The organism is Lentilactobacillus parakefiri (assembly GCF_002157585.1).
In the GTDB taxonomy this organism is placed as follows: Bacteria; Bacillota; Bacilli; order Lactobacillales; family Lactobacillaceae; genus Lentilactobacillus; species Lentilactobacillus parakefiri.
The window spans coordinates 1-55,542 of the sequence record NZ_BDGB01000065.1 but is presented as its reverse complement, the minus strand read 5'-3'; the positions used below and the strand labels follow the sequence as shown (position 1 = coordinate 55,542).

The 55,542-nt window shown below is 44.2% G+C and carries 48 protein-coding genes, 1 rRNA gene and 2 pseudogenes; 30 read left to right on the top strand and 21 right to left on the bottom strand.

From position 1 onward, the window contains the following. Positions 1-198: 198 nt before the first annotated feature. The 7 genes from LPKJCM_RS07215 to LPKJCM_RS07185 all read left to right on the top strand — a co-directional run bounded on the left by LPKJCM_RS07215 (position 199) and on the right by LPKJCM_RS07185 (position 5,305). Positions 199-651: a hypothetical protein gene (locus LPKJCM_RS07215; protein ID WP_057961423.1), complete on the top strand. Its 453-nt coding sequence runs from the start codon at positions 199-201 to the stop codon at positions 649-651. Continuing rightward, positions 648-1,211, top strand: coding sequence for a Fic/DOC family protein (locus LPKJCM_RS07210; protein WP_057961424.1), 564 nt, complete (start codon positions 648-650; stop codon positions 1,209-1,211). Before LPKJCM_RS07215 ends, LPKJCM_RS07210 begins: the two co-directional genes overlap by 4 nt. A gap of 124 nt (positions 1,212-1,335) precedes the next feature. Further along, a complete protein-coding gene (locus tag LPKJCM_RS07205) occupies positions 1,336-1,806 on the top strand; it encodes a hypothetical protein (RefSeq protein WP_057961425.1) in 471 nt (156 codons plus the stop codon). A 207-nt stretch (positions 1,807-2,013) separates the two neighbouring features. Then, positions 2,014-2,277, top strand: a complete 264-nt coding sequence (locus LPKJCM_RS07200) for a hypothetical protein (protein WP_013728984.1) — start codon at positions 2,014-2,016, stop codon at positions 2,275-2,277. Between the two features lie 448 nt (positions 2,278-2,725). Further along, positions 2,726-4,333 carry a putative polysaccharide biosynthesis protein gene (locus LPKJCM_RS07195; RefSeq protein WP_057961426.1) on the top strand — a complete coding sequence of 536 codons (1,608 nt, stop codon included), beginning with the start codon at positions 2,726-2,728 and terminating at the stop codon, positions 4,331-4,333. 95 nt (positions 4,334-4,428) lie between these two features. After that, positions 4,429-4,857: a GNAT family N-acetyltransferase gene (locus LPKJCM_RS07190; RefSeq protein ID WP_087069586.1), complete on the top strand. Its 429-nt coding sequence runs from the start codon at positions 4,429-4,431 to the stop codon at positions 4,855-4,857. A 1-nt stretch (position 4,858) separates the two neighbouring features. Continuing rightward, entirely contained in the window at positions 4,859-5,305 is a 447-nt protein-coding gene (locus LPKJCM_RS07185; RefSeq protein ID WP_057961428.1) for a helix-turn-helix domain-containing protein, read from the top strand. Positions 5,306-5,347: 42 nt separating this feature from the next. On the opposite strand, the gene LPKJCM_RS07180 is transcribed toward LPKJCM_RS07185, so the two are convergent. The 7 genes and pseudogenes from LPKJCM_RS07180 to trpD all read right to left on the bottom strand — a co-directional run bounded on the left by LPKJCM_RS07180 (position 5,348) and on the right by trpD (position 11,357). Beyond that, positions 5,348-6,196 carry a hypothetical protein gene (locus LPKJCM_RS07180; protein WP_057961429.1) on the bottom strand — a complete coding sequence of 283 codons (849 nt, stop codon included), beginning with the start codon at positions 6,194-6,196 and terminating at the stop codon, positions 5,348-5,350. Between the two features lie 13 nt (positions 6,197-6,209). Next, positions 6,210-6,794, bottom strand: a pseudogene (locus LPKJCM_RS07175) (NADPH-dependent FMN reductase). A 149-nt stretch (positions 6,795-6,943) separates the two neighbouring features. Beyond that, positions 6,944-7,735, bottom strand: coding sequence for a tryptophan synthase subunit alpha (gene trpA / locus LPKJCM_RS07170; protein WP_057961430.1), 792 nt, complete (start codon positions 7,733-7,735; stop codon positions 6,944-6,946). Further along, positions 7,728-8,945: a tryptophan synthase subunit beta gene (trpB, locus tag LPKJCM_RS07165; RefSeq protein ID WP_057961431.1), complete on the bottom strand. Its 1,218-nt coding sequence runs from the start codon at positions 8,943-8,945 to the stop codon at positions 7,728-7,730. The genes trpA and trpB overlap by 8 nt, the downstream gene beginning before the upstream one ends. Further along, on the bottom strand, positions 8,942-9,529 hold the full coding sequence (locus tag LPKJCM_RS07160) for a phosphoribosylanthranilate isomerase (RefSeq protein WP_057961432.1): 588 nt from the start codon (positions 9,527-9,529) through the stop codon (positions 8,942-8,944). Before LPKJCM_RS07160 ends, trpB begins: the two co-directional genes overlap by 4 nt. A 17-nt stretch (positions 9,530-9,546) precedes the next feature. Then, positions 9,547-10,335: an indole-3-glycerol phosphate synthase TrpC gene (gene trpC / locus LPKJCM_RS07155; protein WP_057961433.1), complete on the bottom strand. Its 789-nt coding sequence runs from the start codon at positions 10,333-10,335 to the stop codon at positions 9,547-9,549. Next, on the bottom strand, positions 10,332-11,357 hold the full coding sequence (gene trpD, locus LPKJCM_RS07150; RefSeq protein ID WP_057961434.1) for an anthranilate phosphoribosyltransferase: 1,026 nt from the start codon (positions 11,355-11,357) through the stop codon (positions 10,332-10,334). Before trpD ends, trpC begins: the two co-directional genes overlap by 4 nt. A gap of 636 nt (positions 11,358-11,993) precedes the next feature. Here trpD and LPKJCM_RS07145 point away from each other — a divergent pair. From LPKJCM_RS07145 to LPKJCM_RS07130, 4 genes are all read left to right on the top strand, one after another. After that, entirely contained in the window at positions 11,994-12,332 is a 339-nt protein-coding gene (locus LPKJCM_RS07145) for an iron chaperone (protein WP_057961435.1), read from the top strand. 54 nt (positions 12,333-12,386) lie between these two features. Then, positions 12,387-12,698 carry a SemiSWEET family transporter gene (locus LPKJCM_RS07140; RefSeq protein ID WP_057961436.1) on the top strand — a complete coding sequence of 104 codons (312 nt, stop codon included), beginning with the start codon at positions 12,387-12,389 and terminating at the stop codon, positions 12,696-12,698. A gap of 79 nt (positions 12,699-12,777) precedes the next feature. Then, the gene (locus LPKJCM_RS07135) at positions 12,778-13,563 is read left to right on the top strand and encodes a carbon-nitrogen family hydrolase (protein WP_057961437.1); all 786 of its coding nucleotides are present in this window, start codon (positions 12,778-12,780) and stop codon (positions 13,561-13,563) included. Positions 13,564-13,655: 92 nt separating this feature from the next. After that, complete coding sequence (locus LPKJCM_RS07130; protein ID WP_057961438.1) at positions 13,656-14,195, top strand: hypothetical protein; 540 nt, start codon at positions 13,656-13,658, stop codon at positions 14,193-14,195. 186 nt (positions 14,196-14,381) lie between these two features. On the opposite strand, the gene LPKJCM_RS07125 is transcribed toward LPKJCM_RS07130, so the two are convergent. Then, a complete protein-coding gene (locus tag LPKJCM_RS07125; RefSeq protein WP_057961439.1) occupies positions 14,382-15,272 on the bottom strand; it encodes an AraC family transcriptional regulator in 891 nt (296 codons plus the stop codon). A 182-nt stretch (positions 15,273-15,454) separates the two neighbouring features. Between LPKJCM_RS07125 and LPKJCM_RS07120 the strand changes: the two genes are divergently transcribed. Further along, the gene (locus LPKJCM_RS07120) at positions 15,455-17,524 is read left to right on the top strand and encodes a beta-galactosidase (RefSeq protein WP_057961440.1); all 2,070 of its coding nucleotides are present in this window, start codon (positions 15,455-15,457) and stop codon (positions 17,522-17,524) included. 24 nt (positions 17,525-17,548) lie between these two features. Beyond that, positions 17,549-18,886 (top strand): MFS transporter, encoded by a 1,338-nt coding sequence (locus tag LPKJCM_RS07115; RefSeq protein ID WP_057961441.1) that lies wholly within the window; start codon positions 17,549-17,551, stop codon positions 18,884-18,886. 218 nt (positions 18,887-19,104) lie between these two features. Here LPKJCM_RS07115 and LPKJCM_RS07110 read toward each other — a convergent pair whose 3' ends face one another. Next, positions 19,105-19,653, bottom strand: coding sequence for a TetR/AcrR family transcriptional regulator (locus tag LPKJCM_RS07110; RefSeq protein ID WP_057961442.1), 549 nt, complete (start codon positions 19,651-19,653; stop codon positions 19,105-19,107). 174 nt (positions 19,654-19,827) lie between these two features. Here LPKJCM_RS07110 and LPKJCM_RS07105 point away from each other — a divergent pair, with 174 nt between their 5' ends. The 4 genes from LPKJCM_RS07105 to LPKJCM_RS07090 are packed head-to-tail and all read left to right on the top strand — an operon-like array spanning position 19,828 to position 23,493. Next, positions 19,828-20,829: an NADP-dependent oxidoreductase gene (locus LPKJCM_RS07105; RefSeq protein ID WP_204772880.1), complete on the top strand. Its 1,002-nt coding sequence runs from the start codon at positions 19,828-19,830 to the stop codon at positions 20,827-20,829. A gap of 27 nt (positions 20,830-20,856) precedes the next feature. Continuing rightward, entirely contained in the window at positions 20,857-21,705 is an 849-nt protein-coding gene (locus LPKJCM_RS07100) for an alpha/beta fold hydrolase (RefSeq protein WP_057961444.1), read from the top strand. A gap of 29 nt (positions 21,706-21,734) precedes the next feature. Beyond that, complete coding sequence (locus LPKJCM_RS07095) at positions 21,735-22,484, top strand: SDR family oxidoreductase (protein WP_057961445.1); 750 nt, start codon at positions 21,735-21,737, stop codon at positions 22,482-22,484. A 28-nt stretch (positions 22,485-22,512) separates the two neighbouring features. Continuing rightward, complete coding sequence (locus LPKJCM_RS07090; RefSeq protein WP_057961446.1) at positions 22,513-23,493, top strand: alpha/beta hydrolase; 981 nt, start codon at positions 22,513-22,515, stop codon at positions 23,491-23,493. Positions 23,494-23,584: 91 nt separating this feature from the next. Here the strand turns inward: LPKJCM_RS07090 and LPKJCM_RS07085 are convergent, their stop codons facing one another. Beyond that, on the bottom strand, positions 23,585-24,166 hold the full coding sequence (locus LPKJCM_RS07085) for a TetR/AcrR family transcriptional regulator (protein WP_057961447.1): 582 nt from the start codon (positions 24,164-24,166) through the stop codon (positions 23,585-23,587). 165 nt (positions 24,167-24,331) lie between these two features. Between LPKJCM_RS07085 and LPKJCM_RS07080 the strand changes: the two genes are divergently transcribed. Next, positions 24,332-25,834 (top strand): DHA2 family efflux MFS transporter permease subunit, encoded by a 1,503-nt coding sequence (locus LPKJCM_RS07080; RefSeq protein WP_057961448.1) that lies wholly within the window; start codon positions 24,332-24,334, stop codon positions 25,832-25,834. Then, the gene (locus tag LPKJCM_RS07075) at positions 25,831-26,592 is read left to right on the top strand and encodes a DUF4811 domain-containing protein (protein WP_057961449.1); all 762 of its coding nucleotides are present in this window, start codon (positions 25,831-25,833) and stop codon (positions 26,590-26,592) included. The genes LPKJCM_RS07080 and LPKJCM_RS07075 overlap by 4 nt, the downstream gene beginning before the upstream one ends. Before the next feature lie 270 nt (positions 26,593-26,862). On the opposite strand, the gene LPKJCM_RS07070 is transcribed toward LPKJCM_RS07075, so the two are convergent. After that, complete coding sequence (locus tag LPKJCM_RS07070; RefSeq protein WP_057961469.1) at positions 26,863-28,437, bottom strand: MFS transporter; 1,575 nt, start codon at positions 28,435-28,437, stop codon at positions 26,863-26,865. Positions 28,438-28,714: 277 nt separating this feature from the next. Here LPKJCM_RS07070 and cls point away from each other — a divergent pair, with 277 nt between their 5' ends. The 3 genes from cls to LPKJCM_RS07055 all read left to right on the top strand — a co-directional run bounded on the left by cls (position 28,715) and on the right by LPKJCM_RS07055 (position 32,380). Then, a complete protein-coding gene (cls, locus tag LPKJCM_RS07065) occupies positions 28,715-30,175 on the top strand; it encodes a cardiolipin synthase (protein WP_057961450.1) in 1,461 nt (486 codons plus the stop codon). 28 nt (positions 30,176-30,203) lie between these two features. After that, complete coding sequence (locus LPKJCM_RS07060; protein WP_057961451.1) at positions 30,204-30,890, top strand: GTP pyrophosphokinase; 687 nt, start codon at positions 30,204-30,206, stop codon at positions 30,888-30,890. A gap of 566 nt (positions 30,891-31,456) precedes the next feature. Then, positions 31,457-32,380: an NADP-dependent oxidoreductase gene (locus LPKJCM_RS07055; protein WP_057961452.1), complete on the top strand. Its 924-nt coding sequence runs from the start codon at positions 31,457-31,459 to the stop codon at positions 32,378-32,380. A gap of 119 nt (positions 32,381-32,499) precedes the next feature. Here LPKJCM_RS07055 and LPKJCM_RS07050 read toward each other — a convergent pair whose 3' ends face one another. The 5 genes from LPKJCM_RS07050 to LPKJCM_RS13570 form a co-directional block, all read right to left on the bottom strand. Next, on the bottom strand, positions 32,500-33,600 hold the full coding sequence (locus LPKJCM_RS07050; RefSeq protein ID WP_057961453.1) for a glycerol dehydrogenase: 1,101 nt from the start codon (positions 33,598-33,600) through the stop codon (positions 32,500-32,502). Between the two features lie 126 nt (positions 33,601-33,726). After that, the gene (locus LPKJCM_RS07045; protein WP_057961454.1) at positions 33,727-34,245 is read right to left on the bottom strand and encodes a QueT transporter family protein; all 519 of its coding nucleotides are present in this window, start codon (positions 34,243-34,245) and stop codon (positions 33,727-33,729) included. Between the two features lie 142 nt (positions 34,246-34,387). After that, positions 34,388-35,698 (bottom strand): NCS2 family permease, encoded by a 1,311-nt coding sequence (locus LPKJCM_RS07040; protein ID WP_057961455.1) that lies wholly within the window; start codon positions 35,696-35,698, stop codon positions 34,388-34,390. A 406-nt stretch (positions 35,699-36,104) separates the two neighbouring features. Then, complete coding sequence (locus tag LPKJCM_RS07030; protein WP_057961457.1) at positions 36,105-37,046, bottom strand: aldo/keto reductase; 942 nt, start codon at positions 37,044-37,046, stop codon at positions 36,105-36,107. 79 nt (positions 37,047-37,125) lie between these two features. Then, positions 37,126-37,281 carry a transposase gene (locus LPKJCM_RS13570; RefSeq protein ID WP_225364155.1) on the bottom strand — a complete coding sequence of 52 codons (156 nt, stop codon included), beginning with the start codon at positions 37,279-37,281 and terminating at the stop codon, positions 37,126-37,128. 337 nt (positions 37,282-37,618) lie between these two features. Between LPKJCM_RS13570 and LPKJCM_RS07020 the strand changes: the two genes are divergently transcribed. From LPKJCM_RS07020 to LPKJCM_RS07010, 3 genes are all read left to right on the top strand, one after another. Next, complete coding sequence (locus LPKJCM_RS07020) at positions 37,619-38,755, top strand: RNA-guided endonuclease TnpB family protein (protein WP_057961458.1); 1,137 nt, start codon at positions 37,619-37,621, stop codon at positions 38,753-38,755. A gap of 190 nt (positions 38,756-38,945) precedes the next feature. Continuing rightward, positions 38,946-39,521: an NAD(P)H-binding protein gene (locus LPKJCM_RS07015; protein WP_057961459.1), complete on the top strand. Its 576-nt coding sequence runs from the start codon at positions 38,946-38,948 to the stop codon at positions 39,519-39,521. 1 nt (position 39,522) lies between these two features. Beyond that, positions 39,523-39,876 carry a hypothetical protein gene (locus LPKJCM_RS07010; protein ID WP_057961460.1) on the top strand — a complete coding sequence of 118 codons (354 nt, stop codon included), beginning with the start codon at positions 39,523-39,525 and terminating at the stop codon, positions 39,874-39,876. Positions 39,877-40,193: 317 nt separating this feature from the next. On the opposite strand, the gene LPKJCM_RS07005 is transcribed toward LPKJCM_RS07010, so the two are convergent. Further along, entirely contained in the window at positions 40,194-40,955 is a 762-nt protein-coding gene (locus tag LPKJCM_RS07005) for an acetoin reductase (RefSeq protein WP_057961461.1), read from the bottom strand. Between the two features lie 1,091 nt (positions 40,956-42,046). Between LPKJCM_RS07005 and LPKJCM_RS07000 the strand changes: the two genes are divergently transcribed. The 3 genes and pseudogenes from LPKJCM_RS07000 to LPKJCM_RS06990 all read left to right on the top strand — a co-directional run bounded on the left by LPKJCM_RS07000 (position 42,047) and on the right by LPKJCM_RS06990 (position 50,534). After that, positions 42,047-45,607 carry a PD-(D/E)XK nuclease family protein gene (locus LPKJCM_RS07000; protein WP_057961462.1) on the top strand — a complete coding sequence of 1,187 codons (3,561 nt, stop codon included), beginning with the start codon at positions 42,047-42,049 and terminating at the stop codon, positions 45,605-45,607. Continuing rightward, complete coding sequence (gene addA / locus LPKJCM_RS06995) at positions 45,597-49,355, top strand: helicase-exonuclease AddAB subunit AddA (RefSeq protein WP_057961463.1); 3,759 nt, start codon at positions 45,597-45,599, stop codon at positions 49,353-49,355. The genes LPKJCM_RS07000 and addA overlap by 11 nt, the downstream gene beginning before the upstream one ends. 33 nt (positions 49,356-49,388) lie before the next feature. Beyond that, positions 49,389-50,534 (top strand): annotated as a pseudogene (locus tag LPKJCM_RS06990) (trans-sulfuration enzyme family protein). 95 nt (positions 50,535-50,629) lie between these two features. Here the strand turns inward: LPKJCM_RS06990 and LPKJCM_RS06985 are convergent. From LPKJCM_RS06985 to LPKJCM_RS06975, 3 genes are all read right to left on the bottom strand, one after another. Beyond that, positions 50,630-50,821, bottom strand: coding sequence for a hypothetical protein (locus LPKJCM_RS06985; protein ID WP_057961464.1), 192 nt, complete (start codon positions 50,819-50,821; stop codon positions 50,630-50,632). Positions 50,822-50,862: 41 nt separating this feature from the next. After that, on the bottom strand, positions 50,863-51,396 hold the full coding sequence (locus tag LPKJCM_RS06980; protein WP_057961465.1) for a GNAT family N-acetyltransferase: 534 nt from the start codon (positions 51,394-51,396) through the stop codon (positions 50,863-50,865). Between the two features lie 190 nt (positions 51,397-51,586). Further along, positions 51,587-51,781 carry a CsbD family protein gene (locus tag LPKJCM_RS06975; protein ID WP_057961466.1) on the bottom strand — a complete coding sequence of 65 codons (195 nt, stop codon included), beginning with the start codon at positions 51,779-51,781 and terminating at the stop codon, positions 51,587-51,589. Between the two features lie 172 nt (positions 51,782-51,953). Between LPKJCM_RS06975 and LPKJCM_RS06970 the strand changes: the two genes are divergently transcribed. Further along, positions 51,954-53,540, top strand: coding sequence for a hypothetical protein (locus LPKJCM_RS06970; protein ID WP_057961467.1), 1,587 nt, complete (start codon positions 51,954-51,956; stop codon positions 53,538-53,540). Positions 53,541-53,605: 65 nt separating this feature from the next. On the opposite strand, the gene LPKJCM_RS06965 is transcribed toward LPKJCM_RS06970, so the two are convergent. Then, positions 53,606-54,784, bottom strand: coding sequence for a thiolase family protein (locus tag LPKJCM_RS06965; RefSeq protein ID WP_057961468.1), 1,179 nt, complete (start codon positions 54,782-54,784; stop codon positions 53,606-53,608). 496 nt (positions 54,785-55,280) lie between these two features. Between LPKJCM_RS06965 and LPKJCM_RS06960 the strand changes: the two genes are divergently transcribed. Continuing rightward, positions 55,281-55,542 (top strand): 16S ribosomal RNA (locus LPKJCM_RS06960); the annotation flags it as partial.

Below are 55,542 nucleotides of genomic sequence, written 5' to 3'. Positions count from 1 at the left end.
CTAACACTACAGCTTGTGGTTTGAACTTAAACAATTCATCTGGGCGGCATTCTTAAAATGTAGATAAACTACAGGAGGCGAAAGCCTATACCAGTTGGATCCGAATCCAATGAACAATTAGAGAATATCACACAGCATCCAAACAGCGAAGCTGGTCAATACTTGAATACATTTTTAATAATACGAGGAAGTGATCAGATGAACGTCAAATTAAAGGAAGTTATTCAACAACATAGTAAAAAATCTCTGACTACTGCCCAACTCGCAAACCGGGCAAATCTTTCCAGAAGTACCGTCACCGATGCGCTTAAACGCCCAATCGATAAAACTTCATTTGGTGTTGTCACCCGATTATTACTTGCAAGTGATATTTCATTGGATAGCGTGGTAGCTCCACCCGCATTAACCCCTGCCAAAGAGGAAGCACGTTTTCTGGATCAGTGTTCTTTAACCAATTTAACTATCATGGGAATTAAATTTAGTACGCCAGACAATTTTTGGCAAACCAGAGACAGCATTATAACGAGCATTTACGAAGGTGATCATCCAACCAAAGCTGACGTCGATGATGCTTATCAGCAACTTGAGGAGGATGTTCCAACTGCCACGTTGATTGATCGATTAGTACATGAATATGGTGGTCACCGGTGAATCCCCGAGATGATGCATTACTGCCTAATGGAACTTTCAAAAATAAAATTCATATTACGGATCAAAAAGAATTACAAGAACTGGAATATCGCGTGACTAAGCTGAAATATCGAACCATTCCGAACTACACGATAACCGATATTGACGCGCTCAAAAAGATTCATGAGTGGTTATTTGGCGATTTGTATCCATGGGCGGGTCAGTATAGAACAATTAACTTAAGCAAAGGCGCTACCAGTTTCATGCCTTATGAGTTATTTCACGAGGCAATTCCATATTTAAACAAGCAAATTAAGAACCTGAACACTACCAACTATCCGAGTGCACGCTTATTTGCGACGGATTTGGGACAATTATTGACAGATATTAACCATTTCCACCCTTTTCGTGAAGGTAATGGGCGTACACAAAGGTTATTTATCACACTATTAGCTATTCAAAGTGGTTATGAAATGCATTTTGCCCAGAGTTCACCTGCGTATGACCTTTATATGAAGGCATCCATTGAGGACAGCGCCGAGTTAATGGCAAAAGCAGTCCTTGACTCTTTAAAAATCTGAGCGGATTTTGAAAAAATTGCGGTTTCTTCTAAATAGGTCGTATCCCAGTTTGGAATTTTGCATGAAATCGAATTATCTGTTAGACTACTCGCAATTGCTTTTTTGCAAATGAAAGGACAGTTTAATGAAATTTAGCAAAACGCTATCATTCCTCGCCGTCACGTTTGGGGTTGGCTTGATTGCCGTCGAAGCGCAGCCGGCTGCCGCCAAGACCACGACCCACGCCGTTCCGACGACGCTGCAGGGAACTTGGTTCGGTAAGTATCACGATGACCTATTTGGCAACGTTCCGGTTAAACACCGGCTGACCAAGTATTCATTCCGCCAAGGCTCATCGAAGGCGTCTGAACAGGCTGATACCAGAACCTATTACGTTAATATCAAAAAATACCGGCAGACTAAGAGCAAGTCATACTTGTTCAAGGTTGCCAATAAAGCAAACAGTCGCGGTTACTGGAAGTTGACCTTGCTGTCACAGAATCAACCCGTGTATTTGAAGCACGTCAAGCATAACGGCAAGACGGCTTTGAAGATGTACTACAAATCGACTGATACCCACAAGGCTCAGACAAGTTACTTCTATCATCATAATTAACACCCAGGTGTTCAATGTAAGCGATCAACTTATGTTGGGCGCCTTTTTTCTCGCCAAGACATCGAGTCATTTAAAAATTAAATTTGACTTTCTTTACGATTTTTGGTGAAATAGAGGTCAATAAATTGGTATGATGTATATAGCGTATCGCGTTTCTTTGGCGGTATGATGACACTAAATATAACTGATGATTGTGAGGAATTGCTAATGAGTAAAATTTCGATACAAGGCAGTTTAGAAACCAAGCAGATTGTGGGCAGTTATTCCGATGTTGAGAAGAAAATTGTCGCAGATCTGGATTCAGCACAGGTAAAAGACGGCAAAAAGCCATTTTCAAAGATTGCTGACGAGGTGGTTATTGAACCATATAAGGATGGCGCTTATTCATATCACGCAATGTTAACGGAAGCCGCAAAAATGTACGATCTGTCACCAGATATTCAGAAGAATGCGCAGGTGTCGGAAGACTAGAGAGCGCGGACCAGCCTGGTCTGCCCCGGTGTATAAGAGGAAAGCACGCATTGACTAGCGGTTTGTGCTGGTGATGCGTGCTTTCCTCTTATACACCGGGGCTGGGCTGGGTAGCGTATTTTAAAGGTAGAAGGAAGCACATAAGAACCTAACAAACGTGCTCTACTGCCCACTAATCCAATACCCACCGAATACATTTAAACATACCAAGAATGACCAATCATAAAAGGAAGTGGGGTCGGAACAAACCAAATGTTTGCTCCGGCCTCATTCTGTTTAAATATTTCTAATTAGAGCAGTGCTGAAAGCGGGCGGGGTATCTACCCACAATTTTTTTTGGAAGTTCCCCGCAAAAAACGCAAACCAAGTTTCTGATTTGATAGCAAACTTCCGCGAAAGATATTATAATGTTGACTATGATTGAAATATAGAAAGTGTGCATCTTCCCATGAACAAAAAAATTATGTCAGGATCTTTCTGGCTTTCATTTGGCAGTATCTTTTCCCGAGTTCTTGGGATTTTATACTTGATTCCCTGGCTGTATATGATTGGTTCACCCGAACATAAGAATGTTGCCATGGCTTTATTTAATGCCTCTTACAACCCATATGGCCTCTTTATCGCCCTGGGAACGGCCGGTTTTCCGTCTGCAATTGCGCGGCGGGTCGCCATTTATAATGGTCAAAATAAGTTCTTAAATTCCCGTCAACTCGCTAAAGTTGGTTCTTTTGTCATGCTGCTCTCCGGAATTATCTGCGGGGCAGTTCTTTGGGTCATTGCGCCCTTAATTGCCAAGAATAGTCCGGTTGTTTCTACGCAAAGTGCCGTGACGTCAATTCGGGTCTTGGTGCCAGCAATTGTCATTTTGCCATCGATGAGCAGTATCCGCGGCTGGTTCCAGGGTAATCAAGACCTTAAACCGTATGGCGTTTCTCAGCTGTGGGAACAATTCATCCGGATCGTTTTTATTTTGGTATCAACGTATCTGGTCATTAACGTCTTTCACCGCAGCTATATTGAGGCGGTGTATTTAAGCGTCATGGCAGCCTTTGTTGGTGCGGTTGCCAGTTACCTTTATTTGGGACTGTATTATCGCAAACAATCGGCTCACTACGCTGAACTGGCCAAGAAAAGTGCCCCGTTTGATCTAACCAGTATCCGGAAAATTTTCACGATGATTGCCTACGAATCGATTCCGTTTGTAATCGTCGGTTCTGGAATCACCCTCAGTCAGTTGATTGATCAGCTGTTCTTCAAGCAGGTCATGCAGGGCGTTCAACACTTTACTGCTGAATACACCCAGTACATTTACACGTTGTTTTCTGCCAATCCAACCAAGATTACCACGGTGGTGGTCTCATTGGCATTGGCAGTGGCCGAGACGACTTTGCCGTTATTGGCTAACAGCCAGGCTTCCAAGAAAGCGGATGTTGGCGATCTGATCTTCCAGAATGTGAACATGCTGATGTTTGTGTTGCTGCCGATTGTGACCATCCTTTGTGGTCTGTCTTATGAAGCCAATGGGATTTTCTTCTCATTTAGTCTAATTGGCGGCAAATATTTGGCTGCCAACATTCTCCAGAGTTTGATACTGGGGCTGGCAATTAACGGCCTCACCCTGCTTCAAGCCCTTCATTATAGTAAGAAGGCCATGTATTACCTGGTGGTGGGACTGGTAGCCAAATTATTGTTCCAAATTCCACTGGTCATCTTGCTTCAAGGATTTGGGGCAATTATTTCCACGGCAATTGGGTTTGGGTTCATCTGCCTGTTGAGTTACGGCGAAATTATGTATGAGTTCCACGTGCCGTTTGGCAAGCTGAAGACCAGCGTTTGGGTCAATCTGTTATTCTTCGTGATTGTCATGGGATTAACCTGGGGTATTCATCAGGTGATCCTGCCAAGCCGATTGATTCCGGCATTCCTGTACTGTGTTGTCTTTGGTTTGGCAGCTCTTGGCATTTATATCTTTATGGCCAATCGATTCGGCCTGTCCGAGACGATGTTTGACCATAAACTTGGATATAAATATTTTCGGTATAAGCACTTTCAATAGCGACAGGTTAGTTTTTCTTCGTATCTAAAGGATGAGGAGAAGGCAGAATAGCGCTGAATAATATTCAAATATGGAATATTCTGTTATAATTGAGAATGAGAGATGTTACTTTTGATGTTGTGACTGAAAAAATTCAGTCACTAAATATAAATGGATTTATTTTTGATTGGCATCAGTTAGTACCTAATGAAATTTTAATTGGCGCATTTCTCAATTCAAGTTTAGTGGGGCTAATTGGATTTATTCGTAACTATCAGAGCTTATTTAATCGAGTTATTTTGATTGAAATTCAAAGTGAAAATCGTGGTTTGGGTTTGGGAGCTACGCTATTGTCACTCGTAATGCAGGACGCTTTCTTGCAAGATGGATTTGAAGGCCATGTGGAATTAATTAGTAAATCCGACGGGACAGAGATCTTTTATGAACATTTAGGTGGCAAGTTCTGGTCTCCACAAAACGTGATATTTGATACCCAAGCCAGCAAATTGGTGGTCGAGAAACACTATCCGTGGAGAGGTGTCTGACATGACTAAGACAGAACTGATCAATACTTTGGATTATTTGAACACGGTCATTGAAAATTACCGGGCTGACTCGCCTGACTCTCAGCAGGCGGCTTCGAGGCTTTCTGAACTGGTCAATGGCACGATTGGTATCCGAGAACTATCATTTATCGGCCAGGCAATTGGCCGAAGCTTTACGAATTCAGAACTTGCCGATTTAATTCTGGCATCAAAAGCCAATCAGCCATTAAACGAGGCGATTCAATTACCCGCCGAAGCCGATGCTGCTTACACCATTAAGTATCAACGCCGCCAGGCAGGGATGACCCAAGTGCAACTAGCTAAAAAGATTGGTATCGAGCAGAGTCAGCTTGCCAAGATTGAAAATGGCAGTCTGAAAGTAAGCCTGAATCTGCTTCAAAAGGCAATGACCGTGTTTGGCCGTTCATACATTGTTAAAGCACTATAGAAAAGCGCTCAATGACGTCATGAAGACGTTGATTGAGCGCTTTTAGGCTAATCGCATGTAAGCTTCGTACTTATTAACATCCTTAAACGGCAGGCTTTGAAAAATCTTCATCTCCAGCCGGTTAGCCATCTCAAATTCACCGGCCAATATCTGGTCGTGATCTTGAAGCCACTTCAGCTGCTGGTTCAACAACCTGTTAAGCGCGCTGGCATTTACGCCATTCATCTGGCCGAGTTCAACTGAGCGGTCGTCAAAATCATATAGGAAACTGAAGGCGGCCAGGTGACCGTCTTGGATTAAGGCGAATGGAGCGGTCGACATTTGACGGTGTGAAATGAGTGCGGACCAGTCTGGCAAAGAGATCGTTATTGCCGGATTAAAAGCTGGCTTTCCAGCGTATTGGCTCATACTTTGCCCCAAAATGTGTTGGTAGAGTTGATCTTGTCGCGATATTTCAGCAAACGTCTTGAGAGTCCCCGGACCAACTGGATTGCCTAACGATAGGCCGATCAGATCCACCGTTGCGATCAACTTAGTTTGTACCAAATGAAATCCCCTAGTGCTCAACCACTGATTGAATGGATGCTGAGGGGCGTAGTCGCGGGTGATCATGCGGTCGTCGTCAAACTTCCAAGCCAATTTTTGAATATCGGTGTAGACACGCTGGAACAAGATAGCCCGTTCAGTGGCTTTGGGATCAACATACACGGCAAAGTTAAGGGCATTTGGGTGTAACTTGTTGTGCCAGAAAACTGAAGTGGCATCAATCGTTCCGTGTGGGTGATACACCTTGACGTTGTCAGGATAGGTCCGCATGCCGCTAAAAATTTCGTGCTCATTTTCAGGTGCGTGGGGAACAAATTCAGTTTTATTGGGTAAAATGGGTCGCATTGATTTCCTCAAATTAGTTAAATGGATGGTTGTGGAACAGTTGGGTATAAAAGATAATCTCGTGGAAGGCTTCTTCCAATCGGGCTTCAAAATGATCACTGTTTTGAGCGCCTTTGCGGAGTTCACCGGCTTCGGTAAAGTTGTCATTGACGTTCCAGAGCAGCACCGGCGTTGGCAGGACCATCATCTTGAGCATCTGCAAAATTTCCACGAAGGATTCCGCAGCCAACATTCCACCGTCACTATAGTAGGAATACGAGATAATTTAGACGGGCTTGTGATCGACTTCCGGGCCGACATAGTCCAAGGCATTTTTCAAGACGCCGGGGATGGCGTGATCATATTCAGGCGTCATAATGACAAATCCGTCATCGGCCTTCAGCTGATCCAGCCATTTGTGTTCACTTGCTTTTAGCCCGGTAATCGGATTTGACAGCGGGGTTTCATCATGCTGATACGGCTCCAACGGGAAATTTTCCAAGCGAATCCAATCGAACTGAACGGTTTGAGTATCGCGGAATTTTGATTCTAGATACTTGATGATTGATTCACCTAACTGGCTGCGAATCGATCCTAAGACAACACCAATTTTTATCAAAGTAAGCTGACCTCCATTACATAGTTAAAATCAGTATAGCACGTTGCCAAAGCATAGAAAAAGCGCCCCAGTTCTTGACCGTTTTGGGTCGAAAACTGGGGCATTATTTTTCGTTAATTTTATCAATAAGTATCTTGTAAGCTTCACATTTACACCCGCGCTTCTTGTGCCTCATCAACTGCAGAACGAATTGACTTGGTAAATGCCTCAACTGCCTCTGGCGCAGCTTGTTTCTTTTGAGCAACGATGTCAACAATCGCACTGCCAATAATCACGCCGTCGGCAATTTCTGCCATGTCCTTCGCCTGTTCCGGTGTATGCACGCCAAAGCCGATTGCGGTTGGCACGTCGGTGTATGATTTAATTTCGGCAACCAGATCCTTTAAGCCATTGAAGAATTCATTTCGTTCCCCAGTGATGCCCAGTGAGGAGACCACGTAGATGAAGCCGGACGCTGCCTTGGCAATCTTTTCAACTCGGTGGCCGGATGTTGGCGCAATCAGTGGGATGATATCAATGCCATATTTATCAGCAGTTGGAACAATGTCATCACGGCTTTCATATGGCATGTCGGGGATGACCAAGCCAGAAACACCTAATGCCTGACACTTTTGACAGAAAGCATCATAGCCGTATTTGAAGACGATATTTAGATAAGTGAGAAACACAATCGGCACATCGGTTTGTTTACGGGCAGCGGCAACGATTTCAAAGACTGTTTGGGTACGGACACCGGCGTCAAACGCACGCAGATCAGCGGCTTGAATCACGCCGCCGTCAGCGATCGGGTCGGAGAAGGGAATCCCGACTTCAACGATGTCAGCGCCGCCTTCGGCCAAAGCGACGATATTGGCAACTGTGGTATCAAAGTCCGGGTCGTCAGCCACGACAAACGGAATAAATGCTTTATGATTTTTGAAAATTGCGGATAAATTACTCATCAATATCGACTCCTTTGTATTTGGCGATGCTGGCAACGTCTTTGTCGCCGCGTCCTGATAGGGTGCAGACGATGATCTGGTCTTTACTCATCGTTGGGGCAATTTTTTCAACGTAAGCAACCGCGTGACAGCTCTCGATTGCAGCGACAATGCCTTCTTCTCGGGCAATATATTCAAATGCCTGGACCGCTTCATCATCCGTGATGCCGACGTATTGAGCTCGGCCTTCCTTAGCCAAAGTAGCGTGTTCCGGGCCGACTCCTGGATAATCCAAACCAGCGGAGATTGAGTAAACTGGGTTGATTTGGCCGTCTTCGTTCTGCAGAAATAAGGACTTCATGCCGTGGAAAATTCCCACGCTGCCCCGTTCGATCGTTGCAGCCGTCTGGTCGCTGTCGACGCCCTTGCCGGCAGCTTCAACGCCCACTAATTTGACGTTTTGGTCATCGATGTAATCCGCAAAGCTGCCGATGGCGTTGCTGCCGCCGCCGACACAGGCGACAACCATATCCGGGAGGGTGTTTTCCTTTGCTTTAAGCTGCTGCTTGGATTCTTTACTGATGACGCTTTGAAAATATTTGACCATTTCTGGAAATGGATAGGGGCCAACAGCCGATCCCATGACGTAAAATGTGCCCTCAGAACGACTTGCCCATTCCTGCAGAGTGGCGTTGATGGCATCTTTGAGTACCATCGAACCGGTCGTTACCGGGTGAACCTTGGCACCAAGTAATTCCATTCGGTAAAAGTTTAGTTTCTGGCGGTCAGTATCTTCTTTGCCCATGAAGATTTCACACTCCATCCCGAACAAGGCAGCGATGGTCGCAGTGGCAACGCCGTGTTGGCCGGCACCAGTTTTAGCAATCAGGCGTTTTTTGCCTAAATGTTTGGCGAGTAATGCTTGGCCGATAACGTTGTTAATCTTGTGGGCGCCGGTGTGGTTAAGATCCTCACGTTTGAGGTAGATTTTAGCACCGCCAAGGTCTTCGGTCATGTTCTTGGCATAATAGAGCAGTGATGGCCGGTTGGCGTAGTTGATTAACAAATCGTGGAGTTCAGCTTGGAAATCCGGATCGTCTTTCAACGTGTGAAAAGCGTGATCGACTTTTTCCAATTCAGTCATTAAAGTTTCAGGGATGTATTGGCCGCCATATGTATTGGCGAAAATTCCTAGTCGCTTGGTTGTTTTAGCTTCAGTTAAATTTTTCATAGGACATATTCCTCTTTCGTATTTTTTATAAAATCTTGGATTTTGGCTGGATCTTTTTGGCCGTTGGCTTCGACCCCCGATGAGACATCGACAATGTCTGGGTGAACCACCTGAATTGCTTGGCTAACGTTGTTGGGGGTCAAACCACCTGCCAGAATGATTGGTCGATTGATGTGGGAGATCGCCTGCCAATTCAATGTTTGGCCGGAGCCCTTGCCACTGTCGACCATGAGATAATCCGCGGTAGACTTTGGATCGATGGATTGATGCTCAAAGACTTGAATGACTTTGAGCCCGGCATGCTGCAGTTTGGCGACTTCTTCAGGGGTGCTTCGACCATGTAGTTGGGCAATGTCAATCGCGCCGGCACGGTAAACGGCCAGAATCTCAGCGACGGATTCGTCCACAAAAACGCCAACTTTTTGAATACTTGGATTTAAATGGGTCTGCAGTGCCAGCGCGGTTGCTAACGAAATGACGTGGCGGCTTTTTGCAAAGACGAAGCCGGCAAAATCAGTGTGCGCTTCGTTGACAGCCGTAATGTCTTCCGGCTTCATCAACCCACAAATTTTGACTTTAACCATGGATGTACCTCCTGAAATTATTTGACGGTGGCTGCTTTGAATTCTTTAATCAGTTGTTGCTTGTGATTAGTCCGCATGAGAGTTTCACCGATTAGGATGCCGTTGAAGCCGGCGTTGGCCAGCCTTTCAACATCCGTCTGGGTCTTGATGCCGCTTTCGGCGATCACGGGGATGTTTTCCGGAACCATTGCCCGTAATTTTAAGCTGTTTTGAAAATCGATTTTGAAATCTTTGAGGTTTCGGTTGTTGATACCGATGATTTTAGCGCCAGATTTTAATGCGCGGGTGACTTCATCAGCGGTATAGGCTTCAACGATGGCCTGCATGCCAAGGCGTTCTGCCAATTCACGGTATTCCCGGAGCTGTCGATCATTAACGATGGCGACAATCAGTAGAATGATTGAGGCACCGTTGGCCTTGGCCTCATAGATCATGTAAGGGTCAATCGTGAAGTCCTTTCGTAGCGTTGGTGCCGAAACCGCCCGGCTGATCTCTTTGAGGTAATCGAGCCGCCCGTTGAAGTAGTCTGGTTCAGTCAAAACGGAAATCGCGTCGGCCTCGGCTTGGTCATAACGCTTGGCAATTTCCAAGTAGGGAAAGTCATTAACGATTGTTCCTTTGGAGGGTGATGCTTTTTTAACTTCGGCAATGACATGGAGTCCCGGCTGTTTCAAGATCCGAAGAAAATCAGACTTTGGCTTGGCCGGCAGCTGGGCAACGGCGCGTTGCAATTCCGTCAGTGATTGAATAGCCTCATGCTTTCGTAAGCGTCGATGGGTCGCGGCAACTAAATCGTCTAGAATCATGCAACCACGTCCTTGCGTTTGTCAGAGAAGGCGATCAGGCGGTCAAGTTCAGCTTGGGCTTTGCCGTCGTCGATCGTCTTGGCTGCGAGATTGATGCCGTCTTGAATGGTTAGTTCTGGGTGGGCGAGGTGAAGGGCGGAGCCGGCATTGAGTAAGACAATGTCTCGTTTGGCCCCTTTTTTACCGGCTAAGATGTCACGGGTAATTTGGCCGTTTTCTTCGGGAGTGCCGCCCACCAAATCTTGTCGAGCAGCTCGTTTGAAGCTAAATTGTTCCGGTGTCAAAACGTACTGGGTTAATTTACCGGCCCGCAGTTCAACGACTGCCGTTTCATCTGCGACGGTCATTTCATCGAGACCGTCACGGCCGTGGATGACCATGGCATTTTTAACGCCTAACTTTTTCAACACGTTTGCCAACGGTTCAAGCAGGGCTTCATCGTAAACACCTAATAACTGGCTGGTTGGGTGAGCTGGGTTGACCAGTGGGCCGAGGATGTTGAAGATGGTGCGAATGCCCAATTGTTTGCGAACCGGAGCAACATATTTCATTGATTTGTGGTATTCCTGAGCAAATAAGAAGCAGAGGTTGTTGTCCTGTAGGCTTTGGAAACTGGTGGCCGGATCTTCATTAATGTCTAAACCGAGTGCTTCAAAGACATCGGCGGCGCCACTCTTGGAAGAAGCGGCTCGGTTACCGTGCTTGGCAACTTTGGTTCCGGTAGCGGCAACGACAATTGCACTGGTGGTGGAGATGTTGAAGGTGTTGGCTTTGTCGCCGCCAGTGCCAACAATTTCTAAAACGTTCCCGGATTCAGGGAAGACTAGGGCGTGATTTCTCATAGATGAGGCGGCACCAGCAATTTCGTCGATGGTTGGATTCTTAGCGGTAAGGGCGGTTAAAAGCGCGGCAGTTTCAATTTCGGATGTTTCGCCGTTCATAATTTCATCAAGAACGGATTGGCTTTCGTTAAAGGTTAAATCTTCGTGGTTAACAACTTTTTCAATGGCTTGTTTTATCATGGTAAATTCCTCCTGATATAAGTGAGCGGATCCAAGCGGTCAGAAATCGGAGTGTAAGTCTCCTCAGAGATAAATTCCTGGTTTTGGAATTTATCTCTGAGGTGCTTACACGGAGATTTCTGCTTGGAGGAGCTGTCCTAGTAAGTGTCGAGTTATCATTTAGTTGAAATTCAGTCTATGATTTGCCATCGTTTAATTTCCATGTTCATAAGTATGACCTCCATTGATTGCAAAAAAATAATCCGTCCACAACAAACCAAATGTTTGTTAAGGACGGATTATTCCGCGGTGCCACCTTAGTTCGATTAATTAGGGTAGATAAAAAGTATCCGTTAAGTTCCCCAATTAATCACGCTTAGCAAGGGACTAACATCCCTCCGGCAACTGACGTATGCCAACACGTTTCTCCGTACTTGCGAACTTTCGGAAGAACCCTCAGTGGTCCATTTAATCATCTGCGTTCGACTGCACTCTCAGCTGCGGTAGCTCTCTTTGCGTGCACAATGATCTTGATCTCCACTTCATCAGTTTTATGGACGAATTAATTGTTGCTTTGTATATTAGAGCCTTATAATATAAATGTCAACAGATTTTAATTAAAAAAGTTAAAATTATTATTTTATGGGGGTTGAGTCAATGGAAAAATTAGTCCGAGAATACATCGAGAACCAGCCAGCATCAAGGCAAGAGAAGCTACTGCAACTGTACAAGATTATTAAAAAAGAAATGCCGGCAGGATATGATGAAAAAATTTCCTATGGGATGCCAACATTTCACTATCATAAAAACATCATTCACTTCGCAAATTTTAAGAATCATATTGGCATTTACCCTGGCTCAAAGGCGATCAGTGCATTTAAGGATCAGCTAACCGGCTACAAGACAAGCATCGGCGCCATTCAGCTGCCGGTCGACCAACCGTTGCCTGAAGACTTGATTATTCGAATTGTTCAATTTAATCTCGACAACGCCTAGTATTCTCTTGGTGAGTATGGTATCACTGAACCAAGAGAAATTGGAGGGATTAGTGTGCAAAACCAGTTGAGTCACCCTGGTGGTCATCAACTACACGAGAGTAACCATGTATTCAGTGAGGAAAAGATCATTGGCGATATCGCAACAATTGCCAATATGATTATGTATATTTCATACATAGGGGAGATCTTACAAAATCTGAATGGTCAGCCAACGTCATTTATTCAGCCTTTCTGTGCTTCGATTAACGCGGCACTCTGGGTTGCCTATGGCTGGGTCAAGCCAAAGCGGGATTGGATTTTAATTGTGGCCGATGTGCCCGGCGTTATATTTGGGTTGATCGCCGCAATGACCGCAATTATGTAAGGTCGTCAAAGCACATTGCCAGCATTGGTGAATGTGCTTTTTTATTGTATAATTTTCAAAAATGCAGGGGGACGGTCACATGAAGATAAAAATTGCGTTGGCACAGCTTGATATTAAATTCGGCAATCCGGATAAAAACTTTGCTCAAATCGAACCAAATGTTCAAAAAGCCGCCGAACAACGCGCAGATATCGTTGTCTTTCCAGAAATGTGGAATACCGGCTACGATTTGACCCGTTTAGACAAGGTGGCCGATAAGAACGGTCAGCAGACACAGACTTTATTGGGAGAATTGGCCAAGAAGTATCAAATGACCATTCATGGCGGTTCAGTCTCAACTGAAAAGAATGGTGCGTTCTACAATACGACTTACATCTTCGGGTCTGACGGCAAACTGTTGACGACTTATGACAAGGTTCATCTATTTGGGTTGATGCATGAGGATCAGTATTTAGCAGCCGGGGTTGAAGAAGATCACTTTCAGATTAAGGGTGTCAACGCCGCCAGCGTGATTTGCTACGACATTCGTTTTCCTGAATGGCTGCGGACCCTGAGCCTGGACGATAGTCGGATCCTATTTGTTCCAGCTGAGTGGCCAACTTCGCGAATCCCTCAGTGGCGACGACTACTGGCCGCTCGGGCAATTGAAAACCAAAGCTTTGTCGTGGCCGTGAACCGAGTCGGCAGTGATCCTGACAATCCATTTGGCGGTCATTCCGGGATTTACAATCCAATGGGCGAGGAGATTGTGACACTGAACGATGAGCCCCAATTAAAAGTATTTACGATTGACACTAAGGAAACCGACGATGCCCGTGGCTTTATGCCGGTATTTGCCGATCGACGGCCGGAACTTTATCGATAGAGTAGGTGAAAGATGAGACTGCTGTGTTTTTTGGTAACTTCACCGTTAGATTTTGTTACCTAAAACGTTGTCTCAGTTAGGAGAATCATGACGTGACCCACAAAAAGGTGATCATGATAAGCAGTCTGCTTGTCATCCTCGTTGCCACGCTGGTTGGCACCTGGGCTTTCCAACCCCAACAGAAACACCGCCGAGCCAGTGAAACACCGGTAGTTAGGCGGTCATACTTGCCCCTGTCTACCAAGATGTTTTACCAGCATCCTAAAATGCGAGATAGTGCGATTATTTACTTCGCAATCAAGCACCTTCATATTCAGCGCTGGCAGGAAGTGGCTGATTTTAAGGCCGGCTGGCAAGTCGAAAGATATCAAAAAGCCGGCAAGTGGCAGTACCTGGTTTGGCCTGATCAGAACATTGGCGATCAAGAAAAGCAGCTTACGCCAAATTGGTTTGAAATTAGCAAGGATCATCGCGTGACTTACCATAGTTTTGAGGTGCATACGGCTGCATCAGATGAGGATCAACACGCTACCGTCGCGATCAACAGGATTGTGACCCAAATTAATGCCGATCGGGCAGCAGGGACCGTGCGGAGAATGACCCGACATTTAACAATTAAAGTTCATAACTGAAATCCGGGTAAGAGGACGGTTTGCAAGCCATTGTCTTACCTCACAATTTTAGTGAATAAATATTAATAGGCATGTATAGAAAAGTACCAATTTGGTTACAAGTAATTAGTCCTGTAACTAGATTGGTGTTTTTTTATCTATAGTTAGCATGCAAAAGGTGCTCTAAAGTTATCATTATATGATATTTCAGTGGGTTCGAATTGATATCTTTGATTGTTTGCGAAATTCGTGTGGAGATAGATTCGTCCATCGTTTGAACTGACGGCTAAAGTTCGCAAGGCTGCTATACCCGAGGGAGGATCCAATGTCACTGATTGAGTAACGTGGCTTCATTAGCAACTTCTTCGCTTCATTTACTTTGAGCTTAGATAAGTACTCACGTGGTGAAATCCCGAATGTCTGCTTAAAAATTCTAAAGCCATAGCCACTGCTCAGGCCGGCGTTGGAAATTGCATCTTCAACGATCACCGCTTTTTCATCCGGCAGATAGCCATTCTTGATGTAGCCCAACACCTGGTTGGTTAACTTACTTTTCATATAATCAGCGATGATTCTAGAGTATTCAGCCTGTGTGGAAGAACTTTCAGTGGTGTCGTTGGTTGCGGTATAGTAGAACAATTGGAGAATTTTGGATAATTCGATTTGAATCACCATTTTTGTGTTGAAATCATATGACGTGTCTGCCACTAAAGAGTCGAGCTTGAAAAGATGGGGCGTTATCTTTTTACATAGGGAAGAAGCTTTGGGGTAATAGTACTTGAGGCCTTGGATGAGTTGAACCTTCAGACTCGGATCATCAATATCAAAGTGAAAGCAGAAGTACTTTAATCCCTTACCAGCAGATACTTGGTGAAGAAACTCCGGGGGAATGACGAAGAAATCTCCGGCACTAAGTGTATAGTCTTCAGAGTGGATATTGGCAAATTCCTCACCCTCAAGGACGAAGATACATTCAAAGGCGTAGTGCTTTTCCACTGGAACAATCCAATCAGTATCAACCTTCTGTTCATGGGCGCCAAAAAAGGTGAGATTCCAGTCGATTACCGGCAATCGTTTGGCATTTTTTAAAAAATCCATCAGTTTTCCTCCATCCGAAAAGCAACCAGATATTAAATGTTGTGTTTATTATAGGTCATATTTGGATAAACTTAAAGTTGATGGTGGAATATACATCGGCTAAGTAATATTGCATAATAAGAACCGATGAAGAAAGCGCTTTCCACATCAAGGACCAAATTTAACTTAGGAGGATCATTCACATGAACTTTAAAAACTTTTTGTATGGCGCAGCATACTACTACGAATATCTGCCATATGAACGACTCGATAAGGATATTCAAATGATGAAGGATGCCAACATTAACGTCGTCCGAATTGGTGAAAGTACTTGGAGCACCTATGAACCCCAAGAAGGCATTTTCGATTTCACCAAGCTGGACAAGGTTATCGACGCGATGCAAGAAGCTGGAATTAAAGTAATTGTTGGAACCCCAACTTATGCCATTCCAACTTGGATGGCTAAAGAATATCCTGAAGTGATGTTGACTGATAAGACCGGGAAACACGAATACGGTCCACGACAGGTCTTTGATATTTCTAATCCAACGTTTAGAGCGCTTTGCGAAAGAATTATTCGTAAGATGATTGAAAGAACAGCTGACAAACCAAATGTAATCGGTTTCCAAGTTGATAATGAAACCAAGCATTTTGATACCAGCAGCCAGAATGTCTACATTGCCTTCCAGAAATGGCTGAAAAAGAAGTTCAATGGTGATTTAGACAAATTAAACCACGCTTATGGCTTGGATTACTGGAGTAATCGCATTAATGCTTGGGAGGACTTCCCACCAATCAACTCTACAATCAATGGCAGTCTGGGATCTGCCTTTGAAGAATTTAAACGAACTCTTGTAACCGATTTCTTAGGTTGGCAAGTTAATCTTGTTAATCAGTATAAGCGGGCAGACCAGTTTGTTACCAATAACTTCGATATGGAGTGGCGGAAGGGATCGTTTGGGATTAACCCGGACGCCAACCACTTTGAAATATCTAAAGCCTTTGACGTAACGGCTGTGGATATTTACCACCCAACTCAGGACAACTTAACCGGAATTGAAATCGCTTTTGTCGGTGACCTTGCTCGTTCAACAAAGGACCAAAACTACATTGTCATGGAAACTGAAGCCCAGGCGTTCAGACATTGGGTTCCATATCCCGGCCAGTTAAAATTGCAGGCCTTTTCACACGTTGCATCAGGTGCCAACATGGTGAGCTACTGGCACTGGGCATCAACCTCCAATGGTTTTGAAACGTATTGGAAGGGATTGTTGGGTCACAATTACCAGCCAAACCCTGTCTATAACGAAGCTAAAACAATTGGGAAGGAACTCAGTGAGATTGGCGATAACTTCTTGGAGACTCATAAGAATAACCGAGTAGCGTTTGTCGTCAGCAACCAAGCATTAAGTGCGGTTGATTGGTTCCCATATAAGAATACGATCTTCGACAAGACCGGCGAGCACCAGTACAACGACGTTTTACGTGCATACTACGATCCACTGTACAAGTTGAATGTGGAAGCCGATATTCGTCAAATCGGCGACCCAAGAATTAGCAATGATAATTATGATTTATTAATTGTGCCAATGCTTTACTCAGCAACTGACGAGCAGCTTGAACAGTTGAATGATTTTGTTAAGAACGGCGGTAACATTGTTTACTCATTCCGTTCAGGATTTACCAATCAAGATGTTAAAGTCCGTACTGAAGTTCAACCAGCACTTATCTCTAAAGCTGTGGGAACAGAATACGAATTATTTGTTGAACCAGATCGCAACTATGGAACCGGTAAGCCTGCAAAAGATATGACGATTACTGGAACTGAGGAACTTAAAGGCATCCAGGCACAACCGGTTAAGTATTGGGCGGAACTTTTGACCCCAACCACTGGTAAAGCACTTGCAACATACGACCACCCATATTGGGGTAAGTATGCTGCGATTACCGAAAACCAATACGGTAAGGGTAAAGCCTTCTATGCTGGTTCATATTTGAACGAAAAATCGATCACAGAATTGTACAAGTACGTCTTGAAGGACGTTGATTTATGGACCTCTAGGCAGGAACAGACTTTCCCAATCATTAATAAACGTCTGGAGACTAAAGATGGCGCAACATTAAATTTCTACTTCAACTATTCTCAAGAAAAGCAGCAAGTAACATTTAAATCAGAATCTGGAAAAGAACTTGAAGATGGGACGACCCTGTCATCAGGAGATCACTTCGACCTTGATCCTTGGTCAGTAAAAATTTTCAAATCTACAAAATAATTTCGAAAAGAGAGGTACGGAACATTGAAAGAAAATAAACCAAATGCAGACGGTACCTGGTCTGCAAGTACAACGAATGCGCAACAGCCTAAAACGCCAGTGTACATTGGAATCGCTGTTGGTCTTGGTGCGTTACTCTGGTTAGCACCATTTATGGGATTAAACTCTGTTTTAAACCCACAGAAGCTGGCTAACATTTTTGGTGGCCCTGGGAGTCAAGTTAACAACTTCCTCGCTTTACTTGGGACGTTAGGTGCCGTTACGTTAACCATTACGACGATTATCATTGGTGCCTTATCTGATTTGACCCGTTCACGTTGGGGTCGTCGGACACCTTGGATTGTCGTAGGATCAGTATTAACGGCCGCCGTGATGGTTGGTCTTGGGATGGTCAACAACAAGTCACAATTACCAATTTTTATCGTATTATGGTGCTTGATTCAAACATTCATTAACATGATTGTTGCACCATTAATCGCCGTTATTGCCGACCGTGTTGCACCCGCTCACCGTGGGACGATCTCATCAATTTATGCTATTGGTTATGTGATTGGTCAGTATGGTGGACCAGTTATTGGTGGCCGTTTCTTGAGCACTGCTAATCCTGGTTTGGTTAACACCGGTTACTATGTATTAGCTATCATGATGTTAATTTCTGGACCTGTTGCTGCGATGATTATGCATGAAAAGTCCAGCTTGGGGATGCCAAAGCAACGCCTTGACTGGAATGGTTTTGTTCAAGCATTTATCTTCCCAATTCACCATGTTCGTAACTTCTATCTTGCCCTCTTCGATAAGATGATGATCAACATTGCCGTTACCGCATTTGGTACTTATCAAGTGTTCGTGTTGACAAGTGGGATGGGTCTGGCAAGTAGTGAAGCCGGCCAGTACATTTCATACATGGGGACTGCCACGATGATTACTGCCATCATCTTCTCATCAACTGCCGGTGGTGTTTCGGATAAAATTAGAACTCGTAAGTGGCCAGTTGCCTTCTCAGCCGTATTAACCGCTATCGGAACTATTTTGCCATTCGTATTCCGGGTTCCCGGTTCAATGATCTGGTACGGAATTGTTGCCGGTACTGGTGCCGGAATCTTCTTCTCAGTTGACCAAGCTTTGAACCTTGAAGTTTTGCCTAACCCAGAGAACTCCGCTAAGGACCTTGGTATCTTGAACTTTGCCAACACTGGTGCTCAGATTCTTGCTCCTGTATTAGGTGCTATTCTGTTCGACATGGTTGGTAAGCAATACATGCCAATCCTGCTAATCCTCTCAATCATCGCCCTTGTTGGTGCATTGCTGGTTCTCTGCATCAAAGAAGATCGTGCAAAGATTGGTGGCCGGGATGCTGAATAAGCATTTCATATTTACAAATTTGGTTGCAAAAACTTGTGCCTAAATTGAACCTGCACCCCAGCAGTTTAGATTGAGCACATGTATAAAACAAAAGTGGGGCCGGAAAAAATCCGGTTCCATTTTTTGGTTTTAGTTAATTAGTGAGTTGGATCGTGTGTTGGATTGAACGTCATCTCTCTTCGAACAGCTTAAGTAGAAACAATGCGGTAAGTCTGTATTTAGATCCCCTTTCGGATCAACCCCCAAATTCTTTCGAAACGATCCTGGTAGTCGGGCCGATTCCAAGATTCTTTGAAGTTGGGCAGGGAAAACACCGCAAATGCCGATAAAATTGCCTCGGCGCGTTCAAGATTTTTATCATGATAGGCCATTATGTTGTCGATAATCTGATAGGAATTTGTGAGAACGGATCTTAACGCAAAGGGACTGTTGTCAACATATTCGGTATTTAAAACAAACATTTGTGGATTTTCATTGTAGGCCCGCTTCTTAGCATTAACAAATGCCCAAAGCCAATCATGAAGTTGTTCCTCCTTTGTTGCCGGGTGTTGGGGATTTCTGGCAACCTCTTCGGCAACCAAGCGATTTAGCCACGTTTTGGCAACTTCTTCCCAAAGATCCTGCTTATTCTTGAAGTGCTTGTAGATTGCGGCATGAGTAACGTCTAGTTCATCGGCAATTTGCGATAAGGTGATATCGGATGTCTGCTTTTCATTGATCAATTTTTCAGCTGTGCTGATGATCTTTTCGTTTGTTATTTTTTCCATCATATTTCCTCTAACCAACTATTTTGGTTTCCTGCCACGAATAAATTCTTTCTGTTATTCTAACATAAAGATCAAATTGTTACAAAAATTGACTTTTGTAACCAGTTGATTTATACTCATTTATAATTAGAAAATTGAAATTACATGAATAAGTTCTGACTCATGGAGGACATTATGAAAGCTGCTCAAATTACAAAATATGCTAAAGATTTTACCGTTCAGGTTAACGATATTCCGGTACCAACTATTAACGATGATGAAGTATTAGTCAAAGTCAAAGTTGCTGCGGTTAATCCACTGGAAATGTTGATTGGTACTGGTAGTGTGAAATTCGTTCAAGATTATTCATTTCCATTAACCATGGGAAATGAATTAACTGGCGTTGTTGAAAAGGTTGTTAAGAACGTTGACGACTTTAAAGTTGGTGATGAGATTTATTCCCGACTACCATTAAGTAAAATTGGTGCCTTCGCGGAATATGCTGCAATCAATCATAATGCGATTGCACCACTTCCTAAAAACCTGGATATGGTTACGGGTGCTGCTGCAGCCTTAACTGGATTGACCGCGTACCAAGGCCTTCATGAAGAATTAGCTACTAAGTCAGGGGAGACGGTCTTCATTCCTGGTGGTTCTGGTTCATTTGGGCAAATGGCCATTCCGATTGCAAAAGATATGGGATTAAAAGTGATTGTCAGTGGAAACGCCGATGCCCGTGATCGAACGTTAGCAATTGGTGCCGATCAGTATTTAAGTTATGAAACAGAAAATTACTGGGAGATTATTAATGACGTCGATTATGTCATCGATACTTTAGATCCCAAAGAATTTGATCGAGAGTTGTCAGTCATCAAACCAGGTGGCCGCCTGTTGTCGCTTCGAGTGGGTCCTAACAAACGATTTGCGGTCGATCATAACTACCCAACATGGAAACGATTATTATTTACAATGGTGGGCCGGAAGTATGATAAAGCTGCCGTTAAGAAAAACGTTGAATATCACTTTATTTTTGTCCGCAGTGATGGTCGCCAACTCAGAGAATTGACCAGAATTATCGAGAACAATAACATTGTTCCTGCAGTTGATCCAACTGATTTTACAATCGATGATATCAGCAAGGCCTTAGATCTGGTTGCTAATGGTCACCCTAAGGGAAAAGTGGTCATCAAATTTTAAATCATCTAAGAAACGTGAGGTTTCATAATGAAACAAACAGCTGAGGCGTATGCCAAAGTAATAAATAAATTTATTAAAGCTGCCAATGGTGTTACTTATGCGTATCGTGAATTAGGCGAAAAATCCGGGGTTCCACTTATTTTATTCATCCACTTATCCGGCAACTTGGATAACTGGGATCCGCGTGTAGTTGATGGGCTTGCCAAGAACCACTGGGTATTTACCGTTGATTATCAAGGAGTTGGACTTTCAGATGGCACAGTGACGCCATCTATGGCTTCAATGGCTAAGGATATGGTGGCCTTTATTAAGGCGTTAAACTTTGATAAGGTTGATATTCTTGGGTTTTCAATGGGTGGATTTGTGGCTCAAGAAGTCCTTGAGGTTGCGCCCAAACTCGTACGAAAGATGATCTTGGCGGGTACCGGCCCTCGTGGTGGGGAAGAAATTGAAAATGTTATGAAGATCTCGGATAGAGATTCGGTTAAGGCAATTTTTACATTAACTGACGTCAAAACATACTTATTCTTTACCCGAACCGCTAATGGAAAGCGAAAGGCTAAAGAATTTCTTAACCGTTTGAAGGAAAGAAAGACCGATCGTGATAAAACAATTAGTTGGAAGGCCTATCGGGCACAGTTGAAGGCAATTAATGAATGGGGAACTGCTAAACCGGCTGATCTGTCCAAGTATCAGCTGCCGGTCTTAGTAGCCAATGGAGACCACGATAAAATGGTTCCAACGCCCAATTCTAGAGACATGGCTAAGAGATTTCCAAATGGCCAGCTCGTTATTTATTCTGATGCGGGTCATGCTGGAATCTTTCAGTATTACACCGAGTTTGTAAATACCGCCAATCATTTTTTGGATGATTAGTAATTTTGAACATACAAGGGAGATCGGAAATGGTAAATCGATTAACAAATAAAGTTGCAATCATAACCGGAGGCATTTCGGGGATTGGAAAAGCAGTTGCTCAAGACTTTCTTTCCGAAGGTGCCAAGGTAGTGATCACTGGCAGGCGGGAGTCATTAGGCAATACCGTTGCCAAAGAACTTGGGGGTCCAGATGAAATTCAGTATATGAAGCAGGATGTCAGCAGAGAAGCCGACTGGCAACGAGTTGTTGACCAAACTATTAAACAATTTGGCGGCTTTGATATTTTAGTTAATAATGCGGGTGTCGGGGGTGCTGGAAAAATGATCGCCCAGACCTCATTAGAAGAGTGGCAGCAAGTGATGGATATTGATTTAACTGGGAACTTTTTGGGCGTTAGAGAAGCCCTAAACAAGATGGACAAAGGTTCTATTGTCAACATTTCGTCAATCCTAGGAATTATTACGCCAATGCCTGGGGCTGGAAGTTATTCTGCTGCAAAGGGCGGTACTCGACTTTTGACCAAAACTGCTGCAGTGGAAGCTGTCAAAATGGGAAAGAGTATTCGTGTAAACTCTGTTCATCCAGGCTTGGTTAGCACCGATATAGTCGATTCGCAGACCAAGGCATATTTGGAAAACTCTGATGTTCCGATTCCAAAGATTGGATCACCAGTTAATATTGCAAAAGCTGTAACGTATTTAGCTTCTGATGAATCCGAATATACAACTGGTTCTGAAATTGTGATTGATGGTGGGTCGTTAGCAGGCAGAGGATAGACCAGCTAATAATCAAAGGAGAAATACAATGATTAAAAGGAATAGTAAACTTTTTCTTGCGGGAACTATTTTAGGGATGGCCGCCTACCAGAAATATCAGGCGCTGGCTGAGAATCGGAGCTTGATGAGCCGAATCACCGAGAAGTCCCTTTCTCTAGTTGATTTCGTTCCGGTAATTAAATCATCCCAAGATTATCAGAGTGCTTTGAAAAGAAGCAAAACACCTTATGAAATACCGGTGACGGCGAAAATGGTCAGTCATTTCCACTATTTTGAAGGTCAGCGAAATGTTTTGGCTTATAATCCTCCTGTTAACAGCTACCAAGGAAAGTACATCTTTTATATTCATGGTGGGGCCTATTGGGGTCAACCTTTTCCACAGCACTTTGATATGCTGAAGAAGATAGCTGATAAATCCGGTGCGAAAGTAATTATGCCGATCTATCCCAAGGCGCCGGCCTACCATGTTGATGACGTCTTTTCAATGATTTTGGACACTTATAATCACTTATTAAATGACGATGGCATTGATCCTAAAAAGATGATCTTCATGGGTGATTCAGCTGGTGGAAGGCTTATCTTGGGGTTCATGCAGTACTTAAGGGACAATCAGGTGCCACTACCACAACAGGCAATTCTCATTTCACCGTGGCTTGATATCAGTAATTCCAATCCTGATATGAAAGTCATCGACCCCCTGGATCCAATTTTGGGGTTGAAGAACTTAACGTATCTTGGAAGAGAATATGCAGGTGATTTGGATGTACACGATCCATTAGTTAGCCCCATCTATGGCGATTCCTCGAGTCTTCCCCCAATAACCGTGTTCACTGGGACCCACGATATTTTGAATCCGGATGCTAGGAAGTTTTATCATAAAGCTTTGGCGCGTGAGTGGGATGTTACAATCTACAATTACAGTAAAATGAATCATGTATTCCCTTTATTTCCGATTCCTGAAGCTCGGGACGCAATTGAAAAAATGGTTGATATCATTGGGAAGCAGTAGATAATATTATTTGTAAAGTCTATAAAAAATTAACAGCTGGTCAGTCATCAACACAATCTTTGTTGATGACTGACCAGCTGTTTTGATTTGATTATTGATGATTGTGTAGGGAAGTTACAAATCCATGGAAATAAATGTCATTTAAAGTCACTGCCAATTGTTTTGTTGTCATTATTGGGCGGGGAGAAGATTTATAACGAATAGTTTGAATAAATAAGCCTGCCAGGTATTGCCCAATTAGATCATTTTTTTCAGACTGATTGGGTGTTGTTTGTGAACGATCGTAAAATATTTTATGGAACATCCGAGTCATTTTTGATTCAAATGATCTGTCACCATTATCGCCCATTAGTAACGAGATGACGGATAAAACAGATTGGTTATCGAATATGGATAATAACGAGACCATTACTGAAGTATCAAAAACCATTGAACCGTTTTGTTGAGCCACAGCTTTGTATTTATTTTCGATACCTTGTATTAGTTCATTCTCAATTTCTTCAAGTAGTTGATATTTATCATCAAAGTACCGATAAAAACTGCTGCGATCGTATTCGGCCGTGTCAGTAATATCTTTTATGGTAACTTCATTAAAACTTTTTGATTTTAATAAGTGAAGCAAAGCGAGTTTAAAATGTTTTTTAGTGATTGACTGCTTTTTTGTATATGCCATTTTGCACCTTCTTAGGTTCTTTAGTTTAATTTAACATGTTTTAAGACAAAATACGATAGTCTGTTGCAAATAGGACATGACGATGAAATTTGTTGTAGACCTTGACTAAGCGTAGATGTAAATTCTATGAGTAGTAAAAAGTTAATTGAGCGGAGGAACTGTTTAATGGGTATTGATGTACATGGGAAGAAATATAATGCAGGAATTTTACTGACAATTACATTGGTGGCAACATTTGCAGGTTCTTTAATGCAAACTTCAATGGCAACTGCGATTCCATCTTTGATGCGCGCGTTTAAGATTAGTTTGAGCACAGCTCAGCAGGCAACAACCTGGTTTTTGCTGGTAAATGGCGCCATCATTCCACTGTCAGCTTATTTGGCAACTCGAATTCCAACCAAATGGTTAAATATTGGTGTATATGGTTGTTTGTTGCTGGGCATGTTAATCTCATTTTTTACACCTGCAAGTTCTGCTAATTGGTGGATCTTTCTTGTGGGACGGATTGTTGCGGCGGTTGCGTTTGGTACGATGTTGCCAATTATACAGTCAGTTATTATGAATGTGTTTCCAGTTAGACAGATTCCTGTTGCCATGGGTATATCAGGACTGGTTGTTGGCTTGGCACCTGCATTAGGACCAACACCTTCTGGCTGGATTTTGAGCCGGGATCATCATATTTTGGGCTTGGTGATTTCCGATTCTTGGCGTAATATCTTTTTAATTCCAATGATCATGATCGCCATAATGCTTATTTTTGCTTTATATTTTATGAAAGATGTGATCCCCAATCACAAAATTAAGTTGGATTTTCCATCATTATTCCTTTCTTTCGTCGGGTTCACAGGCTTTTTGTTGGGATTGACGAATGTGGCCGACTATGGATGGACAAGCATTAAGTATGTGATTCTACCAATTATTATTGGAATCGTTTTACTGACAGTATTTACTTTGCGTCAGCTAAAGTTAAAAGAACCATTTCTGGATGTTAGGGTTTTCGCCGTCAAAGATTTTACAATTCCAACTATAGCGATCATCTTTGTCATGATGGCAATGTACGGTGTTGAAATGATGTTACCGACATACCTCCAAAATGCTTTGGGGCTATCACCTTTTCATTCCGGCTTAACGCTGTTAGGAGGAGCGCTATTTATGGGAATCCTTTCTCCGGTGTCTGGATTTTTATTTAATAGGGTTGGTGTTCGACGGCTTACGTTTGTTGGCTTTGGACTGCTTGCCATTGGAACACTGCCATTTGCTTTTCTGACAGAGAATACCTCCCAGGCGTTAATTATCGTTATTTACGCTATTAGAATGATTGGGATTGCCCTGGTAATGATGCCTTTGACTACAAGTGCCATGGATGCTATTCCTCGCGAACTCTCTTCTCACGCGAGTGCAGCTAATAATACCGCTCGACAAATTGGATCGTCTGTTGCTGTCGCCCTTCTTTCATCGGTTACCCAAAACATTATCAATCACAACATGCCCGATCATTTGTTGAAACTTCAAGATCCAATGCTATATGCCGCTAAAGCTCTCAGTGCGTCCATAGATGGGTTTAGAGTATCTTTTGCGATTGGATTCCTGTTTGCTGTGCTTGGGTTATGCTTTGCCTTCTTTATAAAAAATACCAAGCCGGTTGCTGAAAAGGGGGATCAAAAATGATTGTTTATATGTTAATTATTTTCACGATTTTGATGTTTGTCTCTTGTCTTTTCATCAACAATTCAGCGCTGAGGTGGACAATTGGAACAATTACAACCGGGTTGCTATTAATGCTCAGTGTGGCATTATCTGCCAATCTCTCAATGCATTGGGGGATGGAAAAGAAAACCACTATTGATACGTCAAAGAATATTGAAACTGCCGGGAATATCAAATCACCAGTCAGTACATTGATTGTGAAACAGATCGGCACTAAATCAAACAATTATGTGATGATTTATCGGCCAACAAAAACAAGCCTAAAACCGATGTCCCATTTTGTCCCTGACAAAAAAGACATCGTTTCCTCCGCTAAGAAGAAAGCCACATACCAAGTTGATAATGTGCGAAGCACCAAGCTGATGACTAAAAAAACCGAATGGGTATTCAAATCTCCCAGATATAAATGGCTGCTTTCTTTTGATCACAATGATCACCAGCTGATTAAGCAACGGACTGTGTTGTATCTTCCTAAACGTTTGTGGGTGGTCATGTCAGTGAACCAAGCCCAAAAACTGGATAGATGGCAGAAGAGTACGGGGGCCAAAAAACAAAAAATGCTTCAAAAGCAAATGAGACTTGCTATCAAACAGAAAGTTGGCATTTATAAGCGGGCACATCCTAAAGCAGATTCTAATGCGCTTATGCGATATACTGATCAACTGAAAACAGAAATGACTATGAGAGCCCTGAAAACGGCGCTTAAGACAGTCTCGTAATTTTTCTAACATTTTTCGTTGGCAAAATATTTCTCAGAGGACATGTTTTATTAGATGGGCTGATAGGCCCGCATAGGCGAGATTGGGACAGAGGTGTTTTGATCCCAGAATATACACGTAATTAGGCAGTTGTTCCTGAACTTGGAACGACTGCCTAATTGCGTTATATGGCCGGGATCAGCCGGTTGGAGCAAGTTTTGGCTCGGTAATGTCGGTGATCAACGTAAACCGTTCTGCTGATCATTCGGACATATGTCCCAGCTTTATCTCCTATTTATGTTGGTTAACATCTAAATGCACGCTATCGACATGATTTTTCATCAACAGCGCAGCACCAATACCACCCACAATCACAATCATGCCAGAAGTAACGGCCACAGCGGCCATACCGTTGTCATAAGCCTGAATAACGACTTTCTGCAGGCTTCCAGCAAACGGCATGTGTGCCATTCTGTTAGAGAAGGCGATGGTGTGTCCTGAAAATGGGCCAGCATTAATGAGGGCTTCCTTGATGGCAGTCATCACTTTGGTCGGCATCTCTAGGTCAGGCATATGGGCATTCAAGTGGTTCTCGTATTGTGTATCCTGAATCAGGCCCAAACCAACCACGCCGACTGTGGTACCAAACTGGCGAAAGACGTTTAACAAACCGGATACCATGCCCATTTCCTGAGGAAGCGTCCCTTCCATGCCGGCAGTATTAAGCAATGGATTGACCATTCCGTTAGCAATCCCCATCAATACCATACCGGGCCATAATTCGACAAAGGTGACGAGCGGACTGATCGAATGAGCCATTAAGAAGAAGCCGATGCCCCCGAGCAGCATGCTGCCCACAATCATCCATTTTTTTGAATATCTGGAACTGAGGATTCCGGCAACGGGCCCGAGGACCAGCGACCAGGCACTAATGGTCAGCTGTCGAACCCCTGTCTGGACAGCCGAATAACCGATGTAGTTCTGCATGAGGGCGGTCAAAAAAGCGTTATAAGCGTAAATCCCAGACCCTAAGGCAAATGCGATCAGAATGGTACCAAGAAAATGAGGACGTTTAAACATCTTGATGTCAATCATTGGATCCTCAACCCGCATTTCAACCCAGACAAAGAAAGCCATTATGACGATCCCGCCGGCAATTAACCCACTGACTCGGCCGTCGACCCAAGCCCAGTGCGGGTGCCCCTCCTTGACGATTAGGCCATAGATCACGGCAAACAGGCCAATCGCCGAGAGGAACATGCCTGCCAAGTCGATCTTGTGGTCTTTTCCATAGCTTGGGGTTTCCCGAACGTAAAAGATCGTCAGTATCACGGCTAGAATCCCGAATGGCACATTCACATAAAAGATCGCAGGCCAACCGAAGTGTTCAACCAAATAACCGCCGATTAAAGGACCGGAAGCTGAAGAGACGCCGATGATCGATCCCAGTATGCCGAGTGCTAAGCCACGCTCTTTACCGTCAAAATTAGAGGCAACCAGAGCCATCGATAACGACATCATCCCAGCACCACCCACGGCTTGAATGCCACGGCTGATATCGAGGATAAATAGGCTGGGCGCCATGCCATTAATCGCTGAGGCAATGACAAAGAGAATCATTGACCACAAAAAGATTTTCTTTCGACCATACATATCACCCAGCTTGGACATAATCATCAAGGTGACGGCGTAGACCAATGTGTAGGCGTTCAGCACCCACTGTAAATTTGTAAAGGTGGTATTGAACCCTTTAGCCATCGTCGGAAGGGCGACATTGACGACCGTCACGTCCAATAGGCCCATGAAGACGCCCAACCCCATCGCGGAGAGAGCAATCCAGCGGGCAGCTTGCGTTTGTTTTTTCATCATTAACTATTAACTTCCATTCTCAATTAGATTTAATAACCCAGTGGTTACTATCGGTTCATATAGCGATAAATCATATAGAGCGCCAAGGCCACGATCAGCCCGATGCCTAGGAGCGGTTGTTCATTGAAAATAAAGTGAATAAAACGAATCGAATGGACACCGTGAATTCCCACCACAAGAAAATTGAATAAATCCATAATTTTTCCGCTTCTTTCTAGTATACTTACAGTATGCATTCTTATTTTAGCCTAAAAGTGGCTGCGGGGAGGAAAAAATGACTATTGATTGGTCGACGGTTTTTAATGTGATTGTCGTCATTAACGCAATTTTGGCGATTTTTACGGTGTTTAGGGAGAAACGTGATATTGCCGCAATTTGGGCCTGGCTGTTGGTGCTGGTCTTTTTGCCGCTGGTTGGCTTTATTGCCTATGCCTTTCTCGGCCGAAAATTACCCAAGAACCGGTTATTCAAATTACATAAGCACGTTCAAATGCAGCTGGATGAGCGGCTGAATGAACAGCGAAAACAGTTGGGCCATGATGAAAAGACGCCAGCTGATGCCGTCGTGACTGACGCCAAGACTGCCGTCGATATGTTCATGACCACCGATCACGCGTTCTTATCCAGACAAAATAAAGTTCATATTTTTACCGGTGGCAACGCGCTGTTCCATAAGATTATCGGTGACCTTGAAGCCGCCAAAAAGAGCATTCATATTGAGTTCTATACTTTTTATAACGATCAAATCGGCAATGAAATTTTAGATTTGTTGGTTAAAAAAGCCCATGAAGGCGTTGAGGTCCGGGTGATTTACGATTCATGGGGGTCAATGGGAACGACACGAAAGTTCTTCCAGCCACTGGTTGATGCTGGCGGCAAAGCCTTTCCATTCTTGAATACCCGCTCCGTTCTGCTGGATTTCCGGATTAACTTCCGTGATCACAGAAAGATTATTGTCATTGACGGAACCATTGGCTATACTGGTGGCTTCAACATTGGTGACCAATACTTGGGTCGCAAGAAAAAATTCGGCAACTGGCGTGATACGCATATTCGAATTATCGGCTCCGGTGTCTTTGGCCTGCAAGCCCGATTTATCCTTGATTGGAACGCAACCAGTCCTCGTGATCAAATTGATGAGGATCAAGTTGAACCCAAATACTTCCCGGTTACGACCACTAAAGGCAATGTCAACATGCAGATTGTCTCCAGTGGACCGGATTCGGATTTGCAACAGATTAAGATGGGTTACATCAAATTAATTACCATGGCGAAGGATTACTGCTGGATTCAATCGCCTTACCTGATCCCTGACGATAGTGTCATGGATGCTCTGCGGATTGCGGCCATGTCTGGCGTCGACGTTCGGATCATGGTGCCAAGTATGCCCGATCACCCGTTTGTCTATCGGGCGACCCAGTATTACGCCCGGCAGCTGGCTGAAGAAGGCGTTAAAATTTATTATTACGGAAACGGCTTTTTACATGCCAAAACGATGGTGATTGACGACAAAATTGCCTCAGTTGGCTCCGCAAATCTGGATTATCGTAGTTTTAAGTTAAATTTTGAGATTAACGCATTTATTTACGACCAAAAGTTCTCGGCCGATTTGCACGATATCTTCTTGAACGACATCGATGTCAGTGAATTGCAGACGCCGAAGATGTTTGAAGAACAGTCGCTGTGGCTGAAATTTAAGCAGACGTTTAGCCGGCTTTTGTCACCCATTTTGTAATAGTTGAATATGTAAGGTGGAATTAAACATGATACTGGAACGTAGTAACTTTATGGATGTTAAGCAGATTATGAAAGAGTTGGATAAATTACCAATGAAAAGCCAGATTGGTGATCTCAAAGAATTAGCCCAAATCTATCAATTGCGGCACTCGGGGGTCAACGAGATTGGCACCAAGCTGGAAAATCTGGATGAAGAATATTCAATGAATTATGATCATAATCCGATCCATCACATGGAAGAACGGATGAAAAGTGTCCGCAGTCTGGTGGGCAAAATTCAGCGGAAGGGCTATCCGTTGAACATGGACACCATCCATCACAAAATTTTAGACGTCGGCGGCATCCGGGTGATTACTAACTACATCGATGACGTTTATCGGGTCGAAGATGCCCTGGTTCAGCAATCCGACGTGACATTGATCAAAAGAAAAGACTACATCAAGGATCCTAAACCCAGCGGCTATCGCAGCCTGCATTTGGTGGTGTCGGTGCCCGTCTTTCAATCCAATGGTGTGTTCGATGTCCCAATTGAAGTTCAGCTGAGAACGATTGGGATGGACATGTGGGCTAGTTTGGAACACAAGCTGCGTTACAAGACAGATGTTCCGGAAGAAAAGGTTGAACAGCATACTGGCAATCTTAAAGAATATGCCAGCGAGCTGTTCGGCATTGAAAACAAAATGCAGGAAATCTTCCGTGATTTACAAAAATAATTTTGGAGACGGATTGTTTGTCCCACTGGTTTATAAATTATATAATAATGGTGAAAGGTGAATGAACTAATCACCTGCAAGACAGACGAGGGATTTCCGAAAATAATGTAGGTGCTAAGTCAGCGAGCTTAGATCCGAGTAGTCTGCCGTTCCACCCTGCAAAAGATATTTAATGAGATGAATACCGACCATGAATTGGTCAATGATTGGTTCGAATGCCTTTCAGATAATATGTTTTAGATAGGATCCGATCACCTAGGAGGTGGTTGGGTCCTATTTTTGAGAGTGGAGCAAGAGGCGTTTTGATCCCAGAATGTAAGGCGATTAAGTGATTATTCCCGGGCTTGGAATGATTACTTAATCGGCTTACATGGCCGGGATCAGCCGATTGCCTCACGTTTAATCCAGATGCCAGCGGGGACGCAAACGAGGCCGAGATACAATGATGTTCCAGCCTCACTTTTAATACTGGCGTGATTCCCAAAGAGCCTTTTGTTTGATAACCAAATTGATAACCCTTACAATTTCAGTAAACAATATCGAAATTAGGGATAGGAGCGCGAACAATGAAAGCATTTGGATACGACCATAATGGGGCTTCCGACGTTTTTGAAGAATATGATGTGCCGACACCCACCATTTCAGATGATCAGATTTTGATTCAGACCAAGGCGTTTAACCTGAACAACTTTGAAAAATCAATGCGGGCTGGGGAATACAAGGCCACTACCCGCCAAGTGATTCCTGGCAGAGACGTTGCCGGAGTGGTCGCTAAGCTCGGTGCGGACGTGACTGGATTCCAGATTGGCGACCGAGTCGTCGCCCATGGTCACGGCGCTTACGCTGAATATCCCTATGCCACTGCAGCACGGACCGTTAAGATTCCTGAAGGGGTCTCCTTCGCTGAAGCTGCTGGAATCGTCACTCCCGGGATTACAGCTTATAAAGCCGTTTACTACTTTGGCGAAGTCAAGGCTGGCCAAACGGTCGTGGTTCGTGGTGCATCAGGTGGCGTTGGTTCGCTGGCTGCTCAATTAGCAATTAATTTGGGCGCAACCGTTATCGGAATCGGTGCCAGCAAGAATGAAGCCTACGTCAAATCGTTAGGGGTCGATGAGTACGTGTCATACAATAAGCAGGACCCGGGACTGGTTCTCGCTAACCGGGCTGACGTGGTCATTAATTCTGCTTTGAATGGCGCTGATAGTGACAGTGATGCCCGAATTGTGAAGGAAAAGGGCATCATCACGACGGTTGGCGGCGACGAGCCGTTATCCAATAAGCAGTTTCAATTCAAGCCAATTATGCCGACAAAGGCGATTTCGGATGCCGAAGCGTTGACGGCGTTGTTGAAACTGATGGCAGACAAGAAACTGTTAATTCGAATTGGCTATCAGCTGCCATTTACCGTTGCTGGCGTCATTCAGGGACATGAATTGTTGAGTAAAAAGCATGATGGCCGCATTATTGTGACAACGGATGCTGAATAAGATAGCGTCTGATTGACTAATACGAGCTAGATAAACAAACACAGCGGCTATTCCAAGAATCGGGATAGTCGCTGTGTTTGTTTATATTATGAGTTTAAAAAGTGAGTTGGCCCAAGTGGCTATTGATTTTGAAAGTCCTTACTATACTCGTCGACTGCCTTGATTGCAGCAAAGACGTCTTCTGGCGTAATGTCTGTTGGCATGCACTTCATTGTGTCGTTCTCATTGCAGGCTTGGTTGGCGACTTTCATCAAATCGGCATCTGACGCTGACCCTAGATGCAGATCAGCTAAGGTGGTTGGTAGGCCAAGTTTGAGATCAAATTTGAGGAATTTTTTAAAACAAGCGTGGTCGCTGCCGTCTAAGATTAATTCGACCAATGTGCCATAGGCCACCTTCTCGCCATGAGTGAGGTGATGGATGTCGCCGGTTAAGGCGGTGAAGCCATTGTGAATAGCGTGAGCAGCTGCCAGACCACCACTTTCGAACCCTAAGCCGCTTAGCAGCGTGTTGGCTTCAACGATGTGGTCCAATGCAGGCGTGGCAACGTGGGCCTTATTGGCAGCAATTGCCAGGTCGGCGTATTCAAACAAATTATCCTCGCAGGCTTGACCGATGGCTTTGGCAACGATGGTTTGCTTAGCTCCCAACATGTTATCAGCATTGGCAGCCCGAACGTCGGTTGCTTCAACATTGGTGGCCAGCGCATCGGCGATTCCAGAAATCAAGAGGTGAACCGGCCCGCCGGCAATGACCTTGGTGTCGAGGAGGACAATTTCAGGATTCTTCTTGTAAAAGCGGTAGTGGTCGAATGCCCCGTCATCGGTGTAGATCACTGAGAGCCTGGAACATGGCGCATCGGTTGAAGCAATGGTGGGGGCAATCATCGCGGCAATATCAAGGTTGTCAGCGATTGCCTTGGCCGAGTCGGCGGTTTTCCCGCCGCCTAAACCAATGATGATCTGATCATGGTTGGATTGACCAATCTCAGTCACCCGATTAATTTCAGACTCGGAAGCCTCTCCCTCGAACTGGGCAAGGGTGACTTCGAAGCCATTGTTTTTTAGATAATCGTTAAAGTCGTTACCAACAATTTTTAGCACGGTAGGATCAGACAGTAATAGAACCTTTTTACCGTATTTCTCAATATACCCGGCGCTCTTGAACAGCTCACCAGGGCCTTGAATATAGGTGTTGGGACTTGCAAATAATTCTGTCATGATGAAACCTCCCAAATAAAATTTGTGATTACATTCACAACTATATTTTAAGGTATTTTGGCCGGAAGGTAAACAATTCGATTGTCTAAAAAACCGCAACCAGAATTTCTGATTGCGGTCTTCATATTACTTGTTAAGGTCATATCTCAAGCTGATGATGTAAACCAATACAGCACCAATCGTCATGGTCACAAACTCACCGATGGCAGTGGTCAAATAGGCACCCCAGAAAGTCGGCCAAAAGGCACTGTTTCCGAGATAGGCAATTTCGGCAGCCACGATGAACATGTAAAAGGTCCCGATCAAAACGGATGCGACCAGCTTCAATGGCAGTGACTGGATGAAGCGGGTGACGATGTTGATGGTCAACAGCGCAATCAGCGTTTCACCAGTGCCGACAACCATATCCAGTGGTCCGAGTGACGACATCATATTCGAAATGAAGCATCCCAGCGTGATCGCCACAACGTAGCGCTTGTTGAAAACGGCAAGGTTGTTCAAACCTTCCGAAAAGCGGAATTGAATTGGGCCAAAACTCAAGGCTGCAAAGACCATCGTGATGACGATGTAGAGTGCAGATACAACAGCGGCTTTCGTGAGGTCACGAACGTTGCTGATGCCAAACAAATTAGTCTTAGAATTCATAACAAATTCCTTCCTTGTTAAATATTCAGTTGTTAAACAACCTTTATACTTTACCGCTTTTGGGGTGCGAGGTCAAAATGGGATCGGGATGGAGGGGTGAAATCGGATTAGATTCGGGTTGCTGGCCGCTCGGATCCGCGCTCTAATTGTTGAGTATCCAAAGGAAGATCACAAACACAATCGCCAGTCCATACATCATGGCGCTGACTTCCTTACCGCGACGAGCAGCAATCATAGTGATGGGGTAGGTAATGAAGCCGAGGGCAATCCCATCAGCGATACTATAGGTTAATGGCATGCCGACAAGTGTGATGAATGCTGGGGCAGCAATTTCAAATTGTTCCCAGTGAACACTCTTCAGTGCCTGGGCCATCAAAATACCCACGATAATTAAGGCCGGAGCAGTGACTTGGCTGGTGATAACTGTTAATAGGGGTGAAAAGAAAGTTCCCAAGATGAACAGAATGCCGACAATTACAGCGGTAAATCCGGTTCGACCACCAACTGCGATTCCAGCGGAAGATTCAACGAAGGCGCCCATTGGTGAAGTTCCGAGAACGGATCCAACCAACATGGTTGAAGAATCAGCAATGAGTGCATGCCCGATTCGAGGGATTTTGTTATTCTTAATGAATCCAGCTTGTTCAGCCAGTCCAACCAGTGTACCGGCAGTATCGAAGAAGGTGACCAGCAGGAACGTTAAGACGACCACGACTAACTGAACGGAGTTAATGTCACCAATGTGTGACAGGGCAACGCCAAAAGTGGGCTTTAAACTGGGAATTGAAGAGACCCATTGATGTGGCAATGGAATCAAACCGGTGACCATTCCGAGAATGGCATTTAATACCATCCCAATAAAGATGGCACCTGGAATGCGCATGCTCATCAGAACCACGGTGATTAACAGGCCAAAGATCGTCAGCCAGGTTGTCCCAACGTGCAGTGACCCCAAGCTTACAAGCGTGTCTTTGTTGGCTGTGACCAGGCCACCATCACTGAGGCCAATGAAGGCAATGAATAGGCCGATCCCACCGCCGATGGCAGCCTTCAAATCAGCTGGAATCGAATCGATGATTTTTTCACGAAGCTTGAGGGCGGTCAAAATCATAAAGATAACTGAGGCAACGAAGACCCCGGCTAAGGCTGTCTGCCATGAAACCTTCATCCCGATGACAACGGAGTAGGCAAAGAAGGCGTTGATTCCCAAACTGGCAGAAATTGCGATTGGGTAGTTGGCAATAAAGCCCATCATGAAACAGCCAAATGCAGAAGCCAAGGCAGTCGCCGTGAAGACGGCCCCTTTGTCCATTCCGCTGACGCCAAGAACGTTAGGATTAACGAACAGGATGTAAACCATTGAAACAAACGTCGTGATACCGGCGATGATTTCTTTACGGAAAGTCGTATTTCGTTCATCAAACTCGAAATACTTGGCAATTGAATTTAACATATAATAGCTCCTTCTATTGTTCGTGTATGAATAAAAAAATACATATATATTTTAGCATTATCGTTAAATGGGTTCAATAAACGAATTAAATTAATGGAAGCGATGTGATTGTTTATGTTAAACCCCGCAGAATAAAAGGAATATTGTATGTCAGAATCAACAATTATGATAGCCACTAACTTGAATGATGTTTTTCTTCCGACAACATGTTGGACACTTTATCTAGAAAGTGCCGACGCTTTTAAAAAGCGAGTTAATTATGAAATAGTCATATCCATTAACGTGCAATCGTACCTGCTAGATATTAACAAAAATAGCTTCATGAAGGAATCCAGTAAATACCTTCAGAAGCTACCATTGGTTACTTTCATAATTTAGTTAGGCTTTACGAAATTGGATCGCAAGATTAAAGCCTAAAAGCATTATCAATCGTATTGTATTCCTGATCCGACAGGGCAACGTTCATTGCCTTGGCATTGCTGCGGACTTGTTTGGGTGTTTTTGCACCAGGGATGACAACGCTGATATCAGGATTTTTGATGTACCAAGCCAAAACAATCTGGGCGATCGTCGCATCATGATTGTCGGCAATTGGCTGCAGGCTCTTGACCGATTCAGCAATTGCGTGGAAACGGCTGCCAGAAAAGTTGGGGTCATCGCTTCGAAGGTCATTTTCAGGAAAATTAACCGGGCTGCCATCGTATTTACCTGTTAGAAGGCCGGAAGCCAGTGGGAAGAAAGGGACGAAGGAGATATGTTCCTTTTCCAAATAAGGGAACAGCTCTTTTTCAGCATCGCGACGAACTAAACTATACTGGTCTTCAACAATGTCAACATTGTGATTTTGGTTAGCGTCTTTGAGCTGTTCCAGTGAGAAGTTGGAAACACCGATTGCTCTGATGAGTCCCTGCTTTTTGAGCTCAGCTAGTTTAGCGATTGCCTCATTCTTTGGTGTTTGTTCATCCGGAAAGTGAATGTAGAAGATGTCCAGGTAATCGGTACCCAATCGTTTAAGGCTGGCTTTCACAAACTTCTCCAAGTCGGCCGGTTGGTTACTGATTCTCACATCATCCCCATCCACAATCTGAGCGCCCTTGGTTGCAATAATCACTTTTGAACGGTCGTAGTCTTTCAGTACCTGACCGATGAGTTCCTCAGAGCGCCCGAAACCATAGGCAAAGGCGGTATCCAGCATGGTAATGCCACTATCCAGTGCGGCTCGAACGGAATCCATGCCGGCTTGTTCATCTAAATGTGGAAATAGAGTGTGGCCACCGACAGCATTGGTGCCGAAGCCTAGACGGGTACTGACAACATCTGATTGACCAATTTTAATATTTTGGGACATTTTTTGAGCCCTCCTTTGATTTTCAATGCTTATAAGCGGCGCCAGTTGAGAAAACTCGGTCTTTTAATGCCGAGATGAATTAATATCTTGGGCGAACGCCATTGTTGCTGTCTAATTTTGAATTAATGTATCGAGCGATCACTTCCTTCGAAAAATTGCCCACAGTACTCATAAAGTAACCGGGCGACCATAACTGACTATCCCATAATTGTTGTTTGGTTTGGGGGAACTGAATGAATCACTGACGAGTGGAACCGCCTTTGAAGGGCTTTACCACCGAAGCAGGCGTCATTTTAGTTGGGAAGCTGATCAGCATGTGCACACTTGTCCGGCATCACTTCCAGATTTTGAAGCTCGATCCCATGGTGACTAGCAATCGCTCGCAGAATTCGTTTCAAACTAGTAGCCCTCTCAGGGGTGGTGAAGATTTGTTGAGGTATCCATACTAGACGGAAGTTACAATCATAGACATTGGTTCGCTCATGATTAATTATCTGAATGTTCCCCTTCCCTTGTAATGATATAGGTATGTATAATTTAATCATAACAACGGTAATGAGGGGGGCGCAATCATGGTTCTAAAAGGGATTAAGTTACGCATCTATCCCAATGCAGCCCAGCAGCTTAAAATTAAACTCAACTTTGGCTATAACCGGTTTGTCTGCAACCAAATGTTGGCCATGATGATTCAACGCTATGAAAATAACCCCGAGGCACCGTTTTTAAATGCGTTTGCGCTGAATAATCTGCTTCCGGCATTAAAAATGGAATACATTTGGTTGAAAGAAGCGGAGAGCACGAGCTTACAATCAACTAACCACGACTTGGTTGAAGCATATAAACGATTCTTCAAAGCCCATAAAGGCTTTCCGAAGTTCAAGTCCCGTAAGTTTCTGAAGCAAAGTTACCAATCCAAGATGAACATTCGGCTGATTGACAAATACCACTTAAAGCTTCCTAAATTGGGGATTGTGCGCTATAAATGCGGCCGGAAAATCACTGGTAAGATTAAAAGCGCCACGATTCGATTATCAGCGACTAAGAAGTTCTATGCAATTTTATTAATTGATACTGATATTAATCAACTGAATAAAACCAATCAACCTGTTGGTATTGATCTGGGGGTTTCTGACTTAATGATTACCAGTGATGGCAAGAAGTATCCTACTGTGCGGTTTGATAAACTGCTGGCTGATAGAAAGCATTATTGGGAAAGAAAACTCGCTCGACGCCGACGACAGGCTGAAAAAGAAATTGCCTGGGATCGCCATAATCAAGTGGTTGAGCCCCGGACTTTAGCTGATTTCAAAAACTACCAAAAGGCAAAAATCATGGTGGCTAAGTATAGTGAGAAAATCGCTAACCAGCGGAATAACTATCTTCACCAACTAACCAAGCAACTGGTCACGAACTACGATGTGATTAAAATTGAAGATTTGAAAGCCAAAAATCTGATGAAAAATCACTCATTAGCGCGGGCAATTGCCAATCAAGCATGGCGAAAACTCCGACTCCAATTAGAATATAAATGTATCTGGTACGGCAAGGAACTCAAAGTGGTTAACCCTTACAAAACAAGTCAGCTCTGTTCTAATTGCGGATATGATGACGGCAAACACCCATTAGAAATTCGTGAGTGGACCTGTCCACAGTGCCAGACCCATCATGATCGGGATATCAATGCAGCCCGGAACATCTTGCAGGCATAAAACTAACGATTAGGCTTGGAACAAGCCATGGTCAATAGCCGTAACCGCTACATCAAAGTGTTCACACGATGATGCAAGTCAGCGGTGTTCCCAGAAGCTCGGGCATTCATGACCGAGTAGTTCACGGTACACATTAATTATGGCGCACGATGCACAAATTGGAAAATAGTTAGATTAGGAAGTTACTGATTTGAAAAAAATATTAATCATTAATCAAAATAGTCCCGTGGTCCCGCCGTTAATTGAGTTGCTTCACTGCCGAACCGACATTTCTGTCGAAGTGTATTCAGGGGATTTGGCATCTGCAAGTGATTATGCCAAGGCGCTGCCGGATACCAAGCTGCTGTTCATTGCCGTTGGGCCAAACGATGCCGACATCTATGTGGAAGCACTTTTTGAAGCAGTTGACGAGGTTCAGCCGCCAATCAGCGATATCGTGATGCTTTCATACGCAGGAGTTGATGATGAGTTCAGCGAGTCGGTTGATTATGCTGGCGTGACTGATTCTCAAGAATTTATAAAACAGCAAAGATATGCCATCAAGATTGTTGATGAATCTGAAATTGCGTATTCTATAATCAGAATGGGTCGGTTAAAAGACAGCCAAGTGGATCACTATGAATTATTTAATGAAGGAAGTCAGATGCCGAATAAAACGGTCTCACCAAAGTCAGTGGCTAAGCTGGCTTATGAAATGTTAGTTGAGCATCAATTAATGAATCATTCAGTTGGGATCATTGACCAAGCACCGATGGGAGGGCGATAAGATGGCAATTAAACTTGAAGCAGAACAAATCCAGCAGTTAAAAAATCAGTTGGAAGAAGCAAACCGGAATTCTCACTTCGTCATTATTTCGGCAATTTCAAAAAAAGAACACAGTGGCGTTAACATGGTGACTGACTGGAACAACTTTTTGAAAATGAAATCGACAAATAGTGAGAACTTTGACTTTCATGTCATTCGAGACATTTTGCCAATTACAACCAACTTGGTTTATTGGGCGGTTGCCCAGCAAAACCTGCACACTCTGACGACTCAGGGGGACCAGGATGAGCAGGCAGTGGATGACTTGGAGTTTTATACCAATAAAGTGATGGAAGAAAATAAGGTGCGGGCGTAAATGACAGTGGGACTTAAAGCGGTTAGTTTCCAGAATATAAGCCAGCAATCCGAATATCCTGGGTTTGGATATTTGGATTGCTGGCTTATATGGCCGGAAACTGCTTTAATTCCCACGTTTCTGCTATGAAACATTTGAAATAATCAAGTACGGGGGGAACAATAATTATTTTTGCCCCAGCCTCGTAAATGCCTGGGCAAACGAAAAGCGCCAAAACACGGGTGTTCGACTGATGTGTTTTGGCGCTTTTTGACGATCATTATCGACCTGGATTTTGCCTGCAACGACCGGCTGATCCAAGTGATCAAATGACAATATCAAACAAACTGAATACCACCATCGACGATAATCGTCTGGCCAGTAATGTAGTCGGACTTTGGATCTGCCAAGAATGAGACCAGGTTGGCGACGTCTGCTGGGGTTTCGCCACGGCCAAGTGCAATACTATCAATGTTCTTTTGCAGTGTTTCACCAATTGGAACGTTGTAGATCTTAGCCATTTCTGCATCAATTTGGTCCCACATCTTAGTGAGTACAATTCCAGGTGCGTAACTATTGACCGTGATTTTGTCTTTGGCGAGCTCCTGAGCAGCTACTTGCGTGAGGCCCCGAACAGCAAATTTAGTTGCGGAGTACGGCCCAAGCAACTCGAATCCTTGATGTCCGGCGATCGATGACGCACTGATAATTTTCCCGCCGGTGCCTTGTTTCTTAAATTGGGTTGCGGCTGCTTGCATACCAAACAAAACACCTTTGATATTAACCGCCATAATTTGGTCAAAGTCTTCTTCTTTGACATCGAGAATCGTGCCGATTTTGGCAATTCCGGCATTGTTAACCAAAACATTCAGCTGACCATAATCAGCAACGACTTGATCGATCAAGTCAAAGACACTTTGCTTCTTGGAAACATCAACATAGTAGCCTTTGGCGTTGTTCCCAATGGCTTCAGCAACTTTGTTCGCATTTTGCTCATTCATGTCAGCAACTGCAACCGTCAAGCCGTCTTGTGACAGCTGACGAGCGATTCCTTCACCGATACCTTGACCGGCACCAGTAACAATTGCGATTCTTGCCATAATTTTTATCCCCCTATGGACTCTAACGGCCTTCATTCACAAGATTATTTTCAAAGAAAGCTCATTTTTGTAAGCGATAACAAAACTGCTGCCATGCGCTTTCTATATGGTGTATTTAAGCATATTATGATTTTGAATACAAACATTGTGAAGGTTAATTATTTATGAAGTGTGGGGGGATTAGCAGTTAGTTTTTAGCTCAGCAATATTGAGAAGACGGAAAGGCCGGAGCAAAGCATTCAGCTTCGTTCCGACCTTTTTGTATCGTTTGCGGTGTTGTTGTTCAATTGTTGCTTCATCAAAAACGCTTTGGATGGCTAGGTAACAATCTGCCTCGCTTACTTGTTACGTTTTCTGTTTCTGGGCTACTTTGGAAACTGTGTCCACTATGTTACATTTGGCCAAGGACACGTTTGTTAGGTCCTTTTGAGATCCCTTCGGCTTTTAAAATACGCTCCGACGGGCCAGACCCTAACTTCCAAGGGTACTTTGATTAAAGCCCCAAGCCTAGGGACTTCAATCAAAGTACCCTTGGAAACCGGGCCAACCAGCCCTCGTCGCGCTCTGTCGAAATGTGCTACACAGACCAGCTTCCTCCGCTTTATCCAACATTGAGTCTTGATGCAAAAAGCGCATCAAAACTCATTGTTAAATAAATGCTCAGAAGCTAACCGGTCTGTTTCGCACTCTGTTCTGTATGTACACCCGGAATTCACCGGGCGTTATTAGGAGTAGGGCCTATCAGTATTTGAACTTGAAAGATATATTGGGGGTAGATCGTAAATTCGTGCTTCCGATACTTAATCGTGGAATTGCACTGGTAGGCTCTCTAACAAGATCAATGCAAGCATAAAGCTTTCATTTAGGTCAAATAGATGGATGTAATCTACATCCAACATTCATAATAGACCCTTTTTATTAATGTTCAATGATAACGCCCTGGGAATTCACAAGGGATTTTGATGAATCCCCGATCCCTTGTGGAGAGCGCAATCAGTACTACAATTCAATTAAAAAGTTCGTACTCATCTTCACTGAGCAGGCCGAGTGGACTATGGTAAAATTAAATTAATTTTAAAGAGGTGAGAGCAGTGACCCTTCAGTTTGTTTTAGGTCAGGCAGGTCTTGATCATCAAGCTAAAATGATTGAGATTCTGCAGCAGCAAAAATCAGACAAGCCAAACGACCAGTTTTTCTATTTGGTTCCTAACCACATTAAGTTCGAATCAGAAGTGAGCATTTTAAAACAACTTGGTGACCCCAACCAAATCACCACTGCTCAAAGTGATGTTCAGGTATTATCCTTTACTCGATTAGCATGGTTCTTCCTCCGCAACACGCCGGAGTATCAAAAGCAGCGAATCAGCAGTGCCGGTATTAATATGCTGCTGTACCAAATTATTGTCGATCATAAAGATCAATTGGTGCTATTCGCCCACGAAATTCACAATCCTGGGTTTATCGATCAGATTGCCGAACAAATTGCCGAAATGCAGGCCGGTAATGTGTTGCCTGAGGACCTGCTTGAAATGCTGCAGCGCCCAGACAGCACGATTACCAATGATCTTCGCGATAAGCTGCATGATTTTTCACTGATTTATTCGCAGTACGTCAAGCGGGTTTCTGAGAACTATTTTGACAGTCATACCGTCTTGAATCTACTGAGCACGAAACTTCGGGATATTGATTTGAGTGACTATCACATCTATATTGACGGTTTCTCCAAGTTCACTGCACAGGAATGTGGACTGGTTCAAACATTAATTGCTCAATCTGCTTCAACGACAGTTTCATTAACGTTAGATCGACCATACCCAACGGAACTTCCCGAACAGCCGAATATTTTTTTCCAGTCTGCTAAATTATTCAACCAGCTGTATCGGTTTGCAGCTGACAACCGGGTGCCTTACCTAAAGGCGGTAATGGCAGATCGACCACGGATCTCTGAAGATATCCACAAACTAGAAGATTACTGGATTACTTCCAGCGGCCTGGGCAGTCATCAATTACCTGACCAACTATCACAGGAGTCGGTTCAGATTTATCAAGCTGACAACCTTTATTCAGAACTGGATCAAGTTGCTATAAAGATTCATCAAATGGTCGCTACCGGAAAATACCGGTACTCGGACTTTCTCATCTTGACCCGTCACTTAGACGCGTATCAAAACATTTTAGAGCCAGTTTTCACCACGCAACAGATACCTTATTTTAAGGATATTCAGCAGTCAATGGCCGATCATCCCCTAGTAGAACTGTTAGCGGCGCTATTTGACATCTACGACCCTAATCGGACTCGCAATTATCGTTACGATGACGTCATGCGGTTTTTAAAATCAGAATTAGTCCTGCCAATGATTGATGGTAAGCCGATGGCGATTGACGATTACCGTCAAGCAGTCTCTTTGACCGATAATTTGGTGCTGAAAAATGATTACGCTGACAGCCGGTGGACCCAAAAGGCAGACTGGCAGTACGTTTGGCTGCCTGATAACGATGAGCAACAGCCGACGACGAAAATTAGCGACCAGGATCGGGCAATTTCACGAAAAATTAACGTGATTCGTCATTTGGTCCGGGATTTGCTACCTAGGTTTTACAAGCAATTTTTCAAGGCTCAAACCAACCGGGAAGCCGCTCAGATTCTCTACCAATTTCTAGTCAACGCCGGCGTTATTGATCGGCTCCAAGACTGGCGGGATAAAGCGACTGAGGAGGGGGATATGAATCGTTCCAACCAAATCGAACAGGTTTGGCGGACATTTTCTTCTTTGTTGGATGAGTGCGTCCAGATCCTAGGTGACAAGCCATTTGTCCCGGGTGATTTTTGGTCACTGATTTATGCCGGCTTTGAAGGGGCGGATTACTCACAAATTCCATCCACCTTGGATCAGGTCAGTGTCTCGGAAAGTGGCATGGTTCAGATGAACGATTATCGGGTCACCTTCATGATTGGCGCCAACGATGACAACATGCCGGATCGTTTGGTCAATGAAAATCTCTTTGGCGATGACGATATTAACCAGCTTCAAAGCAATCTAAGCGACGATCAGTATTTAAATGATCCAGCAGAGGTTCAAATGGCCTTTGAACCTTATTTAAATTATTTGGCCTTCATGACTGCTTCCGATAAATTGATCTTCACCTACACCAACAAATTAAATGATGAATCTTCTGTGAAACTTTCACCATATGTTTCACGAATTCAGCATTTCTTTAACCTTAAGATTATCAATAATCCCGCCATTCCAGATGCACAACACGATGTGATGCCATACGTGGGAACTAAACGAGGGACACTTCATCATTTGATTCAAGTCGTTCAGGCCAACTTTGATGTTCATCAGGACCTGAGTGCCGGGTGGGCTGCCATTCTGCAGTCCTTGCGGCAGGACCCGGAAGTTAGCCAGCTGACGGCTAAGCTGCTTAAAAGTATTCATTATACGAATGCGCCCCGGTCATTAGACGACCAAATCATCACGGATCTGTACGGGTCCGAGTTAAATATTTCAATTTCCCAGCTGGAAACCTTCTATAAGAATCCCTATGAATATTTCCTCAAATATGGGTTAAAACTCCAGGAGCGGCCAAAGTTCGAACTATCAACCGCTTCGACGGGAACCTTTTACCATGATGCCATGGATCGGATTATCAAGCAGATTCATGAACAACAGATTGATTTGGCCAGCTTATCTGATCAAGATGTCAGCGACCTGGTCAAAGAAACCGTGGAAAAGATTATCAATGACCCCCAGAACTTTGACTACGTTGTGCTGACGAGTTCCAATCGGATGCAGTATATTTCAATGCAGCTGGAAGCAACGATCCAGCAGATGGTCCGGGCCTTACGTGATCAGCAGAAATTAACGCCGATGCGGCCGCAAAACACTGAGCTGATTTTTGGCCAGCCCAATCAAAAGCAAGCGCTGAATGGCTTGAGCTTTGATTTGCCGGATCATCACCAAGTCAAAGTGCGGGGGAGAATTGACCGGATTGATTCAATGACAACCCAGGATAAGCGCTACTTTGGCATTGTTGACTACAAGTCCTCTGACCGTAAGTTTGATTTTAATGCGGCTTATGACGGAATTTCGATGCAGCTGTTGACGTATCTGGATGTCTTAAAGCACAACTTGGAACGGCTCAATCCCGATGACAAAGACGTTGCTTTGGCCGGCGCCCTGTATCTGCACATTTATAATGCTGTTTTCAAGCCCGATGAAATTAAGAACGCCACGTTTGATGACGCACTGCTAAAGAAACATCGCTATAACGGCATTTTAGTCGACGATTCCGGCTTAATTGATCATCTGGACGAAGACCTTAATAGCGGCTTCTCACCGATTTACCCAATCAGAAAGACGGCGAAGGGATACACTGGCAAAAAATCACTGATTAACCCATTGCAACTGGATGCCTTTCTTAACCACACAGAAAAATTGATCATCGATGCAGCCGAAAAGATTTTTGCTGGTGATGTTCGCCTGTGGCCGTTTAAGCAAGGGCAGACAACGGGGATGCAGTTTACGCCGTACAAATCAATCATGAACTTTGACCCAATCCTGCCTGAGAATCAGTACCGACCAGTGAACAGTGATTCGATTGAAGATATCAAGAAAAAATTAGGGGAGGAAAAGTCCGATGGCATTTAAATACACGGCAGATCAGCTAAAAGCTATTAAAGACCGTCCGGAAGGCAACGTCCTGGTTTCCGCTTCCGCGGGATCCGGCAAGACGCGGGTTTTGGTTGATCGAATCATTGATATGATCAAAAATCAGCATGTCGACGTCGACCAACTCCTCGTGGTGACGTTTACCAACGCCGCTGCCAAAGAGATGCGCCAACGACTTCAGGCAGCTTTGAGGGAAGAATTTAATCAGGCGAAAGAAGCCGAAAAGGGCCGACTGCTGACCCAAATTCAAAAGGTGGCGGTTGCTGATATTACCACAATGGATGCTTATTGTCAGAAATTAGTTGGGAGATACTACTATTTATTAGGGATTGACCCCAATTTCCGCATTTTGGCCGATGACACCGAAAAGCAACTGCTGAAAGACCAAGTGTGGGGGGCTGTTCGAGAAGATCTCTATGGCAGTGATGAAGACGGCTCCTTTGCCCGGCTGACGGAGAACTTCTCTAACGACCGCAGTGATGATGGACTGGCCGAGCTCATTTATCGATTGGATGAGTTCGCCAACGTTACTGATAATCCAGATGGCTGGCTGAACGACGTGACCGCGTTTTATGATCTTGGCGGTAAATCCCTGTATGACAGTGAATTCTATCAGAGAAACGTTGCCCCAAAGATTGATGAAGCTTTCACTAAGCTCAAAATTAATCATCAGTACATGATTAAACTTGCCCAAAACGGTGGCCTGGATAAGGATGAAAAAGTCTTCACCGACCAATTGGAATCCATTGAAGCCCTTCAAAAAGCAATTTCAAACTGCTCATCATTTGACGATGTCTCCAAGTCACTAACCAGCTTCGAATTTGCCAAGCTGCCGAGACTGACCAAGCCAAAGGGCGATCAAAAGCTGTTTCACGGACAAATCAGTGCGATCAACCAGCAGACCAAAAAAGACTTTGGGGCCTTCTGCAGCAAATACTTTGGCATGAGTGAACAGGCCAACGTTGACCTGATGGCAGCTGCTAAAAAACGGGTGGCCAAACTGATTTCGGCAGTGAAAGATTTTCGAACCGCTTACGAGGCAACTAAGCATCAACGCCACTTGATGGAATTTATCGACATTGAGCAGGCTGCCTACCGGATTTTGAACGATGATAGTCAACAGGCCCGCCAAGTCCAAGAAAAACTGCGGCATCAATACTATGAAATCATGACCGATGAGTATCAGGATAATAACCGACTTCAAGATGCTATTTTGAATAAATTGGCTAAAAAAGGCGGTGGTAATCGGTTCATGGTGGGAGATTCTAAACAGTCGATTTATCGATTCCGGCTTGCCGACCCCCAGATGTTCATTCATAAGCAACGTACTTATTCATTAACCGACAATGACAACGAGTTAATCACATTGGCGGATAATTTTCGGTCGACCGAGAACGTCGATAACTTCATCAACCTCATTTTTGAACAAATCATGGATCGGCAAGTTGGCGAAATTGACTATTCGGACGCCAAGCTGCAGTTTGGCGCCAAGTATTATCCAAAAGATGTGAATGCGGACGTTTCGGTGCTGCTGTATAGTCCTAAAAAGCCGTTGGCAGAAGATGAGGAACTGCCTGATGATCAAGTGATGGACGCAGACGTTGGTCAGGTGGAAATCATTGCCCAAAAGATTCGCCAGATGGTTGATGGAAAAGAGCGGGTGGCAGACGGTGATGGCGATCGACCAGTTGACTACGGCGATTTCGCGGTTATTTCACCAACCAGGGGCAGCCAGATTACCATGTCTTCAATTTTTAAAGATTATGGCATTCCGGCTGAAATTACCGGTACCAAGAGCTATCTGAAAACGACCGAAATTCAGGTGATGCTGTCCCTGCTGTCGATTATCGACAATCCCTATCAAGATATTCCTTTGGTGGCGGTGTTGCGGTCACCGGTCGTTGGCCTCGACGAGAATCAGCTGGCCTATTTGCGGATTAATCAAAAGACTGGGAATTATTATGAGTCGGTATTGAAGTTTTACCGGGATTATCAAAACTCTGAGCCCAACCAATATGCCCAGGCCATCTATCCGTTAATCGATACCTTATTCAAGCAGTTGGATCATTTTAAAAATGTTGCCCGCCAAGACGGCTTGGTTGCCTTAATTTGGGACATCTACAACCAGACTGGGTATTTGGATTATGTGGGCGGGATGCCAGGCGGCTATCAGCGTCAGACCAACCTGCATGCTTTGTACGAACGGGCCTTTGACTATGAGAAAAATGGTTTTAAGGGGTTATTCAGATTCGTACTGTTTATTGAACGAATGCAGGCTAGGGATGACGATTTAGCGACGGCGGTACCGAATACCTCTGACAATATGGTCCACGTGATGACGATTCACGGGAGCAAGGGGCTGCAGTTTCCAATTGTTTTCTTGAATGATATTGGGAAGCAATTTAACCAGCAGGACACTATGGGAAGAGCGGTGTTAAACGATCATCTGGGAATTGGGATCTCCTATTTGGACACCAACACCCGAGAGATTCAAGAACCCTTGCAGCGCCAGGCCGTGCTGGACGTGACCAAGAATGCCGGTTTGTCTGAAGAGATGCGGAAACTATACGTTGCCCTGACTAGGGCCGAACAGCGGCTTTTCCTGGTTGGTAAAGTTGATCCAGGGAAAGGCGGGGCTAAAAAATCGACGTTGGATATGCAGTCGATCGTTGAAAGCTGGCAGTCAAAGACGGATGAATCAGCGATCTTATTGCCGATGGCTGAACGCAACAGTGCCAAAAGCTATTTGGACTGGATTGGCCCGGCAATTTCGAGACACCATGATGTGGTTAAGCGCTATGGCGGTGGGCAAGTCGTTAACTTGCTTGCCAATGACCAAAGCGAGCTTCACTTAGACTTTTATGACAATGCGAAGGTGGTTGCAGGAAAGAAACAGGCAGGCCAAGCAACCATTGATCCCAAGGCATGGATCGATCAGCAGGCTCAGGCTGAGCCGGTCTCGGACGTTAATCGTCGGCAGATTAAAGCCGTCATGAATTTTCATTATCCGCATCAGGCCGCAACCCGCACCACCGCGTATCAGTCCGTTTCTGAAATTAAGCGATTGTTTGATGATCCTGACAATGTCCAGTTGGGCAACTATTCGCTGATTGACAGTGATCAGCTGATCAAACCTGGTCGATATACCCAACCAAGTCTGGCAACGCCCAAATTCATCTCAGAAAATGGCACCCGTAAGCCGGCACCAACTGAAATCGGAACGGCGACCCACTTGGTTTTACAGCAGGTTGATTTACATCAGCGGCCAACCAAAGCCAATGTTGTGGAACTGATTGCCAACCTGGTTAAGGCGGGCATTCTCCAGGAGAACGTTGCCCAAGAAATTAACGTAGATGGCATTCTGAGATTTTATGCAAGCCCGGTCGGCATGGTTGTTGTGGCCAATCCAGATACGACTTACCGCGAAGTGCCGTTTTCCCTTTTGATGAAGGCTAAGAATGCCTTCAAGGATTTTGACCAAGATGATCAACAACAGATCTTAATTCACGGAATTATTGACGGCTACGTTGAGTCGGAGCAAGGCGTCGTGTTGTTCGATTATAAGACTGATCGACTGACGCCCAAGACAACGATCAACACGATTCGAGAGCGTTATGAGGGCCAAATCCGGCTATACGCAACTGCCTTGGAACAAATTCTTTCCCAGCCGGTTTCAAAGAAGTACCTGTATCTGTTATCATCAGATCAATTAGTTCCCGTTGAGTAACCTCACCACTTTAGAGAGATAGGAGATTTTTTAATGGTTAAATTTAATACATTACTGGTTCGCGGCGGCCGTCCTAACGACAATTCTACCGGTGCCGTTAACGTGCCAATCTATAATTCATCAACTTTTCGCTACCCCAAGCTGGGGGCGGATGTTAAATGGGACTATGAACGTTCCGGCAACCCAACTCGAGATGCCGTTGAAGACGTTTGTGCCCAGCTGGAAAATGGTGACCGCGGCTTTGCCTTTTCAAGTGGGATGGCTGCCATTCATGCGGCACTAGCACTGTTTAAGCCCGGCGATCACCTGATTATCGGCGATAATATCTACGGGGGCACTTTCCGGTTGGTGAATGATTTTTTAAAACCACGTGGACTGGAATCTACCGAAGTTGATACCCAAGATGTCGATGCGGTTGCGGCGGCTTTTAAATCCAATACCAAAGGTGTCTACTTTGAGCCGGTGACTAACCCACTGCTCAAAGTTTCAAGCGTTAAGCAGATTGCGCAAATTGCTCACGACCACGATGCTTTGGTGGTTGTCGATAATACCTTTTTGACACCCTATCTCCAGCGGCCGTGAGACCTCGGGGCAGATGTGGTACTTCATTCCGCTACCAAGTATTTGGGCGGTCACTCTGATTTTACGGCTGGGATGATCGTGACCAAAACCAAAGAGTTAAGTGATCAAATTTATGCGATTCAAAACACAATTGGCGCGGTCTTGGCACCTCAAGAAGCCAATTTACTTCGCCGTGGTATTCAGACCTTAAACATTCGGATGGATCGGCATATTCAAAATGCCGAGAAAATCATCACCTACCTGCAGGATAATCCTAAAGTTGCCAAAATTTACTACCCAACTGTTGATAAGGGCAGTCAGGATTACCAGATTGTCAGTGATGAAGCCAAGGGTGCCGGCGGGGTGCTCTCCTTTGAGCTTCAGCCCGGATTAGACGCCGCCAAGTTTGTCAATAGTCTTCAACTCATCATTTTGGCGGTTAGCTTGGGTGCTGCTGAAAGCTTGGTCGAAGCGCCGGCATTTATGTCACACTTCGAAATCCCCAAGCCAGAGCGGCTGAAAATGGGGATTAAGGATGAATTGATCCGGTTATCAGTTGGATTGGAAGACGCTGATGACTTGGTTGCTGATTTGGATCAGGCATTTAAGCAAATTTAACTTAAAAAAAAACAAAACAAGCGGCTATCCCAACAATTGGAATGGTCGCTTGTTTTGTGTAAATTCCGGAACCAACACATGATTGGTGCCAATATTTAATTTAGATTAATCACATTGACTAAGATAATTCCCATTACCAGAATCACACCGGCCAGGCCGACTGAGAACTTGGTAAACCATTTTCCATTGACTTTATCGAGCAGGAAGAAGGTAATTCCCAGACAAACCACGCCGATAACGTACATGATGATTAGTGCGGTCTTTACGGCAGCATCATCTTGTGCCATATTATCACCTCATTAACCACATTGTACCCCAAATTGGCTGGTTACCCAATAACCAGTTGGTAGGCGTAACGAGGGGATGCTTCGGTATCTGTTTCAGCCATGTAAATTGTGCCGCGTTTAGTGAACCCATTAGTGGTAATCACGTGCTGCATCCCCAAATTATCGGGATGGGTATCAATTCGGATATCTTTGTAGCCGAAGACGCCGGAAATGGTGATCAGTCCGCTGATCATCTTTTCTGACAGATGTTGGCCACGGAAATTTGATGACATCGCGATTCGATGAATGGCAGTGTAGCGGCCATGAACGCCGTTGACCCACTCGCCATCGTGAATGTTGAGGTAGTTGACATCCAGTCCCTGGTGAAGAGCTGCGGTTCCGGCAATTTTTCCATCTATGATTAAGACATAGGTGATACCGTTATTAACGTCGAACTCCAGGTCTTCAGTAGCAGGATAGCCGTCCTGCCACTGGTCGATACCCTGTTTTTTAAGGTAGGCTTTTGCTTCTTCAATAATTTTTTTAATTTCTGGGAGGTCTTGATTGGTTGCTTGACGTAAGTAAGTTGCTGACATTTTGATTCACATCCCTATTCATATTTCTAATTCAATTGATTAGATCAAAATAACACGAGAGTGAATTATAGAACAATATGATTTACCATGCAATACAAAAGATGTAAAAAGTTTTACTTTCTCATTTTCTAACTCAAAACCCGATACCACGTAGCTTGCAGGTATCGGGTTTCTTATAATTAAGTGGGATTTATTCTTTGTCGTCTAAGGCATCGTTAACTTTTTCCGATGCTTTTTCCTTGGCATCTTCAACCTTGTCTTTGGCTTTCCCAGATGTCTTCTGAGCCTTGCCCTTTAACTTTAACTTATCGTTTCCGGTTACGTCGCCAACGGTTTCTTTGACTTTGCCGATGACTTCATCGGACTTGTTTTTTAGATTTCCCATTAGTTTCACACCCTTTCCTTATCTCTACTATAAGCATACAGAGATTTTTGGCGAATCACAAAAATAACGCCTGTGATTTAAAATGTTACAGAGTGGTAAATTCCCCATTGGGTCGCAATGATTTGCGATCGTTTATGATATTATAGGTGTAATACTAGGGGGTGGTTTCGAAATGAATAAAGTCAGTGCATCGGCAAAAAATTCCGATACCCGTTCGAAACAACAAACAATACTCAGCATGTTGGGGCTGTTGACTTCAAAAGTTTTGGGAGAAAACACATATGCGAAAAGCTCAATTTATTCCGAGGGCATTACCCGGGGATTGCGGTCATTTCTACCTGGTCCATTGCAGCCAAGTGTTTCATTAGCAGAATTTAAAATGTCCAAACCAATGCAGATGGGCTATTTGGCAGCTGCCAAGGACTTAAAACATGTCAGCATTGATCAATTTAACTATATGTCGTTGTGGGCAACCGGCGATGATGACAGTTCGGTCGTCAACCGGGCAGCCGGCACCCAATTTTCTGATTATTTAAGCCAGAGCCAGGCGCCTGACAAGTACATTCTTGGCTATAAAACAGCGGTCATTCAATTTGTTCGGGCAATTGCCGGAGCTGGTGGGGTGGTTTACCGAATTAATTCCGCCTTACAAAACTTGGATTTAAATCAGCAGCAGACACTGGTTAGCCAGTGGTTCGACCACGTGAATGGCTATATGGATGGTGCTTCGCCATTTGAAGTGGTTAACAATCAAACGACAAAGCCATCTGCCGTTGATCAGGCGATTGCCGTGGGCGTTGCTAAAGAGATCAGCGATGGCTTTTTAAACAACCAGCCGATCGGAGACGTTGATCAGCCACTGCTTGGAAATTACTCCTATAATGAAGACGATTTTAGTGATGAACAGGATTTACCAAAAATGATGACAAACACAATCGGCAAAGTTTCACTGACAGAAGACATCAATTTGTTTGTGAACCACACGTTGGCGGGGATGCTCAATGCATTAGGGTCAATTGGGCTGGATGCTTTGATTGATGCAAAATTCAATCAGGCGAATCCTGATTTGGTGGGCGCCGCTGCTACAAGTGCAACCTACCAAGAAACAGTCCTTGAAAAGACCCAAACGGCGATTGAAGCCATCGGCAATTATCTGAATTTGCCCACGTCAGGAGCCGATCTGGCAGAAAAGTTGGCTGTGCTGAACTTAAGCAATGCCGCTAGCGCCAGAAACGCCAAACACCAAAACTATCAACTGCGTTATAGTCGCGTACTGGAAAACGATCGGCCCCAGGTGAATGATCGTGGTGAAACAGTCAAAGTTGCTTATGGGATTTTTGAAACGACTCATCAGATTCTCCAGAATATTTTTCTCACTACCTTGATGGTTCCATATACAATGACTAGAAATCGGCTGCTGGAACAAATTGCGGCTGGGCAGTATACGACACCGCGAAAAGTGCTTGAACCAAGTCTTCAAGTCGAAGCCACACTCTTTGACTACATTGATGCGCTTGCTCGATTCCAAGTTGACCAATTAATCGGTCTGGTTGAACGGGGAAAGAAGGATTATGACGGGATGTCTACTGCTGGAAGCTTCAGTGCTTTTAGCCATTTAATGCGGGTCTATCCGGAAGTCAAAGCAATCAACCCATCGTACGCGGAGATGTCAAAAGCCACCAAGCAAGTGTATTATTGGCTCTATCAATCTTCTTTTAAAGATACGCTGCCCGACAATGAGCGGGCTAAAATTGACTAAAAATAAATAGGATCGTGGGACAAACGCCGTGTGAGCGGGCTTGTCTACGGTCCTCTTTTTTATGATTATAGAAGTTTGATTGCGAGAGCAGATCCCATACCGCCACCCATGCAAAGAGAAGCAATCCCAAATTCCTGATTGGTTCTGCGCAGGTTGTGCAGTAGGGTTGTGACGATGCGGGCACCGGAGTCACCAAGCGGATGGCCCAGTGCCAGTGCCCCGCCATTGACATTGACTTTGCTCAGTGAAATTCCCAAATCACGAACAACCGCGACCGATTGCGCGGCGAAGGCTTCATTGATTTCGTAAAGGTCGATGTCGTTGACCGACATATCAAGCTGGGTAACTAATTTATTAATGGCCAGGTAAGGGGCGTATCCCATCACTTCCGGGTTAATGCCGCGCTCGGCGTAACCCAGCACTTCGGCCATTGGAGAAAGCCCCGATTGGTTTGCTTGATCAGCAGTCATCATCAGCAGGGCAGAAGCACCATCATTTAGCGGTGCACTGTTGCCGGCGGTCACTGTGCCATCAGGTTTAAAAGCAGGTCGAAGTGTGGACAGCTTTTCTAAACTGGTATCGAATCGAATGGATTCATCTGTGGTAACGATGTGAGGTGATTGACCTTGATTGATTTCAATTGGAACAATTTCATTCTCAAAATAATGTTGTTCAGTGGCGTGGGCAGCAAGCTGGTGTGATCGTAATGCGAATGCGTCTTGTTCTTGACGTGAGACATGGTATTGATCGGCAACATTTTCAGCCGTCATTCCCATTGGCTCATTTGTCGCTGAATCATTCAGCCCGTCTCGCTGCAGACCATCATATAGTATGACCGGCCCAAACTTGGTTGTTTTTCTTTGCGACATATCCAAGTAAGGAACATTTGACATGCTTTCGGTTCCACCGGCGATGACGGTATCTGCTTCGCCGAGAAGTAATGCGGATTGGGCTTGATGAATTGCCTGGAGTCCTGAACCGCAGACCTGATTGACTGTAAAAGCAGTTTTGCTTTCTGGAATTTGACTATTCAATTCAATTTGCCGGGCAATATTTTGACCATTTCCAGCCTGAATAGCGTTGCCAAAGATAACTTGATCAACTTGGTCGCCGGAAATGCCGGTGTCTTTAAGTAGGGTGCGGGTGATTGTTGACCCGAGTTGTTCAGCAGTTAATGAAGATAATGAGCCATTTAATTTGCCGATAGCTGATCTTTTGGCATCTATAATTACAATTTTCTTCAAGTGATGATAGTTCCTTTCGCTAAGATTTCAATAGCAAGTATACAGGTTAAAGCCCATTAGTGGGCGGATTAGCTCCGGGCATTAACAATCTTTAACCTTTGTCCGTGTCAATTTATTGAGTTATTTTCAAATTACCTGTTGACCTAGGTCCAAATAGCTGATAGTATATTATTCGTTGCTTCAATGACATGAACACATATACCAATTGCTAATTAAAAAGTTTTTGTTGACTTAGAAGATTGGCTGTTATATAATTATTCTTGCTGTTGAGGCAAGGGACACAAGGATTTAAATAAGCGAACAATTTTAATTGATTCGGCAAAAATGTTTGTGTTTCAATGTAGACCTTTGAAAACTGAACAAAATTTTCGACAAACAAATGTGCAGGGCGTTTCAATTTTTCGAAATTGAAACCAAACATTTGCGAAGTCAATTCGTAAAACAAATAATAAATTTTAAATCATGAGCTATCACAGGCTTATCATTTTAAACCATTTAAGATGAGAGTTTGATCCTGGCTCAGGACGAACGCTGGCGGCGTGCCTAATACATGCAAGTCGAACGCGTCTTGGTTAAAGATTTTAGGTGCTTGCACTTGAAAGATTTAACATTGAGACGAGTGGCGAACTGGTGAGTAACACGTGGGTAACCTGCCCTTGAAGTAGGGGATAACACTTGGAAACAGGTGCTAATACCGTATAACAACCAAAACCACCTGGTTTTGGTTTAAAAGACGGCTTCGGCTGTCACTTTAGGAT

What these genes read in the sequence shown, in the direction of transcription:
- trpC (WP_057961433.1), bottom strand. Translation starts at nt 10,335, where the DNA reads ATGATTCTAGACGATTTAGTTGCCGCGACCCATCGACGCTTACGAAAG.
- LPKJCM_RS07090 (WP_057961446.1), top strand. Translation starts at nt 22,513, where the DNA reads ATGATTAAAAGGAATAGTAAACTTTTTCTTGCGGGAACTATTTTAGGG.
- LPKJCM_RS07070 (WP_057961469.1), bottom strand. Translation starts at nt 28,437, where the DNA reads ATGAAAAAACAAACGCAAGCTGCCCGCTGGATTGCTCTCTCCGCGATG.
- LPKJCM_RS07120 (WP_057961440.1), top strand. Translation starts at nt 15,455, where the DNA reads ATGAACTTTAAAAACTTTTTGTATGGCGCAGCATACTACTACGAATAT.
- LPKJCM_RS07040 (WP_057961455.1), bottom strand. Translation starts at nt 35,698, where the DNA reads ATGTTAAATTCAATTGCCAAGTATTTCGAGTTTGATGAACGAAATACG.
- LPKJCM_RS07020 (WP_057961458.1), top strand. Translation starts at nt 37,619, where the DNA reads ATGGTTCTAAAAGGGATTAAGTTACGCATCTATCCCAATGCAGCCCAG.
- LPKJCM_RS07190 (WP_087069586.1), top strand. Translation starts at nt 4,429, where the DNA reads ATGAGAGATGTTACTTTTGATGTTGTGACTGAAAAAATTCAGTCACTA.
- LPKJCM_RS07180 (WP_057961429.1), bottom strand. Translation starts at nt 6,196, where the DNA reads ATGCGACCCATTTTACCCAATAAAACTGAATTTGTTCCCCACGCACCT.
- LPKJCM_RS07050 (WP_057961453.1), bottom strand. Translation starts at nt 33,600, where the DNA reads ATGACAGAATTATTTGCAAGTCCCAACACCTATATTCAAGGCCCTGGT.
- LPKJCM_RS07215 (WP_057961423.1), top strand. Translation starts at nt 199, where the DNA reads ATGAACGTCAAATTAAAGGAAGTTATTCAACAACATAGTAAAAAATCT.
- LPKJCM_RS07145 (WP_057961435.1), top strand. Translation starts at nt 11,994, where the DNA reads ATGGAAAAATTAGTCCGAGAATACATCGAGAACCAGCCAGCATCAAGG.
- trpB (WP_057961431.1), bottom strand. Translation starts at nt 8,945, where the DNA reads ATGAAAAATTTAACTGAAGCTAAAACAACCAAGCGACTAGGAATTTTC.
- LPKJCM_RS07135 (WP_057961437.1), top strand. Translation starts at nt 12,778, where the DNA reads ATGAAGATAAAAATTGCGTTGGCACAGCTTGATATTAAATTCGGCAAT.
- LPKJCM_RS07030 (WP_057961457.1), bottom strand. Translation starts at nt 37,046, where the DNA reads ATGTCCCAAAATATTAAAATTGGTCAATCAGATGTTGTCAGTACCCGT.
- LPKJCM_RS07080 (WP_057961448.1), top strand. Translation starts at nt 24,332, where the DNA reads ATGGGTATTGATGTACATGGGAAGAAATATAATGCAGGAATTTTACTG.
- cls (WP_057961450.1), top strand. Translation starts at nt 28,715, where the DNA reads ATGACTATTGATTGGTCGACGGTTTTTAATGTGATTGTCGTCATTAAC.
- LPKJCM_RS07205 (WP_057961425.1), top strand. Translation starts at nt 1,336, where the DNA reads ATGAAATTTAGCAAAACGCTATCATTCCTCGCCGTCACGTTTGGGGTT.
- LPKJCM_RS07125 (WP_057961439.1), bottom strand. Translation starts at nt 15,272, where the DNA reads ATGGATTTTTTAAAAAATGCCAAACGATTGCCGGTAATCGACTGGAAT.
- addA (WP_057961463.1), top strand. Translation starts at nt 45,597, where the DNA reads ATGGCATTTAAATACACGGCAGATCAGCTAAAAGCTATTAAAGACCGT.
- LPKJCM_RS06970 (WP_057961467.1), top strand. Translation starts at nt 51,954, where the DNA reads ATGAATAAAGTCAGTGCATCGGCAAAAAATTCCGATACCCGTTCGAAA.
- LPKJCM_RS07200 (WP_013728984.1), top strand. Translation starts at nt 2,014, where the DNA reads ATGAGTAAAATTTCGATACAAGGCAGTTTAGAAACCAAGCAGATTGTG.
- LPKJCM_RS07105 (WP_204772880.1), top strand. Translation starts at nt 19,828, where the DNA reads ATGAAAGCTGCTCAAATTACAAAATATGCTAAAGATTTTACCGTTCAG.
- LPKJCM_RS07110 (WP_057961442.1), bottom strand. Translation starts at nt 19,653, where the DNA reads ATGGAAAAAATAACAAACGAAAAGATCATCAGCACAGCTGAAAAATTG.
- LPKJCM_RS07005 (WP_057961461.1), bottom strand. Translation starts at nt 40,955, where the DNA reads ATGGCAAGAATCGCAATTGTTACTGGTGCCGGTCAAGGTATCGGTGAA.
- LPKJCM_RS07195 (WP_057961426.1), top strand. Translation starts at nt 2,726, where the DNA reads ATGAACAAAAAAATTATGTCAGGATCTTTCTGGCTTTCATTTGGCAGT.
- trpD (WP_057961434.1), bottom strand. Translation starts at nt 11,357, where the DNA reads ATGATAAAACAAGCCATTGAAAAAGTTGTTAACCACGAAGATTTAACC.
- LPKJCM_RS07060 (WP_057961451.1), top strand. Translation starts at nt 30,204, where the DNA reads ATGATACTGGAACGTAGTAACTTTATGGATGTTAAGCAGATTATGAAA.
- LPKJCM_RS06975 (WP_057961466.1), bottom strand. Translation starts at nt 51,781, where the DNA reads ATGGGAAATCTAAAAAACAAGTCCGATGAAGTCATCGGCAAAGTCAAA.
- LPKJCM_RS07085 (WP_057961447.1), bottom strand. Translation starts at nt 24,166, where the DNA reads ATGGCATATACAAAAAAGCAGTCAATCACTAAAAAACATTTTAAACTC.
- LPKJCM_RS07100 (WP_057961444.1), top strand. Translation starts at nt 20,857, where the DNA reads ATGAAACAAACAGCTGAGGCGTATGCCAAAGTAATAAATAAATTTATT.
- LPKJCM_RS07055 (WP_057961452.1), top strand. Translation starts at nt 31,457, where the DNA reads ATGAAAGCATTTGGATACGACCATAATGGGGCTTCCGACGTTTTTGAA.
- LPKJCM_RS07045 (WP_057961454.1), bottom strand. Translation starts at nt 34,245, where the DNA reads ATGAATTCTAAGACTAATTTGTTTGGCATCAGCAACGTTCGTGACCTC.
- LPKJCM_RS07160 (WP_057961432.1), bottom strand. Translation starts at nt 9,529, where the DNA reads ATGGTTAAAGTCAAAATTTGTGGGTTGATGAAGCCGGAAGACATTACG.
- LPKJCM_RS07010 (WP_057961460.1), top strand. Translation starts at nt 39,523, where the DNA reads ATGGCAATTAAACTTGAAGCAGAACAAATCCAGCAGTTAAAAAATCAG.
- LPKJCM_RS07095 (WP_057961445.1), top strand. Translation starts at nt 21,735, where the DNA reads ATGGTAAATCGATTAACAAATAAAGTTGCAATCATAACCGGAGGCATT.
- LPKJCM_RS07185 (WP_057961428.1), top strand. Translation starts at nt 4,859, where the DNA reads ATGACTAAGACAGAACTGATCAATACTTTGGATTATTTGAACACGGTC.
- LPKJCM_RS06985 (WP_057961464.1), bottom strand. Translation starts at nt 50,821, where the DNA reads ATGGCACAAGATGATGCTGCCGTAAAGACCGCACTAATCATCATGTAC.
- LPKJCM_RS07075 (WP_057961449.1), top strand. Translation starts at nt 25,831, where the DNA reads ATGATTGTTTATATGTTAATTATTTTCACGATTTTGATGTTTGTCTCT.
- trpA (WP_057961430.1), bottom strand. Translation starts at nt 7,735, where the DNA reads ATGAGTAATTTATCCGCAATTTTCAAAAATCATAAAGCATTTATTCCG.
- LPKJCM_RS06980 (WP_057961465.1), bottom strand. Translation starts at nt 51,396, where the DNA reads ATGTCAGCAACTTACTTACGTCAAGCAACCAATCAAGACCTCCCAGAA.